The 54,820-nt window shown below is 55.9% G+C and carries 45 protein-coding genes and 1 other annotated feature; of the genes, 24 read left to right on the top strand and 21 right to left on the bottom strand.

Features of this window, described 5'->3' with window-relative positions:
* Positions 1-120 precede the first annotated feature (120 nt).
* The 3 genes from FE784_RS33175 to FE784_RS33165 form a co-directional block, all read right to left on the bottom strand.
* The gene (locus FE784_RS33175) at positions 121-885 is read right to left on the bottom strand and encodes a sugar phosphate isomerase/epimerase family protein (RefSeq protein WP_139606545.1); all 765 of its coding nucleotides are present in this window, start codon (positions 883-885) and stop codon (positions 121-123) included.
* 73 nt (positions 886-958) lie between these two features.
* A complete protein-coding gene (locus tag FE784_RS33170; RefSeq protein ID WP_139606544.1) occupies positions 959-1,807 on the bottom strand; it encodes an AAC(3) family N-acetyltransferase in 849 nt (282 codons plus the stop codon).
* Positions 1,797-2,495, bottom strand: coding sequence for a cyclase family protein (locus tag FE784_RS33165; RefSeq protein ID WP_176706690.1), 699 nt, complete (start codon positions 2,493-2,495; stop codon positions 1,797-1,799). Before FE784_RS33165 ends, FE784_RS33170 begins: the two co-directional genes overlap by 11 nt.
* A gap of 240 nt (positions 2,496-2,735) precedes the next feature.
* Here FE784_RS33165 and FE784_RS33160 point away from each other — a divergent pair, with 240 nt between their 5' ends.
* The 4 genes from FE784_RS33160 (at position 2,736) to FE784_RS33145 (ending at position 10,190) form a co-directional block, all read left to right on the top strand.
* Positions 2,736-5,045 (top strand): helix-turn-helix domain-containing protein, encoded by a 2,310-nt coding sequence (locus FE784_RS33160; RefSeq protein ID WP_139606542.1) that lies wholly within the window; start codon positions 2,736-2,738, stop codon positions 5,043-5,045.
* A 314-nt stretch (positions 5,046-5,359) separates the two neighbouring features.
* Positions 5,360-7,201 carry a DUF7402 domain-containing protein gene (locus FE784_RS33155; protein ID WP_139606541.1) on the top strand — a complete coding sequence of 614 codons (1,842 nt, stop codon included), beginning with the start codon at positions 5,360-5,362 and terminating at the stop codon, positions 7,199-7,201.
* 35 nt (positions 7,202-7,236) lie between these two features.
* Complete coding sequence (locus tag FE784_RS33150; protein ID WP_139606540.1) at positions 7,237-8,550, top strand: ABC transporter substrate-binding protein; 1,314 nt, start codon at positions 7,237-7,239, stop codon at positions 8,548-8,550.
* An 86-nt stretch (positions 8,551-8,636) separates the two neighbouring features.
* Positions 8,637-10,190: an extracellular solute-binding protein gene (locus tag FE784_RS33145; protein ID WP_139606539.1), complete on the top strand. Its 1,554-nt coding sequence runs from the start codon at positions 8,637-8,639 to the stop codon at positions 10,188-10,190.
* Positions 10,191-10,259: 69 nt separating this feature from the next.
* On the opposite strand, the gene FE784_RS33140 is transcribed toward FE784_RS33145, so the two are convergent.
* Positions 10,260-11,309: an MraY family glycosyltransferase gene (locus tag FE784_RS33140; protein WP_139606538.1), complete on the bottom strand. Its 1,050-nt coding sequence runs from the start codon at positions 11,307-11,309 to the stop codon at positions 10,260-10,262.
* 212 nt (positions 11,310-11,521) lie between these two features.
* Between FE784_RS33140 and FE784_RS33135 the strand changes: the two genes are divergently transcribed.
* The gene (locus FE784_RS33135) at positions 11,522-12,352 is read left to right on the top strand and encodes a helix-turn-helix transcriptional regulator (RefSeq protein WP_281287194.1); all 831 of its coding nucleotides are present in this window, start codon (positions 11,522-11,524) and stop codon (positions 12,350-12,352) included.
* A 343-nt stretch (positions 12,353-12,695) separates the two neighbouring features.
* Here FE784_RS33135 and serC read toward each other — a convergent pair whose 3' ends face one another.
* Positions 12,696-13,784, bottom strand: a complete 1,089-nt coding sequence (serC, locus tag FE784_RS33130) for a 3-phosphoserine/phosphohydroxythreonine transaminase (RefSeq protein WP_139606536.1) — start codon at positions 13,782-13,784, stop codon at positions 12,696-12,698.
* A gap of 209 nt (positions 13,785-13,993) precedes the next feature.
* On the opposite strand from serC, the gene thpR reads away from it, so the two are divergent.
* Positions 13,994-14,590 carry an RNA 2',3'-cyclic phosphodiesterase gene (gene thpR / locus FE784_RS33125; RefSeq protein WP_139606535.1) on the top strand — a complete coding sequence of 199 codons (597 nt, stop codon included), beginning with the start codon at positions 13,994-13,996 and terminating at the stop codon, positions 14,588-14,590.
* 17 nt (positions 14,591-14,607) lie between these two features.
* On the opposite strand, the gene trpS is transcribed toward thpR, so the two are convergent.
* On the bottom strand, positions 14,608-15,669 hold the full coding sequence (gene trpS / locus FE784_RS33120; RefSeq protein ID WP_139606534.1) for a tryptophan--tRNA ligase: 1,062 nt from the start codon (positions 15,667-15,669) through the stop codon (positions 14,608-14,610).
* Between the two features lie 217 nt (positions 15,670-15,886).
* Positions 15,887-16,205, bottom strand: a binding site (T-box leader).
* Between the two features lie 228 nt (positions 16,206-16,433).
* On the opposite strand from trpS, the gene FE784_RS33110 reads away from it, so the two are divergent.
* Positions 16,434-17,528 (top strand): SGNH/GDSL hydrolase family protein, encoded by a 1,095-nt coding sequence (locus FE784_RS33110; protein ID WP_139606532.1) that lies wholly within the window; start codon positions 16,434-16,436, stop codon positions 17,526-17,528.
* A 28-nt stretch (positions 17,529-17,556) separates the two neighbouring features.
* Positions 17,557-18,978, top strand: coding sequence for an MBOAT family O-acyltransferase (locus tag FE784_RS33105; RefSeq protein ID WP_139606531.1), 1,422 nt, complete (start codon positions 17,557-17,559; stop codon positions 18,976-18,978).
* A 73-nt stretch (positions 18,979-19,051) separates the two neighbouring features.
* Here FE784_RS33105 and FE784_RS43005 read toward each other — a convergent pair whose 3' ends face one another.
* Complete coding sequence (locus FE784_RS43005; RefSeq protein WP_425465579.1) at positions 19,052-19,156, bottom strand: DUF6183 family protein; 105 nt, start codon at positions 19,154-19,156, stop codon at positions 19,052-19,054.
* Between the two features lie 110 nt (positions 19,157-19,266).
* Between FE784_RS43005 and FE784_RS33100 the strand changes: the two genes are divergently transcribed.
* Complete coding sequence (locus FE784_RS33100; protein ID WP_139606530.1) at positions 19,267-20,190, top strand: hypothetical protein; 924 nt, start codon at positions 19,267-19,269, stop codon at positions 20,188-20,190.
* A 623-nt stretch (positions 20,191-20,813) separates the two neighbouring features.
* Here FE784_RS33100 and FE784_RS33095 read toward each other — a convergent pair.
* On the bottom strand, positions 20,814-21,878 hold the full coding sequence (locus FE784_RS33095; protein ID WP_139606529.1) for a Gfo/Idh/MocA family protein: 1,065 nt from the start codon (positions 21,876-21,878) through the stop codon (positions 20,814-20,816).
* Between the two features lie 335 nt (positions 21,879-22,213).
* On the opposite strand from FE784_RS33095, the gene FE784_RS43000 reads away from it, so the two are divergent.
* Positions 22,214-22,624 (top strand): GNAT family N-acetyltransferase, encoded by a 411-nt coding sequence (locus FE784_RS43000; RefSeq protein WP_176706688.1) that lies wholly within the window; start codon positions 22,214-22,216, stop codon positions 22,622-22,624.
* On the opposite strand, the gene FE784_RS33085 is transcribed toward FE784_RS43000, so the two are convergent.
* Both FE784_RS33085 and FE784_RS33080 read right to left on the bottom strand, forming a co-directional pair.
* The gene (locus FE784_RS33085; protein ID WP_246132299.1) at positions 22,533-23,915 is read right to left on the bottom strand and encodes an LLM class flavin-dependent oxidoreductase; all 1,383 of its coding nucleotides are present in this window, start codon (positions 23,913-23,915) and stop codon (positions 22,533-22,535) included. The genes FE784_RS43000 and FE784_RS33085 overlap by 92 nt on opposite strands.
* Before the next feature lie 263 nt (positions 23,916-24,178).
* Positions 24,179-25,066: a LysR family transcriptional regulator gene (locus tag FE784_RS33080; protein ID WP_139606528.1), complete on the bottom strand. Its 888-nt coding sequence runs from the start codon at positions 25,064-25,066 to the stop codon at positions 24,179-24,181.
* Positions 25,067-25,226: 160 nt separating this feature from the next.
* Here FE784_RS33080 and FE784_RS33075 point away from each other — a divergent pair, with 160 nt between their 5' ends.
* From FE784_RS33075 to FE784_RS33010, 13 genes are all read left to right on the top strand, one after another.
* A complete protein-coding gene (locus tag FE784_RS33075) occupies positions 25,227-25,886 on the top strand; it encodes a carboxymuconolactone decarboxylase family protein (protein ID WP_176706687.1) in 660 nt (219 codons plus the stop codon).
* A gap of 75 nt (positions 25,887-25,961) precedes the next feature.
* Positions 25,962-27,320, top strand: coding sequence for a M20 family metallopeptidase (locus tag FE784_RS33065; protein WP_218103852.1), 1,359 nt, complete (start codon positions 25,962-25,964; stop codon positions 27,318-27,320).
* 317 nt (positions 27,321-27,637) lie between these two features.
* Positions 27,638-29,233 (top strand): ABC transporter substrate-binding protein, encoded by a 1,596-nt coding sequence (locus FE784_RS33060; protein WP_139606525.1) that lies wholly within the window; start codon positions 27,638-27,640, stop codon positions 29,231-29,233.
* A 45-nt stretch (positions 29,234-29,278) separates the two neighbouring features.
* A complete protein-coding gene (locus FE784_RS33055; protein WP_139606524.1) occupies positions 29,279-30,226 on the top strand; it encodes an ABC transporter permease in 948 nt (315 codons plus the stop codon).
* Between the two features lie 22 nt (positions 30,227-30,248).
* Positions 30,249-31,160 (top strand): ABC transporter permease, encoded by a 912-nt coding sequence (locus FE784_RS33050; protein WP_139606523.1) that lies wholly within the window; start codon positions 30,249-30,251, stop codon positions 31,158-31,160.
* 78 nt (positions 31,161-31,238) lie between these two features.
* Positions 31,239-32,237, top strand: a complete 999-nt coding sequence (locus FE784_RS33045; RefSeq protein WP_139606522.1) for an ABC transporter ATP-binding protein — start codon at positions 31,239-31,241, stop codon at positions 32,235-32,237.
* Positions 32,238-32,240: 3 nt separating this feature from the next.
* A complete protein-coding gene (locus FE784_RS33040) occupies positions 32,241-33,230 on the top strand; it encodes an ABC transporter ATP-binding protein (protein ID WP_139606521.1) in 990 nt (329 codons plus the stop codon).
* Between the two features lie 48 nt (positions 33,231-33,278).
* A complete protein-coding gene (locus tag FE784_RS33035) occupies positions 33,279-34,649 on the top strand; it encodes an LLM class flavin-dependent oxidoreductase (RefSeq protein WP_139606520.1) in 1,371 nt (456 codons plus the stop codon).
* 16 nt (positions 34,650-34,665) lie between these two features.
* A complete protein-coding gene (locus tag FE784_RS33030) occupies positions 34,666-35,877 on the top strand; it encodes an acyl-CoA dehydrogenase family protein (RefSeq protein WP_176706685.1) in 1,212 nt (403 codons plus the stop codon).
* Between the two features lie 382 nt (positions 35,878-36,259).
* Complete coding sequence (gene ssuE / locus FE784_RS33025) at positions 36,260-36,805, top strand: NADPH-dependent FMN reductase (protein WP_139606518.1); 546 nt, start codon at positions 36,260-36,262, stop codon at positions 36,803-36,805.
* 115 nt (positions 36,806-36,920) lie between these two features.
* Positions 36,921-37,751 (top strand): hypothetical protein, encoded by an 831-nt coding sequence (locus FE784_RS33020; protein ID WP_139606517.1) that lies wholly within the window; start codon positions 36,921-36,923, stop codon positions 37,749-37,751.
* Between the two features lie 142 nt (positions 37,752-37,893).
* Positions 37,894-38,577, top strand: a complete 684-nt coding sequence (locus FE784_RS33015) for a response regulator transcription factor (protein ID WP_139606516.1) — start codon at positions 37,894-37,896, stop codon at positions 38,575-38,577.
* The gene (locus FE784_RS33010) at positions 38,574-39,941 is read left to right on the top strand and encodes a sensor histidine kinase (RefSeq protein ID WP_139606515.1); all 1,368 of its coding nucleotides are present in this window, start codon (positions 38,574-38,576) and stop codon (positions 39,939-39,941) included. Before FE784_RS33015 ends, FE784_RS33010 begins: the two co-directional genes overlap by 4 nt.
* 479 nt (positions 39,942-40,420) lie before the next feature.
* Here FE784_RS33010 and FE784_RS41255 read toward each other — a convergent pair whose 3' ends face one another.
* The gene (locus FE784_RS41255; RefSeq protein WP_176706684.1) at positions 40,421-40,564 is read right to left on the bottom strand and encodes a hypothetical protein; all 144 of its coding nucleotides are present in this window, start codon (positions 40,562-40,564) and stop codon (positions 40,421-40,423) included.
* A gap of 224 nt (positions 40,565-40,788) precedes the next feature.
* Here FE784_RS41255 and FE784_RS33005 point away from each other — a divergent pair, with 224 nt between their 5' ends.
* On the top strand, positions 40,789-41,082 hold the full coding sequence (locus FE784_RS33005) for a hypothetical protein (protein ID WP_139606514.1): 294 nt from the start codon (positions 40,789-40,791) through the stop codon (positions 41,080-41,082).
* Positions 41,083-41,138: 56 nt separating this feature from the next.
* On the opposite strand, the gene FE784_RS33000 is transcribed toward FE784_RS33005, so the two are convergent.
* From FE784_RS33000 to FE784_RS32955, 10 genes are all read right to left on the bottom strand, one after another.
* Positions 41,139-42,389 carry a DUF1501 domain-containing protein gene (locus FE784_RS33000; protein WP_139606513.1) on the bottom strand — a complete coding sequence of 417 codons (1,251 nt, stop codon included), beginning with the start codon at positions 42,387-42,389 and terminating at the stop codon, positions 41,139-41,141.
* A gap of 56 nt (positions 42,390-42,445) precedes the next feature.
* Entirely contained in the window at positions 42,446-43,762 is a 1,317-nt protein-coding gene (locus FE784_RS32995) for a DUF1800 domain-containing protein (protein ID WP_139606512.1), read from the bottom strand.
* Between the two features lie 113 nt (positions 43,763-43,875).
* A complete protein-coding gene (locus FE784_RS32990) occupies positions 43,876-45,225 on the bottom strand; it encodes a hypothetical protein (RefSeq protein ID WP_139606511.1) in 1,350 nt (449 codons plus the stop codon).
* 237 nt (positions 45,226-45,462) lie between these two features.
* Positions 45,463-46,887, bottom strand: a complete 1,425-nt coding sequence (gene glnA, locus FE784_RS32985) for a type I glutamate--ammonia ligase (RefSeq protein ID WP_139606510.1) — start codon at positions 46,885-46,887, stop codon at positions 45,463-45,465.
* A gap of 337 nt (positions 46,888-47,224) precedes the next feature.
* Positions 47,225-48,268 carry a 3-deoxy-7-phosphoheptulonate synthase gene (aroF, locus tag FE784_RS32980; protein WP_139606509.1) on the bottom strand — a complete coding sequence of 348 codons (1,044 nt, stop codon included), beginning with the start codon at positions 48,266-48,268 and terminating at the stop codon, positions 47,225-47,227.
* A gap of 268 nt (positions 48,269-48,536) precedes the next feature.
* Complete coding sequence (locus FE784_RS32975; RefSeq protein ID WP_139606508.1) at positions 48,537-49,088, bottom strand: DUF2062 domain-containing protein; 552 nt, start codon at positions 49,086-49,088, stop codon at positions 48,537-48,539.
* Between the two features lie 11 nt (positions 49,089-49,099).
* On the bottom strand, positions 49,100-50,050 hold the full coding sequence (locus tag FE784_RS32970; RefSeq protein WP_139606507.1) for a 4-hydroxy-3-methylbut-2-enyl diphosphate reductase: 951 nt from the start codon (positions 50,048-50,050) through the stop codon (positions 49,100-49,102).
* Positions 50,051-50,119: 69 nt separating this feature from the next.
* Positions 50,120-51,583, bottom strand: coding sequence for a sensor histidine kinase (locus FE784_RS32965; RefSeq protein ID WP_139606506.1), 1,464 nt, complete (start codon positions 51,581-51,583; stop codon positions 50,120-50,122).
* A 3-nt stretch (positions 51,584-51,586) separates the two neighbouring features.
* Positions 51,587-52,273 carry a response regulator transcription factor gene (locus FE784_RS32960; RefSeq protein ID WP_139606505.1) on the bottom strand — a complete coding sequence of 229 codons (687 nt, stop codon included), beginning with the start codon at positions 52,271-52,273 and terminating at the stop codon, positions 51,587-51,589.
* A 355-nt stretch (positions 52,274-52,628) separates the two neighbouring features.
* A complete protein-coding gene (locus FE784_RS32955) occupies positions 52,629-54,173 on the bottom strand; it encodes a S1C family serine protease (protein ID WP_139606504.1) in 1,545 nt (514 codons plus the stop codon).
* Positions 54,174-54,820: the final 647 nt, after the last annotated feature.

Here is a 54,820-nt window from a genome sequence, read left to right as displayed (position 1 = left end):
CCCACCTTTTTGTAGTGCAAATCTCTCTTTTTGACTTTTTCTACAACCGGACCTTTTCCATTTCATACGAGCAAGACGTTGCCGCCCGGGGGCAAACTTGATCGAAAACAAGTCGAGACCTCACAGCTCCTTGAGCATTTTCTTGAAGCTGTCCAACATGCTCCGGTAGCCGGCCTCGTCCGTCTTTTCCTCCATGTAAGGGGTGAAAGAAAAGTAGCCTCTATACGAGCGCTTCAGCAAAATCGAAGCCAGCTCCTTCACCTCGGCGTTTCCTTGTCCCGGAAGGACGGGCCTTCCGTCCGCGAACAAGCCGTCGTTTACCCGCAGAAACCGGATATCGCCCTTCAGCTTGCTGCTGTAATAGACGTGGAAAAACGGATGGGCCTTCCTCCTGACGAACTCCAACGGATTGAAGACGATCCCGGTATTCCCGTCCTTCATCCGGCCATAAAATGCCGTCACGCCGCGATCGTCGGACAGGGTCGTACTCGAATCGTTTTCGACGACCAAGCCGATGCCGTAAGCTTTGGCCGCTTGCACGAGCCGGCACAGCGCTTCGGTCTCGACCTCCTCGTCCGCTTCCTGGCCGATTGCCGGTATTTTGATATGCTCCGCTTGAAGCTGCAGCGCTTTCGTCAACAGCTTTTTGTAGTAGTCGTAATCGATTGCCGGCTTGCTGCCGTTCAGCAGCACGATTTTTTTGTGATGCTCGATGAGCAGGCTCCGGTAGCGCTCCAGCTCCGCGCCGGTCAGCTCGACAATCGGCTGTCCGCCCACATCGTCGTCGATTTCCAGATTGGAAATTTGCAGCTCGCTGCAAAGCTCGATTTGTTGCAATAAGCCGGCGGCGGCCCGCCCGTCCACCTTGATGCTGAAATTGAACACTCGAATCGTCCCTCCTTCGCAAGCGGAATACGCGCGCTATCGGACAGGAATTCCGTAAGCGGGCGGTTGACCTTCAATTTTCCACGACGCATATTTCGCATGTCCGATCTGCGCAGCCATTTCCATGGTACATCGAATAATCGATGGCCTCTTCCGCGTACAGAAGCCGGGACCAATGGCAGGAGTTGCAATTCGGATTGGAGCAAATGAAAAACAGCGGATCGTCCCGCAGCAGCTCCAGCCCGATATCGAATACGGCACGGACGTCCATCACGAGAACGGCCGCATTCCCGATTCTCCCTTCGACGAGCGCATCCCTCTCGCGCAGAACGGGCGTCAGCCGCAAAAAATCCCGGTGTCCGGGCGGGAACTTGTTCAAGGTGAACGATTTATGCCCATACCCTGCGATGTAGGTAGGAGCGGGGATCGTAACGGTCCTCAAATACCGGGCGTCGATCGCTTCTTCGAGCGCGTGCATGATCGTATTCCGGTCCATGTCTACGCCGAGCAGCATGACTTTGCCGCCCATGTCCTTGATTTTGAAATACGGGGTTTCCGGGCCGCAGCCGGTATCGCATCGCTCATGGCCAGACGTAATCCATTCCGCGTGCTTGCCGACGGCCGCGACCGAATGAACGGGATGCAAGCTCCGGCGCGCGTCGACTCTTTGCCTGAACGTCTCCGATATTTTGCCGACAGCCGAAGGAGTCAATGCCTCGTCGAAAGGTTCGGACCAGCCGGTCAACGTCGACATCACGATCGTCCCTTCCGGCCCTACGGCTTCCAGCAGCGCGTCCACGACCGCTCCGGCGCCTCCCTCGACATAGCCGATGCTGGTCAGCGAGCTGTGCACGAGCACGATATCGCCTTGACGAATATCCATCAGCTCGAGGCTGGCCAGCATATCCCGCTTATTTGTCATCCTTGTCCGCCTCCTCCATCAATATCGCCCGGCACGGGACCGCACTCGTCCCCGATATGTGCAGCGGCAGCACCGTTAACCGGACGTCCGGCCGGCGAACGGTCTCCAGGTTCACGCACGGAGCCAGCATCAAAATGTCCGCCTCGTAAAACTCCGGGAAAAACCGTTCCGACTTCGTCAAATGGTCCCATCGCGGGAAATCGCTCCCTAACAAAACCGGCCTCTTCTTTATTAACCATTTCATCGCTTCATACGTAAAATACGGCGAAAATTCGAGGTAGCGCTCATCCATCCAATGCTTCCCCCAACCGGTCGCCACCAAGATCGCGTCGTCTTCGGAGATGCGCTCGCCTCCCAGGCAGCTTTCCAGCATCGGGACCGTAATGGGAACTCTCGATTCCGGGCTTTCGAACAAGCTCCCGTCCAGCTTCAGCACGATGCAGCGTCTATCGACCAGCTTGCCGATCGGAATATCGGCGACGTCGTAGCTGGCATCGCTTCCGTAATAATGCGCAGGCGTCTCCAAATACGTTCCCGTTTGCGAATGCATGCCCTCGAACACCTCGGCGTACACATCCGCTTCCACCCACGGGACACGGTCAAGAGGCCTCATCCGGAATTTCGGAAACGGCTCCTCGTAATTCCACATGCCGTTCCGGATGACACCGGTAATATCGATCACGTTCATTCGGCTGCCTCCTGTCGCGTAATGCCCCGGTACACGCCCCCCCATCGGTCGCGGCCGGCTTCCCTTGTCTCCACGCTTTTCTCGTCTAGGATGGCATTAAACCGCCTGACTTGCAATAGCGAAAATCGCCGCTTTATTTGTCGGAAAACGTCGTTTGGCCCGGCTTGCCTGTCCGCTTCAGATCGTTCATAATAGTAGCCATATTCGTCGATCCCCGCCAAGTTCGGAGGAATACAGTCCATGAAGATATTCCGCTGGAGAACGCTGCTCATTACAGGCTCCTACTACAAACGTTTGATCAGCTTCGGATTGTTGACCGTATGCATTCCGATTATGCTGGTCGCCTTTTTCTCCTATACGTTGATATCCGGGCACTTGCAGCGGGAAGTAAACCGGGCGAACCTGGAAATGATCGATCAAATGCAGCAGCGGATCGACGCTTCGCTCCAATGGGTGTCCAAGACGGTCCGGGGGCTCATTCTGGACCCCGCTCTCCAGCAATACATTTACCAGAACGACCGGAGCCGTTACATCGATATGATGCAAATCACGGACAAGTTGAATGCGATATCCCGCTCCATCGAATACGACAATACCGTCAATTTGCTGCTCCACGCAGAGCATATCGTATTATCCACAACCCATGGCTATGAGAAGATCAATGACTTGGCCGGCCGATATCCGTTTCTCAATTCCATCGGCCTGGACTCCAAGCCGAAATGGATCGTGAAACCGAACGAGCGGGCGGTCACTTACGTGCAGCCGCTCCCTTTGTTCACGAACGTCTCGCTCGCCTATTTGACGATCGACATTCAAGAAAACGCTTTACAGTCGATTTTAAGCTCGACGGAGCAGTTGCGGTCGGGACCGGTCTTGCTTCTGGACGAAACGGGCACCCTCGTCTCCGTCTCCGGCCCATCGGCCGGCATCGGACAAGTAGGGGAACGCCTGGACTGGTTCTCGCAAATCGTGGACGTTCCGGGACAGGCAGGTGAACGGACAGGCATTGTTTCGCTCGATCGCCCGTCCGCCCAGATCGTTTACTCCAAATCGCCGTCTACGGGCTGGATTACCGTATTGCTCGTTCCCACATCCGCGATGGACGCTTTGAAGGCGGAGGTGGCGTACAGCACGCTGTTCATTTGCCTTATCGCATTCATCGCCGGAATATTGCTGCTCTATTTCAACTCCCGCAAGCTGTACGCCCCGATTCGCAGTCTGCTCAAGCAGCAGCTCGTTCCGGGCGGGAGCTATCCGCTCGATACCCGCGGCAAAATCGACGAATGGAGCTGGATTCGCCAAGAATGGGGCAGCCTGAAAGATCAACTCGGCCTGTTCTACGAACGATCGAAGCAGGACGAAACCGCTCTTCGGGAATTTTTGTTCCTGCATCTCATATACGGCCATTATGAGAATGAAAGCCACGATCGGGTTGGCGAATTGTGCATGCAGCACGGCTTGAATCCGGATGCCGGATGGGACGTGATGATCGTCGAGGCGGAAAACTACGAGCTGCACGGCCATTTCGGGAAAGAGGACCGCTCACTGATTTTGCTGGCCATCTCCAGCGTCTGCCAGGACGTCCTGAACCAGCATAATGTGGGCTGCCATTTCGTCTACGGCCTCGAGACCGCTCATGTCATGATCGTCATGCACACAGCCGGACTCTCGGCGGACGAGCACGACCGGGCGATGAAGCAGCAAATCGCAGAGACGATTCGGCTTTATGTCGGCACCTATTTGAAGGTACAAGTGTCTGTCGGCATCGGAACCCGCCACGATCATCCGAAGCATATCCGAGCATCGTACCTGGAAGCGCTGGAAGCGCTCAGCCTCCGGATGGTCGCAGGCGGTTGCCGGACGGTTCATTATCGCGATCTGGAGCCGCTGCAGCACGATTTTCGCTATCCGTTCGAGTTGGAGACGGCAATCGTCCAAAGCTTGCAGAAAGGCAGCCGCGAACGCGTACAGCACGATTTCGCGCAATTTACTGCCGCCGTTACGGACCGGCGATACCCTACACCGCACATCGAGCGGGCTTTTCATATGCTGTATATCCGGCTCGTGCAGACCGCGGCCGAGATGACCGGACATGAAGCCAACCCGCTCTCGGAAATGGACGTACTGGAGCGGATGACGGCCGCCCGAACATCGGATGACTTCCGGCATTTGTTCGCGGACGAAGTATTTCCCCGCCTTCTGCCGATCTTCGAAGCGGCGAACGCCGATCGGGGGAAAACGATCGTGGAAGCAGCAGTGCTGTATATGCGGGAGCATGCGTCGCAAGACCACTCCCTGACAACCGTCGCCGATTATGTCGGGGTCAGCCATTCGCACTTCAGTAGGCTGTTCAACAAACATGCCGGTCAGAGCTTCGCCCAATTCGTCGCGGAGCTGAAAATCGAACGCTCGAAGGAACTGCTCGCACATACCGATAAAACCGTCGTCGAAATTGCCGAGGAGATCGGGTATACCGAACGCACGTTCCGCCGCGTGTTCAAGACGCTGACTGGACAAACGCCGGCCCATTACCGGCAGGAGCAAGGATAGCAGATCCCCCAGAAGTACCGCCATAGCCGGCATCCGCCTGCCGCATAGGCGGTCTTTTTTTGTTCCAATCGCCGCATACCGGAGCAAAAAAAGACCTCCGGCCGCCACGGATCAATCAAATCCTTGATACAGCGCGCTTTCTCCACTTCCGCTCCGCCGACCGGCCCGCTCAACTATTCGCCCGTATTCCAGCCGCATCATAACGTCCTATCATGAAATGCGAAGGAGGATATCATCCAGACCGGAACGGCAAACGAACAGTCCGGCATCGTAATAAGTATCAAAATTAAAGGAAAGGCAAGGGGATCACGCATATGCAGGCAATGAATTTCTTCAGCCGGCGATTATCTGTGAAGCTGCTTATTTGCGTCTTGCTGGGATTGTCGATACTGATGGTCGGCGGAACGTCAAGCCGCGTCAACGCCCAAGACGTCAATATCGCTCCGGCGGCCATCCCGACCGCCAGTTCGACCAGCATCTCGGGCGGAGTCACGTATTCGGCGGACAAAGCGGTCGACGGCATCAAAAATTCCAACGACCACCGCTGGGTGTCCAAATGGGACAAAGCGGAGCCGCATTGGTTCCAGCTGGAATGGCGTTCGGACAGAAAAGTCGGCAATGTCAAAGTATGGAGCGGTTCGTCTTCCGGCATCAACTGGCAAATCGCCGCATTCGATGTAGAGTATTGGGACGGCAGCCAGTGGCTGAACGCCGCATCCGTCGCGAACAACGACAAGGACGGATACCTCGGACAGTTTAACGATATCTCCTTCACGCCGGTTACGACGCGCAAGCTGAGATTGAACATCTCCGACTCCAGCACGATCGATACGATCGCGAGATTGCTGGAGATCGAAGTGTACGAAACGGTGCCGTCGCAAATCACGATCGGGGTGAACGCGGCCGTCTACCATCAAGCGATCGACGGCTGGGGAGGCAATATCTATACAAGGCAAATGCGGCGGTTCGCCGACGCCGATCCGAATTATTTGGACAACATGCTGGTCGGGCTGAAGACGACCCATGTGCGAAATGTAAGCTTGTGGCACAAGCTGGAGGAACAGAACGACAACGCCGATCCGGCCGGCTTCGAGTGGAGCCAGTTCGCTGCGGGAGACACCGGCGAATTGCATGAGGAGTTTCTCGGCTTGCAGGAGCTAATGCAGAGAGGCATCAAGCTGCATTTCAGTCCTTGGAGATTCCCGAACTGGATCGCGGGCAAGCCGGCCAATTACGATTGGAACGGCGCACAGATGGAGCTTCCCGCGGGTATGGATGACGAGTATGTGGAAAGCCTTGCCGGATATTTCCTTTACGCGCGCGAGCATTACGGCATCGTCTTCGATTACATCTCGATCGTGAACGAGCCCATGTACGGAGGAGTTTACATTAAGGGCATAACGGCGGAGCGTTACGTCTCCCTTACGCAAAAGCTGAAAACGAAGCTGGAAGCCCACCAATATGACGCCCAATATGTCGGAGGCGAGACGAATAGCGCCACCGTAACTTCTGCGGCATGGACCGATACCGTATTTCAGAACGATACGAACGGCATTCTGGACGTTCTATCCTTTCATTCCTACGATCGCATACTTGAAGGTCTCCGCAGCTACCGCGACACATCCGCCGTCTATCAAGCCAAGCTTGTCGTAGGCGAAGCCGAAGCCCAGACGCACGGGCAGCTGTCGGACAAAAATACGTGGCTGCGGGCGATGCGCAACGCGCTCGCTTATTATGACATTCTCGCCTACAGCAACGCGAATCTGATTTATTACTTCTGCTATTCGGCCACCGATACGGGCGGCCTGACCGCCTACAATCACTGGACGAAAACATGGTATCCGGTATATGACATGCTGAAGCATTACCATAACGGAATTCCGGCCGGATCGGTCCGAATCGGGGCCGATTCCGTAAGCGACGTGCTTACGCTTGCCTTCCGCAAGCCGGACGGCAAGCTGGAACTGATTCTGATCAACACTTCGAACGCAACGAGCCATTCCGTGAAGCTGATGGCTGGCGACGGCACGTTCGACATCCGTACGAGCGACGACAGCTTGCGCTATCAGCAGCTGCCCGCCATCACCAGCACAGCCGCAGGCGGCGCTACCTTAACCTTGACGCCCAACAGTATTACATCGCTTTCTCAACAATAGTCAGAGCACACACACCACTCAGGAGGTTTTCCCATATGTTTGCAGCCAACAACAAAGCAACAAGATTTGCGGTCCCGCTCCTCTGCTTATCCGTGCTCGCCGCATGCGGCGGCCAAGATAAGGCCGGCGGCTCGCCAAACGCCCAAAGCGCCGACAAGCCCGATATCGCCTCCCAGCCGGCCGAGCTTACGATCTATGACAGCTCCGGCAATAAGCTCGATTGGATTATGGACAACTACGGCAACAAGTTGAAAGAGAAATTTCCGAACTACAAAATTACGATTGTCCCGCAGGATAACGCCAAATCGCTGGAAAACTTGATTTCATCCGGCGGCAACGCCGACATCGTAACGAGCGCAACCGGCAGTATCGTATTCGATATGCAGATGCAGAGCGATATCAGCGACCTGATCGCGAAATACAAGTACGATTTGTCCAAGCTCGAACCGACTACGGTGGAAATCCAGAAAAAGCTGGCGAACGGCGGTCTGTATGCGCTGCCGGCCTGGACTACGACCGGAGTGCTGTTCTACAATAAGGATATATTCGACAAGTTCGGGGTGCCTTATCCGAAGGACGGCATGACGTGGGACGACATTTACGAGCTGGCGAAGAAAACGACCCGCATGGACAATAACGTCCAGTACAGAGGGCTGTCGATGGCGTTCGAGCATATTATGATGCTGAATCAGCTCGGAGCCGCGCATATCGATCTGAGCACGAACAAGTCGCTGTTCACGGCGGACAATTTCAAGAAAGCGTTCGAAAATCTGGTCCGCTTTTACCAAATTCCGGGTAACGGAATGCCGGGAAACAAATTTTTCTTCGCCAATGAGCAGGATCCGTTCTACAAAAACAACACGATCGCGATGTTCATGACTTTGCACGGCGGAGGCCGGACGTACAAAGATTCGGTGAATTGGGATACGGTTACATTGCCGATATTGAAAGATAAACCGGAAATCGGCTCGCAGTCGTACCCGAACTTCTTCTTCCTGTCCAAAACGAGCAAAAACCGCGATGCCGCGTTTCAAGTGCTGTCCTACTTAACCTCGAATGAATTTCAGCAGTTCGTCGTCCGCAACGGCTACATCCCGATCTTGAAAGATCAATCGATAGCCCAACAGATCGGCGCCGATATTCCGGAATACAAAGGTAAAAACATTAAAGCCGCCTTGCCGAAAACGTTCGCGCCGCCGACGATCAAGACCAAGTACCAATCCATCGCCAACACCGAGACGAGCGCGGCGCTGAATGCCGTCGTTTCCGGAACGGACGTCAATACGGCGCTCCGCGAAGCAGGCGAACGCGTCGACAAAAAGATCGCGGCCCAGTTGGGCGCGAAATAACCGGAACAGCCGTCAGGAATCCGCCCGTTCACGCAAGGGCGGATTCCCCTTGCACATTCGGTCGAAGGGGAGGACCAATTCCTGCCATGCCAACATTCAAAGTGGTGAAGAAGGTTCCGCTTGTCCTGCTGACGCTCGCCGTGCTCACCGGCTGCATCATGCTCCCCGACGCCCTTGCGCCGGCATCGCCCCAGTCGCCGTCGGGTTCGGACGAGCGGACGGCGACTGGCATCACGACCGTTCTATACGGTGATGCCCCAGACTTTTCCAGCCCGTACTATCGTGATTTACAGCATAGAATGGGCGTCAGCCTGGCAATCCGGGCGGTTCCGTACAACAGCTACCACGACCAGTTCCGTCTGGATGTGACTTCCCAGAAGCTGACCGATATTGTGTTGAATTTGGACCCGTATTCGTCGATCAGCCTCGGCGCAATCCGGCAAGGAGCTTTTCACGACCTTACGCCTTTTCTCGGCGATGCCCGCAAATATCCGAACCTGGCGCGCATTCCGAAGACGGTATGGAACAACACGAAGATCGGAGGCAAGCTGTACGGCATTCCCCGTCCGACGGGGTTGACCGATCTCGCCCTTCACATTCGCAAAGACTGGCTGGACAAGCTGGGCCTCCCCGTCCCGGCCACCTTAGACGAATATACGGCGGCATTGCGGGCATTCGCCCATCTTGATCCGGACGGCAACCGCAAACGCGATACGTACGGATTGGCCGTATACGGACCTACCCTGAACGCGGCGGCCGGCCCGCTCGGCTCCGCTTTCGGCGTCAATACGCCGACGTTCGAAGGAGATCATCTTCTGATCCCGTTCATGACCGCAGGCTACCGCGATATGGTCGCCTGGTTCCGCGGCCTATACGCGGAGGGGGTCATTCCGCCGATGTACATGCTGCAACTGTACGGCCAGGAGAGAGATTTGGCGAAGAACGGCAAAGCCGGCTCGCTCGGCAACCCGTTGAACGGCTTGTGGGAAATCCAGATGACGGCACAGAGCCAAGATCCGCAAGCGGAATGGATCACCTTGCCGCCGCTGCGAGGACCTGGCGGCTACAGCAGCTTCCAGCCTCCGGGTTATATCGGCGTACTGATGATAGCCTCGCACGTTCCGAAGGAAAAAGTGGAACGAATCGTTTCTTTCCTCGACCAAACAGCTACGCAAACGTTCAAAGATTTTGAGCGATACGGGTTGGAGGGCCGGCATCATGTGGCGGACAACGGGACGATTCAAATCCATGAGACGCTCCGGAAGCAAGAAATCGGAGATATTTCGATAGGGGTCGGATATTACGAGCCTCACGCCAAAGCGGTTACGCCGAAAGCCCCGACCGCGTTCAACGAGCGCCAAATCCGCTTGTCGGAGCAGTACGCCGAGCTCGGGGTGCCGACTCCGCTGCAAGGACTCGTGTCCGACACGTATATGAGCCGCTCCGCCGATTTGTTCAAAGACAAAAATATGCTGCTGACGAAAGTAATTACCGGGGAAAGCCCGCTGCAAGAATGGGAAGATTACGTTTCCCGTATGAAGGCGGATCCCGAAGTGCGCAAAATGATGCGCGAATATGCGGAGCAGTTCCGGATGCACCATGCCGAGACGGTGCTTTGGGGCCAAACTTCCTCGCGTTAGTGCGGCAATTGCTCCACTTTCTCAACAAAATCGGGCCTCCCTTATCCGGAAGACCCGATTTTGCTTTTCCTACACGGTCAACAGCAGCAAAATGATCGACATCATGCTGAGGCACACATTGACGAGCCACAGAAAAGCGACGACCTGCTTCGGCTTCATGCCGGTCGACAGCAGCCGATAATGGGCTTGGCTCGCGTCGGCCTGATAGATCGGCTTGCCTTGGCGCAGCCTGCGGAATACGACGAACAGGTTGTCGAAAATCGGGACGCCCAGCGCCAAAATCGGGATGAACAACGACAGCAGCGTCGCCTGCTTGAAAGCCCCGTCAAGCGCGATAACGCCGAGCAGAAAGCCGAAGAACGTCGCTCCGGCGTCGCCCATGAACACTTTGGCGGGCGCTTTGTTGTAGCGCAAATAGGCGAGCGCGCATGCCACGACGATGATCGCCATCATCGCCGGGCTCGACTGCCCTTTGGCCAAGGCGACGATGAACAAAGTTCCCGCGGAAATCGCGGATAAGCCTCCGGCCAGGCCGTCCATCCCGTCGGAGAAATTAATGACGGTCGTGACGCCGAATATCCACGTCACGGTCAGCACGAGCTGCAGCCATTCCGGCAGCAGCACTTCCTGTCCGGTGAACGGATTGGAAAAGCCGTAGAACACGATGCCGGACTTGTACACCAAATAGGCGGCGGCCACCTGTACCAGAAATTTCGGCATGGCGGGAAATTCTTTGCGGTGCGTCTTGTACCAGTCGTCGATCGTGCCGATCGCGAGCACCATGAACGATCCGGCCAAAATGGCGACCGTCCGGCTCGTCTCCTGCTCGACGAACAGCAGGAACGTGCAGACGAATCCGATGAAAATGGCGATTCCTGCGGTCAACGGGATCGGCTCCCGGTGAATTTTGCGTTCGCTGTCTTCGCGGGGCTTGTCCACGAAATCGATGCGGAAAGCAAGCCGGCGCAGCGGCGGTATCAGGAAGTAAACGATTGCAAATGCAACGGCGAAAGCGAAAGTATAGACGATAGGAATCCCTCCGGAGTAGGCTGGATAACAGTTACATACGTTATGACGCCGCAAGGAAGGGAAAGGTTCATTTTCGGCCGAAAAATTCATATCATCTTCGCCCAGTCGGACGGAGTTGTATGGTATAATACAAACAAGTTTAATACAAGTGACGTTTCAGGTCCGACTTTATACCAGTCCCGTCGGATAGCAGTATTCGGTTCTCCCACTCCGCTTTTCGTTACAAGGAGGAATATGTATGGCGGTCTTTCCGCAGTATCAGGACGCCAAACGACCGATTTTTGGTCGGCCAACAAAAAGGCATGCTTCCCTTCTACGTTTCATACAATCAGCCCGGGGCGCACTACCCGATGCACTATCACGACTTCGCCGAGCTTTCCTTCGTCATGGAAGGGACCGGAAGCGAATCGATCAACGGAGTCACTCACGAGCTGCGACGCGGCACGATGTCGCTGCTGCTCCCCCATCACATTCACGAGCTAAGCAGCAGCAGCTCCGATCCGATCAAGCTGTACAGCTGCATGTTCGATATTCATATTTTGTTCGGCAATCCGTACGAGGATTATATGAATCGCTGGATCCATAAAATCGGCTCGGAGCTCCCGTCGTTTCACCATTTCGAGGGCGACCGGTTGAACGCGGTTACAACCTTGATCGGGCAAATCGTCAAGGAGTACAAAGAATCGCATATGGGAAGGGATGCCATCCTGCGCGGCAAGCTGATCGAGGTGGTCACCCTGCTGCTGAGAGCGATGCTTGACGGGACCGAGTCTGCTGCCGTTCAACACAACCATCCGAAAATGCGCGTATGGAACATATTGCGCTACATTCATTTGCACTACAACGAGCCCATTACGCTCAATTCCGTCTCGTCCCATTTCAACCTGCATGCGTCCTATATTAGCCGGATGTTCAAAGAGTATACGGGCAAAACCGTGGGCGACTATATGCACGAATTGCGCATCTCCCGGGCCACGACTTTGCTGACGGCAAGCGAAATGTCCATTTCCGACATTTGTCTCGAGGTCGGCTACGACAACTACCGTACATTCGCCCGCGTATTCCGCGAGCATCACGGCATGTCTCCGTCCGATTATCGGATGTCGCATAACCGGCCGGTCATCTCGCCCTGATGCTCCATTTCACCAAATCGGCTCCCGGCGGCCAATGAAAATCACGGAACCGGCGGCCCCCTCCGGCTTACCTGCAAAAGTGCAGGCAGATTCGGTCCAAGAAGGCCAAATCCGGCTATCTGCCTGCAAAAGTGCAGGTAACTTTCCCAAACTAGCCGTTTTTAGCGAGTTATAGCGCAATCTGCCTGCACATTTGCAGGCAACAGAGCCATTCGGTCGAATTGAAGCCAAACAAGATGCACATTTGCAGGCAGATCCTGGCCGGACCCGCCATACACCTTCCTTATCGTTCGAAAAAAGGACGGGAGTCGCCCGATAAAAGGGATACTCCCGTCCTTTCCTGTTACCCGTTGCGCTGTCTGAAATCGTTCATGAACTCGGCCAATGCCTTGCAGCTCTCGTACGGAACCGCATTGTAGGTCGACGCCCGCATATGGCCGACGTCGCGGTGGCCCTTCAAGCCGACGAAGCCTTGCTGCTCGGATTCTTGAATGAATTTCTTCTCCAGCTCCTCGCTGCCGATCGCGAACGTAATGTTCATGAGCGATCGGCTGTCCGCCTCGACGAGTCCTTGGTAGAAGCCGCCGCTGCCGTCGATGGCGTCGTAGATCAGCTTCGTTTTGTCGCGGTTGATCCGCTCCATCGCTTCGAGCCCGCCGTTGCCCTTGATCCACTTCAGCACGAGATTCATAATATAGACGGAATAGACCGGCGGCGTATTGTACAGCGATTTGCTCTTGGAATGCGTTCCATAACGGAGCATCGTAGGCAGGTGCTTCGCTTCGTTCTGCAGCAGGTCGTCGCGGATGATGGAGACCGTTACGCCCGACGGGCCGAGATTTTTCTGGGCGCCGGCATAGATGAGCGCGAATTTCGATACATCTACAGGACGGCACAAAATATCGCTGGACAAGTCGCCGATCAGCGGAACCGAGCCGGTATCCGGGTAGGCGGCGTATTGGGAGCCCGCTATCGTTTCGTTGGACGTGATATGCACATAAGCCGCGTCCGGGCGCACTTCGATCTCGCCCAAGTCCGGTATGCGGCGGAATCCGCTCGCTTGCCCGCTGGCGGCCACATAAGTTTCCCCGATGCCCTGCGCTTCCTTGATCGCTTTATCGGCCCAGCTTCCGGTGAGCACGTATCCCGCCGCTTGTCCCGGCTTCTGGAAGTTCATCGGAATCATCGCAAACTGCGTGCTGGCTCCGCCCTGAAGAAACAACACCTCGTAGCCGGATTTGATGCCGAGCAGTTCCTTGATCAGCGCCTGCGCTTCGTCGTTCACTTGCTCGTATTGTTTGCTCCGATGGGAAATTTCCATGATCGACATGCCGATTCCTTGAAAATCGACGAACTCCTCCTGCGCCTGCCGGAGTACTTCCAGCGGCAGCGCGGCCGGTCCGGCGTTAAAATTGTATGCCCGTTTCGTCACAAGTTACCACACCTTCTGCTGTTTGTTTAATATCGCTATGATAGCAGTATTCGCCATGGCGTTCAATAAGGTCGGACAATTTGTCCGAAAGATGTCTAAAATTAGATTCCGGATAACGCTTTCCGACACGTTCACGACCGCCCGCCGAAACCGATTTGGAGATTTCCGCCTAAAACGGTAATATAGTGCTCGAAAGGTGATGATGTCTTATGACGCAATCGACGACGTCCGAACAACCGAGGCTTTTCGTCGCCGTGCCGATTCCCTCCGAGCTGAAGACCAAGGCCGGAGAGGCCGTGAACGGACTGAAACGGCAGCTGCCGTTCAAAAAGTGGGTCCACCCCGACGATCTGCACATTACGCTGAAATTTATCGGAGAAGTCGCTCTCGTCTCGCTGCCCGCGATCGAAACGAAGCTGGAGCGCATCGCGGCACGTTGCAACCCTTTTCCGTTGCAGTTGCTGGGCGCGGGCACATTCGGCGCGCCGCAAGCCCCCCGCGTCCTGTGGGCCGGACTCGGCGGCAGCCAGCTCGCGCTCAAGTCGCTTCAAGCCGACGTCGAGCGCGAGCTGGCCGAGCTCGGATACGAGCCCGAGAATCGGCCATACTCTCCTCACGTCACGCTGGCCCGACAGTACTCGGGTACCGAGCCGGCCCGCAAAGACGCGCTGGGCGGCCTATTCCGCCCCGACGGGGATAGCCCGCACGAGTGGACGGCCGACCGCATCGTGCTGTATCGCAGTCATTTCGGACAGACGCCGATGTACGAGCCGATCCGTACGATCGTCTTCCATGCGGGGGGATGAAGCGCCCCCGTCATCCGCTACAGCATTTGCAGCCCCATCGCTTGACGTACCTCGGCAATGACTTGCCGGGCGGAAGCTCTCGCCTTATCCCGCCCGATCCGCAGCAGCTCCAGCGTATCCGCTTCGCTCAGACGCTCGCGCCGCTGCCGGAACGGCTCCACGACGCCGCTCAGACTCCGAGCGAGCTTCCGCTTGCATTCGACGCAGCCGATCCGGGCGCTCAGGCATAAGTCGGCGATTTGCTCCCGCTCCGCTTCACCGGTAAAGAACGTGTGCAGATGGAACACGTTGCAGCCTTCCGCCGTCGGATGTCCCGGCTGTTCGCGATATACACGCGAAGGATCGGACAGCGCCTTCCGCGTCTTTTCCTCCACTGCGAGCTCGTCGTCCTGCAGGCTGATATAAGCGGAGGCTCCGTCCGACTTGCTCATCTTGCCCGCTCCCGACAGCGAGGGAATTCTGGCGGCATTGTCGATCAGCGGCCGAGGCTCGGGAAAAACGTTCCCGTACAGCTGATTGAACCGTCTCGCGATCGTCCGCGCGATTTCCAGATGAACGAGCTGATCGTCCCCGACCATGACCGTCTCCGCCTTGAACAGCAAAATATCGGCCGCCATGAGTACCGGATAGCCGACCAGCCCGTAGTTGACGTTGTCCGGGTGCCGCTTCGCCTTTTCCTTGAACGTCGGCACCCTCATCAGCTCCCCGAGCGGCATGACCATGCTCAAATAGGTGTGCAGCTCGCATATTTCCGCGGCGAGCGAAGACTGTACGTACAGCGTGCACCGCTCGGGGTCGAGCCCTCCGGCCAAATAGTTGCGGGCCGTCCCGACCACATGGCCGCGCAAATCGTCCGGCTTCGGATGAGTCGTGAGCGAATGAATGTCCGCTATGAAGTAGCGTGCGTCGTAACGCTCTTGCAGATCGACGAGCCCTTTCAGCGCGCCGTAATAGTTGCCGACGTGCAGCTCTCCCGTAGGACGAATGCCCGATATTAGGCCGGGACGGCGTCCCGTTCCCCGATATGCTTCCTGGTGATGCCCGGAGCTTGGCCCCGCGATATGGTTCTTACTAGTCATCGAAATCCCTCCATTTGAATATGCCTCTCCTGACGAATCGTGTTTTGCGGATAAATGTTCCGCTTGCGTGGTCTTTCCGGCGTATCGCCGCTATCGTTTGCGTTTGCCACCAACCGTCGCTCATTCGCGACCACGTCCTTTCCCGTTCCTCCGGAGTGATGCTTTCCTTTGGCTTTCTACCGCCAATAAAAACAAAAAAGAGCCTTCCGTCCCTATACAAAAGGACGGAAAGCCCGCGGTGCCACCTTAATTAGTTTGCCCTGCGGCAAACTCGCTTTTGCGGTACGGAGCAACGTCACCCTGCCGCGCCGAAAAAGGCGTGCACGCTAATGCGTTGTCGATACCGTGCCCATGGATATCGGGTAGGTTTCCCGCCGGAGCCTACACGCTCCGCGCGGCTCAAGCTGCCGCAATCGGAACCGTCTCGGTCCGGATGCTCGGAAGTCCATTCGGCATGCCGTCCGCACCGGTTCGCACCCGCCACCGGCTCTCTGACGCTTTCGCACATGCGTACTTCTCTTCTTCATCGCACATTGGATATGAAACAATTGGAAACATTATACCGTACGCCTGCCGCATCCGGCAAGCGCCAATCGGGATCCTCGATCGGGAAACGTGTCGAACCTCGACGCGGCCGTTTCGGGATGCCCTCCTTTTTTGCCAAATTACGCCGTAATTCAAAACTTTTCAACGATAGTTGACGTCTAATCAATGTTCAGACACAATAGTACTATTGAATTTGGAAAAAGGTGAAACCAAACTAGATGAAATCCGTCAAATACGTCCTTGTTCTCTTCATCGCCCTGCAATTTTTGTTTCCTTACGCATTCTCGCTTTCCGACGTATATCGCAATCGTATGGACTACACGCTCATGCTGAACAACAGCAACACGCACGACATCGATGCCGTCCTGCAGCAGTTGAAGCGGGACATCGACAAGCGCGGACGCGACGATTATATCGTCATCCTCGGCGACTCGATCTTGTACGGCAGTCCCGGCAATTCGGACCAGCCGGTCAACGTCTTCCTGCAGCAAAAGCCCGGAGCCCCGGCCGTCTACAATTTGGCTTTTCCGGCGATGCAGCTTGGCGATATGTACACGATGCTGCTGAAGCTGGACAAATTCGGCATTTCCAGCGACAGGCTGCTGTTCAATATTCGTTACGCGTCGTTCATCCCCAGGGAGCCGACCCCGCCCGCCGTATTTTGGCTCGGGAACGAATTGCGCAGGCTGGATCGCGAGGCATACGAGCACGTGCTGCCGCAGCTTGCGAGCGCCGGCTTCGAGACGCCGGACAACCCTTACGAATATTTCACGCGCGCGTTGCACGAAGACTGGCTGCCCCATCTGTCGCTCATTCGCTATAAGGATTACTTCCGCCAGCAAATGCATCGCCTCTGGCTCGTACATATACGCAACCAGCCTGTTCCCGACGATTCGCTGGACGATTCGCGCGCCTGGACGATCAAGAAGGAGTGGCAGGAATCGATCGGGCTGAACTTCTACGATTTGCTGCAGGACCCGCAGCTGATCGCCAGCTTTACGGACAAGCCGTTCGATCTGTCGGAGAACAATTGGGACGTTTACTTCCTGAACAAAATGCTGGCCCATCAACAGGGGAAACGGACATGGGTCGTCTTAAGCGGTACGAACCACGATCTGATGAAGGAATCCGTGGAGCTGTCCGGCTATAAAGCGAATCTGGAGGCAATCGACCGGATGATGGCGGCCAAAGGAGTTGCCTATATCGATCTGGAAGGAGTCATTCCGGGGGATTATTATTCCGACCATACCCACATGACGCCGGAAGGCAACGCCATGCTCGCCGATATTTTGTGGCCGTATTTGCAGAAATAGACACTTCCATCGGATAGGAGAACTTTCGATGCTTTTTCATACACCCGAGTTTATCGCGCTGATGATCGTCTCGCTCGTGTTTTTCTATGCGTTCCCGCGCTGGCGAATCCCGATCTTGACCATAGCGAACATGATCTTCTACGTCGTCGCCGGAGTAGGCAACCTGCTGCTCTTCTTGGCGATGACGGCTTTCACCTATTATTGCTCCAAAGCTTTGAGAGGGCCTTATAGCCGCTTCTTCCTCTGGTTCTCGATCGTGGTCAACGTGGCTAACCTGGTCTTCTTCAAATACACGACGTTTCTGATCCGTTCGGCGGAAAACTGGCTCTCGATCAAGCTGCTGACGGATAACTCGTTTCTGCTCAAAATCGTGCTGCCGATCGGCATCTCGTTCTACACGTTCCAAATGATCGCCTATTTGGTCGACGTGTACAAGAAGCGGTGGGAGCCTGCGCAATCGCTCCTGCGGTTCTGGGTGTTCATTTCCTTTTATGCCCATTTGGTCGCCGGACCGATTATGCGCGGCAAAGAATTTATGCCGCAAATCGACAACCTGCGCAAAATCCGGTTCAGCGCCGCCAATTTCCGGCTGGGAGCATTTTTCCTTACGCTGGGCATTTTCAAAAAGGTCGTGCTGGCGGACTATTTGACGCCCCACGTGGACGAATTTTTTTCGCGCACCGCGACGTTGACCGGCGCCGAAGGCTGGGTCGCCGCCTACATGTTCGCCTTTCAAATCTTTTTCGACTTCTCGGCGTACAGCGAGATGGCGCTCGGGATCGCATACTTTTTCGGCATGGAGCTTGCGGTCAACTTCCGCACGCCTTACTTGAGCCAAAATCCGACCGAATTTTGGCGGCGTTGGCACATTACGCTGTCCAACTGGATCAAGGATTACATCTACATCCCGCTCGGCGGCTCCCGCAACGGCGAAGTCCGCCAATATACGAACCTGTTCATCGCGATGACGATATCCGGCATATGGCACGGCGCCTCCTGGACTTTCGTGGCCTGGGGGATGTTTTACGGCCTGCTCGCGACGATCCATAAACTATATATGATGATCAAGGAAAAGCTCGGCCTCGGCTTCCTGGACAAAAGCTTCATCTACCGGTTCATCGCCATCGTCGTCTTCTTCCATATCACCTGTATCGCCTGGGTGCTGTTCCGGGTCAACGGTCTGCGCGACGCGCTGTCGCTGATCAAGCGGATGCTGCGGCCGGAAGCGTTCCAATTTACCGGCTTGAACGTCTATTTGGGCATCGTCGTGCTGCTGTTCGGACTGCATGTCGTCGAATATTTCCTGCACAAGCACCGCTCCGGCCTGTCGGAATGGTGGCACAAATACTTTCCGGCTCCGGTACGGGCCGTCGTGTATACCGGGATCGCGGCATTGCTCATCCTGTTTTTGCGCGGCGAGCAGAACACGTTCATCTACTTCCAGTTTTGAAAAAAACCGGCCGCAAGGCCGGTCGAAGAGCGGAGAAGCCCATGCGGCTTCTCCGTTTTATTTTTCGGAAAGCTCAATCCGTATCGGTCGCGGCCAAAACGGCGAGCGTCCTTCCGACCGGCCTGAGGGCCGCGATGCCGCAATCCCGGGCGACTTGGCGAAACCAGGGCGTCGGCACCTCGACAACCGCTCCAATCGAGTCAAGGGAAGCCGGATTGCGCGAAACGGAGAGCCATGCTACATTTTAGGTATGAATTGGAAAAATGGTCCGAGGAGGTTTGACCGAAGATGAAGCACTTCACTGCCAAAGCGGCGCATTCCCGCCCTTCCCGCGAGGAAGCGCAAAATAAAGCTATGCATGCATCCTCTCCGAGCGCCCGTCCGGCTTATTTGCCTTCGACAGCCCTGCACGTCCAGCACCTCCAGCGGACGATCGGCAACTATGCCGTCCAACGGATGGTGTCCGCGCAGACCGGCGCATCCGGGCTTATCCAGCGTACCATTCCCGATAGCGTCAAAAAGGACGAAGACGTCTACTACAAGGATGGCATGAAGGAAGCCGAGGGCAGAGCCGTCATCCAGAAAATAACGAAACAGGACAAAGCCGCCTTGGACGGCATGCAGGGCGGCGACGAGATGATGCTCCAGCATTACAAGGAGTCTCCCCATAAAATGTTCGCCCATGAATGGGGGCTGGGCTTGGACCGCGACGATCCCGGCGGCGACACGGTTCTCATTGCCGGGGGCAAAAACGGCGTCATGTGGGGACCTTATTTAAAGCATTTGATCCCGCTCGCCCACGCCCACCCGTTCCGGGAAGACCGCAAAATCGACAAGAATATCGTCTTCTTCGACGAAATCAACGGCGAGAACGACACGCAAAAAGGCTCGCAGCGGCTGCTCATCCTTCCTTCGGCGAGCGACGTCGAATTTAGCGCCTATCAAGGCGTCGCCGACCATACGGTGTACACCCCGTACTCGGTTCTCGATCATAAAACGACCGGCCGGAAGGCGATTGCCAATCCGTCCATTCCGCAATTCGCCGGCGCTCCCCGCCTCAGCTTTCGCATCCTGAATGCGGCTGTAGATAAGGATAATGACAAGCATATTTTCTGCACGTTGGCCGCTATGGAAGGCGACACCGAATTTTGGCGCAAAGACGGCGTTTTGGCCGATATGACGAAAGGAGGACATTCGACACTATTTTTCTAAATCGACAGAGAGGGGGATATAGATGACGCCTGACGGGAACGAGTGGACGCATCTGTAAAAAATCCGGTTGTTGAAAAAAGTCAAAAAGAGAGATTCGCATTGCAAAAAGAGCTGGGGGAAATGTGCGGAAAACGAAGCGATTGACTTTAAAATCGTGTTGTAACCGCAAAAATCTTAAAGCAACACGATTTTACTTAAAGCAACACGATTTTAACGGATGTGGAGCGCATTCCCCCACCTCTTGTCTCCGGCGCTTCCTTTCTTTGCAGACTTTTTAAATAGCCTCAAAACATACAGTTATTTCGGCACTTTTTCGCGGAAATCACAATTTTACTGGAAAACCTACTGTTACTCAGCCCCACTCCCTGCTTGATACCTCATATCGGCGGAATTACATGGAGGTTTTCCAGTTATCGCTTGTTTACCGGTTGTGTTAGCCCAAATAGATGTATGTTTTCCAGTTACATGCACGAGCGCCCCCGTATATACGCAGGAGAGGGCGGATATCCTGATCCGCTTGGCCGGGTATTTGTAACGGGGACGCTCTGCGAAAACGAGCATGAAGAAGAGGCCGGTCGTTTCCGATCCGGCCTTTTTCCTCTGAACTCGTGCGATTACGGAGATCAGGAATTCAACGAAATTTCTTTGCGCGAGTCCGACGAATCGTAGATCGCCTGGATAATTTGCGACGAAACGATGACGGAATCGATATGGGCAGGCGATTTCTCGCCGGTACGGATACAGTTCAGGAAGCCGTCGATTTCGTTTTGGAACATGTTGCCCGCGTTGTACTTCGGCGTCGTTTCCAGCAAGGCGCCGTTTTTCGCGCTGTAGATGACGAACTCTTTGCCATATTGCAGCCGGATGCCGGCTTTGTCGCCGATAAAATCGATAAACGATTCGCTGACGCCGATGTTTTGCGCCCAAGCGCCGTTTACCGTAACGGTCGGACCTTCCGTACGAATCAACGCGGTGACGGAGTCGTCCACATCGTACGTGCCTTCATAGTTAGGGGGTCCTGCCCACATGCTCGTGTATGTATAGTTCGGCATGTCTTTGCCGAGCTTGCTGAACGCCTGTCCGGATACCGTGAGCGGCTTCGGATCGCCCGAGCAGTACATGACGATATCGAGATAATGAACGCCCCAATCGATCAGAGCCCCGCCGCCGGCGATCGCCTTGGTCGTGAAAGCTCCGCCCAACCCCGGGATGGAACGGTGCGAACGGAAGCTGACATATACGTGATACAACTCTCCGAGGTCGCCGTTCTCGATCATTTTCTTAATAATGTTGACGCCCGTATTAAAGCGGTTCACTACGCCGATATTGAGCACCTTGCCGGTTTCTTGCTGAACCTTTTGCATTTCCAGCGCCTCGGCGTACGTTCTGGCGGCCGGTTTTTCGCAGAGCACGTGTTTGCCTGCCCGCAAGCAGTCGATCGTAATCGAAGCGTGCCCGTTATTCGGCGTGCAAATCGATACCGCTTCGACTTCCGGGTCGTCCAGGATGACGCGGTAATCTTCTACCGCTACGCCGCAGCCGTAGTCGTTCACGGCCTTGTCGGCTCTCTCCTTGATAATGTCGCAGAAATATTTGATTTCCGCATCCGGGTTGGCCAAATACGCTTTGATGTGCTGGCCGTTGGCGATCGTACCGCAGCCGATAATGGCCACTTTGATTTTACTCACCGCATATCCCTCCAAATAATTCGTTTTGACAAGTTAATTGTAGCGGGTTGGGTGAAATAAACAACACTTTTTTTAAAATATTTTTCGCAAATTTAGTGCAAATTTCGGAAACGGGTTTCACGAGTCGGGAAATGGGCTTTCCCGAGGCCGCTGGCCGAAGTCGAGCATGGCAAATTGGACAGAGGCGTTCCCGGCCATGAACGGTGGCTCCGGAACCGGATCCGCGCCTTTTACGCGCGAGGAGCTTTGTTCTAAGCTTATCGCGATCGCACGAATGAAGAAGCGTTCGGGATTGTTTCCGTCCTGCACGAAGAGGCCCCGAAGGCATAGGCGCGTTGGGGGCCAGGGCGGAGCTATTGCAAATAGGGGTAAGCCGGGGCTGCAAAAGAAGCGGCAGCGGCACCAAGCTGCTCCGGCACGCCGAAGAGGTCGTCCGAAGCCGCTGGGCCTACTGCTTGTTCATAATGACCTATGCGGAGGATTGCGACGTCATCGCCTTTTACGGCAAAAACGGTTTCGTGCCGGTCGCCACTCTACCCGACGTATACGGTCCCGGCTTGGAGGGGAAATGTGTTTATGCGGAACATTTTGCGGTAGGTCGCGGCAGCACGGCCGGCGTGGCAGCGGCACGCAACGGCACCCGGCAGTCCTCGCTCACTCCCGCTCGTGAGACGGGCGCCTGTAGCCGGAGCCTGGATGGCTGTCGGCGAGCCGCGTCGCCCCTTTGCCGAACAAACGCTCCCTGAGCGTAGACTCTTCGTACTGTTGGCGGAACATCCCCCGCTTCTGCAGCTCGGGCACGACCAGATCGACGAAGTCGAGATGCGTACCGGGAAGCACGTACCGTTCCAGATTAAAGCCGTCCACCCCGGTCTCCTCGACCCAGTACTGCATCCGGTCCGCAATATCTTCGGCCGTTCCGCACAACGTGATGCCCCGGAACTCCTTCTCCGCGAAATTGTCCATGACGTCGCGCGCCGTTTGCGGCTTGGCGCTATGCTTCGTGTACCTTTCCGTGTGCGTCCGCCCCTGCTCCGTATTCATATCGGCAAAAGGAGCGTCCGGGTCCAGCGCGGCCAGATCGATACCGGTGGCATTCTCATAGGTGAGCAGAGCGGCTTCCCGGCTGCTGTGCCGCCTGTAATCGTCCCGCTTGCGCTCCGCTTCCACTCTCGTCCGGCCGACGATGGCCGACAGTCCGGTAAAGATTTTGATCTCGCTCGCTCCTCTCCCGTATGCGGCCGCCCGCCGCCGTATATCCTCCACTTGAGCCTTCAACGACTCGAGCGTAGGCGCTTTGAGGAATACGCCTTCGGCGTGCTTGGCCGCAAAATCGCGGCCCCGGTCGGAGCTTCCCGCCTGGAACAGGACAGGCGTTCGCTGGATCGACGGCTCGCTCGCGTGAGAGGCCGTGACGTTGAAATAGTTGCCCTTGTGCCGGACAATATGCACTTTGCCGGCATCGGCATACAAACGGCTTTCGCGGTCCGCCGAAACCGCATCGTCCTCCCAGCTGCCTTCCAGCAGCTTGTAGCTGACCTCCATGAACTCCTCGGCCTGATCGTACCGCTCGTTATGGGGCAAAACCGCACCGCGCCCGAAGCATTCCGCGCCGCTGACGCCTCCCGTGGCGACTACGTTCCAGCCGATGCGGCCGTTCGTCAGGTGATCGAGGGTGGAGAAACGCCGGGCATTCGCGAACGGCGCCTCGTACGAGGGCGAAGCCGTCGTGACGAATGCGAGATGCTTCGTGGCCGCCGCCAATGCGGAGATCAACAGCATCGGATCGTTCGAAGGCGTATACACCGCTTCGCGGAATGCCAGCTCGCGTTTGTTTTTCGGGTAGCCGTAAGAGTCCGCGAAAAACATGAAGTCGAATTTTCCGCGCTCGAGTATTTGCGCCAGCTCGATCCAGAACGACAGCTCCTTGTAGCGAACCGTCTGATTGTCCGGATGCGTCCACAAGCCCTGCGTCATCTGATTCGGTGTATGGATATCGAATATGCCCAAATGGATTTTTTTCATTGTCGGATTCACGATCCTTCCGTCTACATACTATTATTTACCCATCGGAATAGTAGAGTTAGCCACACAAGAGAGCATAACGGAATGCATCCGTTTTGTACAATTGAAAAAGCTAAAGCAGGCATTCACTATAATAAAAGACCGATGCCGGCTTGGGCGAATGTGCAAAAAAGCTTCCCTCACTCAGCCCCCGCACGGGACGATCGGGAAAGCTTTGGGATTGCGAGCAAGAAGTGCCGTTATTGGCCCGATTAGACCGGATTCAGTTGTCCGTTTCAAGCCCGGACGCGCAGCGTTTGCTTGATTTCATCAAGCAGATACTCGCTGATTTTGCTCCCCGAAGCGTTACGCCGGGTCAGCAGTCCGAGCTCAGGTCCGTCCAACATATCGGCTATCGGCTTCACGACCGTTCCGGGAATCGCCGGCGATATCGCCACGATCGGCGCCAGCGCGATGCCGAGCCTCGCCTGGACGAAATATTTGATCGCCGTAATCCCCGCAACCTCCATCCCGTTATGACGGAGCTTTCCGATGCTTCGCGTAATCATCTCCTCGATCCGGATCCGGAACGGGCACGTGCCGGGCGTAAACAAAAATTTCTCGTCCTTCAAATCCTTCAGCCTGATATCGTCCCTCTCGGCAAGCGGATGGTCGTCCGGCAGCAGCAAGGCGAACTTCTCCCGGATCAGCGGATGGAATTCCAGCTCCAGATGCGGCTCCGGTTGGTTGCACAAGGCAAAATCGATTTGATCCTCGACAAGCATCCGCATCAGTTCCTTCGTCGTGCTGATCGTTACGTGGATCTGCACCTTCGGCTTGCTGCTCTTGAATTCCGCCAGCACCGCGGGAAGTCGGTTGCTCGCCGACGGCTCGGACGCCCCGACCCGGACAACGCCCGCGTCACCCTGAATAAAATCGCTCAAAGCCCCGTTCAACACGTCGTACTCCTTCAGCAGCGAATCCGCCCGTTCGAGCAGCACCCTCCCCGCGCTCGTAAGCGTAATCGTCTTGCCCCGTTCGAACAGCTTCACTCCGAGCTCCTCTTCCAATTTCTTGATCTGGATCGTGATCGTCGGCTGCGAATATTGCAGCGCTTCCGCGGCCCGTTGGAAATTGCCCAGCTTCACGATCGTCTGAAACGTTTTGATCAGTCGTATTTCCATCCGGTTCAACCTCTCTTTCTTTACTATTGCTAAACGACCCCATTACATTTTTCAATTATACTTCCGAAGCTCTTTGCCCTATTATAACAAATATATACCCTACTAAATCAAGCGGATTACCTTGATTTAATAAAACAATCACATGGAGGCTACTATTCTTATGTCCAACGACAGCTTGTACACCCGACACACGCCCAGCTTCTCCGCCAAATTGTTCGGCTACGCTCCCGAAAGCTTCAAAGCGTTCGGCGAATTCAACAAGCAGGCTTTGGCCGAAGGCGTCTTATCGGTGAGAACGAAAGAGCTCATCGCCGTCGCCGTCGCCCAAATTACCGGCTGCCCTTATTGCATCGAAGCCCACGTCGGCAAGGCGAAAGCGGCGAAAGCGTCGTTCGAGGAGCTGTTCGAGGCCGGTGTCGTCGCCGCGGCCGTCAACGCCCACTCCGTCTTTTACAATACGGCCAATACGTGGAAAGCGTTCGGCGAACGCAAGGAAGACGATCTGTTTCCGCGCGGCAATATCGCTCTCGCGGAACAGCTGGAGCAAGTGAACGAGAGCCTGTATACCGCTTTCGCGGAATACCAGTTCAACTCGCTCCAAGCCGGTCTGCTGTCGGAAAAAGAAAAGCTGCTGGTCGCCGTCGGCTCCGCGCTTGTCATCGGCAATCCTTACAGCATCGACATTTTTACCGGGCGCGCCAAGTCGGCGGGCATAAGCCTGGAGGAGCTCGCCGAGACGCTGCTGGTCGCCACGGCGCTCAAAGCCGGTTCGGCGGTAGCGCACCGGGTAAACGCCTTGCAAGCTTACGAGCGGGACTGACGACGATTGCGCTTATAACGATTCGCCGCGTATGTACCGGTCGACCAACTAGAAGCAGAGAGGGGCATTCCCACCATGAGCGATAACGAGCGGAATAAGGGAATCGGATTCGGAACGAATGCGGAGCATGTAAGCGGGTTTGGAGCTGGAACTGGAACTGGAACTGGAACTGGAACTGGAACTGGAACTGGAACTGGAACTGGAACTGGAACTGAATCCGATACCGGCTCCGAGTCCGGGGCTGACCCGCGATCCGAAACCGCGACCAATCCGTTGCCGGATTGGATCAAGGAGCGGGTCGTAGCTTGGAGAAGACATTTGCACCGCCATCCAGAGCTTTCGTTCCAAGAGAGCGAGACGGCCCGGTACGTGGAGAAGACGCTGCACGGCTTCGAAGGGCTGATCGTCAGCCGTCCGACGCCAACAAGCGTCATGGCCCGCTTGATCGGCTCCCGGCCGGGGAAGACGCTGGCGCTGCGGGCGGACATCGACGCATTGCCGATTGCGGAGGAGAACGATTTCGAGTTCGCCTCCGCCAATCCGGGCGTCATGCACGCCTGCGGCCATGACGGTCACACGGCGATGCTGCTCGCCACCGCACGTCTGCTGGCCGAGAGAAAGGAACGGTTGCACGGCGAAATCCGCTTTCTGTTCCAACATGCCGAGGAGCTGCCGCCGGGAGGGGCCAAAGAGCTGGTCGAAGCGGGCGTCATGGACGGAGTCGACTGGGTATTCGGCGAGCATTTGTCCTCGAAGCTGCCAGTCGGTCAAATCGGAGTCGCATACGGCGAAATGGCCGCGTCTCCGGACAATTTTACGATTACCGTGAAAGGCTACGGCGGTCACGCCGGCTTCCCGCATCGGGCCGTCGATCCGATCTCGATCGGCGCGCAAATCGTGAGCAACCTGCAGCATATCGTGTCCCGGAATACGGACCCTTTGGAGCGATTGGTCGTATCCGTCACCCAATTCACGTCCGGCGCTTCGCACAATGTCATTCCCGACAAGGCCGTGCTCAAAGGAACGGTACGCAGCTTCGGCGCAACGGTACGCGAAGAGGTCCCGGCGTTGATGCGCCGCATCGTACAGGGCGTCGCCGTCGCACACGGCGCGGAGTTCGAGCTCGACTACGTGCTCGGCTACCATCCCGTCGTCAATGACGAGGAGGTTACGCGCATCGTGGAGCAAGCGGCCGTCGAGCTGGCCGGCCCGGCGGCAGTCGTCCGCACGCCGCCCGGCATGAGCGGCGAAGATTTTTCCGCGTACCAGCAAAAGTCTCCCGGCACGTTCGTCAATATCGGAGCGGGCAATCCGGACAAAGGCATCGTCTATCCGCATCACCATCCGAGATTTACGTTCGACGAGGACGCCTTGGTAACCGGCGTGCAGCTGTTCGTCAAAGTGGCGGACAAACTGCTCCATTGGGACGAGTAAAAGCTATCGAACGAGACGTTGCGGCCGGATGCTTTTTCCGAATGCTGGCGTGATTCAGCCCCGCATGCAGGATTCCCTACGCCGAGCCGATTCGCTCCGCTGCAGGCAAAACGCGGCGGCGTTTCGCCGAGCGGGTGCGCTCCCCGCAACGCCTCAAGATTTATAAATGTTAAACTCGGTCTTTACAATCATTCAATGTACAAATGCCGAAATTTCTTGTATGATAATCACATTCCATTTTAATTCCGATTAATTCAATTGGATTAGTAAAGATTAACAAACTTTTACATTGCCAATATAAGGGGAGGTTTTTCACCATGAGACGTTATCGCCATCTGCTGCTCGTCGGTTTAGTTGCCGCATTATTCGCCGTATGGGGCTGCTCGGATAAAAGCTCCACCGATGCCGGATCGGGAAACGCTTCCTCCGGGACAGCCGGAGACACGGCAGGACAAGCCGTCGCGACCGATTTGAAGTACCCGCTCAGCCAAACGATCCCGACCTTGGACCCTCATCTATCTCTAGGGGGCAGCAATGCGACGGTCGTGCTGAACGTATTCGAAGGGCTGTTCGCCTTCAACTCCAAATATGAGCCCGTTCCGATGCTGGCCGAATCGTACGAGCTGAGCGCCGACGGCAAAACGTATACGTTCCTGCTGCGCAAAGGCGTCAAATTCCACAACGGCAAAGAAATGAAAGCCGAGGACGTCGCCGCTTCGCTGAACCGGTGGAAGGACAAGGCGGCTAGGGCGAAATCGTCGTTCGGAGACTCCCAGTTCGCCGTCCAAGACGACTACACCGTCGTGCTGAATTTGAAAAATCCGCAAAACGACACGCTCGCCCAGCTGAGCCACGTACTGAATTTCGCCGGCATCATGCCGAAGGAAGTCATCGATTCGGCCGCTCCGGAAGGCGTCAATGCCTATATCGGCACCGGGCCTTTCAAAATCGTCGAATGGAAAAAGGACCAGTACGTGCACGTGACCAAATTCGAACAGTACCAGTCACTTAAGACGGCGGCCGACGGATTTTCCGGCAAAAAGGAAGCGCTCGTGAACAACATTTATTTCACGCTCGCCACGGACAACGCGACCCGGTTCTCTTCGTTCCTGTCGAAGGACTTTCCATACGTCGACGTCAGCCTCGACAATTTGCCGAAGGTGCAAAACCAGCCGGACGTGCAAATTTTAAAAAATTTGACGACCGACTTCAATCTCGTGTTCAACAAAAAGTCGCCGTTGTTCTCCAACGTGAAAAACCGCCAGGCGGTAGCGGCCGTCCTTGACGCCGACCAAATCTTGCTCGGCATTGTCTCGACGCCGGACCTGTATCGTCTGAACCCGAGCTACATGTACAAGGAAAACTCCAAATTTTATAGCGAAGCGGGCAAAGAAAATTACAACCAGAAAAATCCCGACAAGGCAAAGCAGCTCCTGAAGGATGCCGGATACAACGGCCAGGTGGTCACCCTATTGACGACCAAGGATACGGGTAATTTCTACAACGCGACGTTGATGGTCAAGGACCAGCTGGAGAAAATCGGAGTCAAAACGAAAATCGACATTTACGATTACGCGACGATGCTGACCAAGCGGGCGGATCCGAACGTATGGGACATTTACGTCGGGCCGTTTACGATGCCGTCCACGCCTTCGCAGCTGCTGTACCTGAATCCGACCTACGGGTTCGCGGACGATGCCAAGCTCGCGGAGCTGCTCAAAAAGTCGACCTCGGCGATCAAGCCCGAAGAGATCAAAGCGGCGAACGATGCGCTGCAGCAGTACCAATGGGAATATTTGGCCGCTGTCAAAATCGGCGACACATACAGCTACAGCGCGGTCCGCAAAAACTTGACGGGACTTACCCTGTTCAGCGGGTTCCCGAATTTGGCTAATACGAAGCTGTTGAAATAACGCTAACAACGAAAGCGTTCGAGTAGCGGCGAGGAGGAGTCCGTTTTGGGAACTTACATTATGAAACGTCTGCTGGCGTTGCTTCCGGTTATCGTCATCATGTCCGTCGTCGTGTTTCTGATCATTTACTTGATTCCCGGCGATCCCGCCAGGGTCATGCTAGGGGACGGCGCCGACGAGGAGACGATCCGCCAGCTGCGCGGGCAGATGGGACTCGACCTCCCGCTTGTCGAACAATATTTGCGCTGGGTCGGCGGGGCGCTGCGAGGGGATCTCGGCAATTCGTTTTTCTTGAAGCAGCCCGTCTCGGAAGCGATCGCGGAGCACCTCCAGCCTACCGTATCGCTGGCACTGCTGGCCGAGCTCGTGGCGCTCGCCATCGCGGTGCCTTTCGGTATCCGGGCGGCCGTCCGAAGAGGGCAATTCGCCGACAAAGCTCTTACCGCCTACTCGCTGCTCGGCATTACGATTCCCGGCTTTTTGCTCAGCCTGTTTCTCGTCCTGCTGTTCGCGGTTCGTCTGAGGTGGCTTCCCGTCTCCGGATACGCTCCTTTAAGCGACGGGTTGTGGAACTTCCTGCAATATTTAATATTGCCGGCCGTCTCGATCGGCGTCGTCATATCCGCGGTCATCGCGAGAATCGTCCGTTCCTCCGTACTCGAGGTGCTTAACGAGCCCTATGTCCGGACGGCGCGCTCCAAGGGCGTAAGCGAACGGGCTCTCGTATACAAGCATGTGCTGCGCAACGCGCTTATTCCGATCCTTACAGTGGTCGGAGGAACGTTCGGCACGCTTATGGCCGGGGCTGCGGTAGTGGAAACGATTTTCAATATTCCGGGCATCGGGCAAATGCTCGTCCATTCCGTGGAACGGAGAGATTATGCGGTCATTCAAGGGCTCGTGCTGTTCATCGCGTTCGTCTATGTCGCGGTCAACCTGATCGTCGATCTGCTGTATGCCGCCGTCGATCCGAGAATCAGACTGGGCAAGTAACGGAAAGGAGGAGGAAGACGAAATGACGGAAATCGCTTCAGACGCCCGTGTCGCCGAACGTTCGACGCTGGCGGGCAGTCAGCGAAGATTGTTCTATCGCCGGCTGCTGGCGAACAAAGCGGCTATGGCCGGCATCGCGCTAATCGTCCTGCTCGCCGTCGTCAGCCTGTTCGCGCCGTGGATCGCCGCACGCGATCCGCAGGACGTCGATATCGTCAAACGGCTGACCCCGCCAAGCCCGGGTCACTGGTTCGGCACGGACAACTTCGGCAGAGACGTGTTCAGCAGAGTCGTCTACGGGACCAAAATATCGGCCGAGGTAGGCTTTGCGGTCGCCTTGGCCGTATCCGCCTTCGGTCTCGTTATCGGTTTGTATTCCGCCATGTACAAATGGCTCGATCAATTGCTTATGCGCTTTATGGACGGCTTGTACGCTTTTCCTGCCGTGCTGCTCGCGATCGCGATTATGGCCGCGCTCGGTCCGAACGCGGGCAACCTGATCGTCTGCCTCATCGTCGTATTCGTCCCTTCCGTCGCCCGAGTCGTCCGCTCGGCCGCTCTCGTGGCTAGGGAGCAAACGTATATCGAGGCGATGCGGGCGCTCGGCGCCTCCCATACCCGGATCGTCTGGCTGCACATTATGCCGAATACGCTATCCCCGCTTATCGTGCAAGGCTCGTTCGTTTTCGCAGAAGCGATTATCGTGGAGGCGGCCTTGAGCTTCCTCGGTGCCGGCATTCCCGCTCCTACCCCGAGTCTCGGCAATCTGCTGTCGGACGGTAAAATGTTCATCTACAACTCGTGGTGGATGACGCTGTTTCCGGGCTTGGCGCTTATGGTGTCGGTGCTGGCGATGAACTTGTTCGGGGACGGCGTGCGGGATTTGCTCGATCCGCATACGAGGCAAGCGCGGAAGGGCAAATCGCGGCAATGACCTTATCATAGGCGGCGAGAAAGCCGGGCCAATCGAAGTGCGGATAGTGACTTCGGATACGGGAAAGGAGGCGGCGATATGCCGAACGAGCAGATTTTGTTGGACATTCAAGCGCTTAGAACGCGTTTTTACACGGAGGCCGGACCTGTGGCGGCGGTAGACGGCGTGTCGTTTCATGTGAACAAAGGCGAAATATTGGGCGTAGTCGGCGAATCCGGCTGCGGCAAAAGCGTGACCGCCCAATCCGTGCTCCGGCTGTTCGACGAGAGGCGCACCGCTTCCTACGAAGGACGGATTTCGTATGACGGACGCGACCTGCTCGGGCTGAGCGAACGGCAAATGCGGGACATTCGCGGCAATGACATATCGATGATTTTCCAAGATCCGCTCAGTTCTCTCAATCCGGTGTATACGATCGGCGACCAGATCGCCGAGACGATCCGGCTTCATCGCCGGACGGGCAAGAAGGAAGCATACCGGAAGGCGGTCGACCTGCTTCGCCTGACGGGGATCCCCGCTCCCGAACGCCGGGTCGGCGAATACCCTCATCAGCTGTCCGGCGGGATGCGCCAGCGCGTCATGATCGCCATCGCGCTCGCCTGCGAGCCCGGCCTGCTCATTGCCGACGAACCGACAACCGCCCTGGACGTGACGATCCAAGCACAAATTATGGAGCTCATTGTCAGCCTGAACCGCAAGCTCGGCATGAGCGTCATGCTCATCACCCACGATCTCGGCCTCGTGGCCGAAGTATGCGACCGGGTCGTCGTCATGTACTTGGGACAAGTCGTGGAAACGGCCGATGCCCGCACGCTGTTCGCGAAGCCGCGCCATCCGTATACGATCGGCCTGATGCAGGCCATTCCGCGTCTGGACGGCGACCGCTCGAAGCCGTTGAAGGCGGTCGAGGGCAGCGTGCCTTCGCTTCACGACGTGCCCGGCGGCTGCCGGTTTGCACCGAGGTGCGCCTATGCGGACGACAAGTGCCGGAACGATATGCCCGAGCTGACCGGGCTGAAGGACGGTACGGCGGTTCGCTGCTGGCACGCCGATCACATCGACGGAATGGAGGCGTAAACGATGACCGTATCGGGCGAAAGCCGTCCCGTTGCCACCCCGCTGCTGCAGGTGAACGGACTGAAAACCTATTATACGGCCAAACAGCCGAACGGCTTCCGCAAAGCGGTCGTCAAGGCGGTGGACGACGTCTCCTTCCGCATCTACGAGGGGGAAACGTACGGTCTCGTCGGAGAATCCGGCTGCGGCAAAAGCACCTTGGGCAAAACGCTTCTGCGGTTGACGGAGCCGACGGCGGGCGAAGCGGTATACCGGGAACGCGATTTGTTCCGCCTGTCCCGCAGCGAGCTCCGGACGCTGCGCCAGGAGCTGCAAATCGTATTCCAGGATCCGTTCTCCTCGCTCAATCCGCGAAGAACGATAGGCAAAACGTTGGAGGAGCCGCTCGCGATCCACGGGATCGGCACCCCGAAGGAACGGACGGAGCGCGCGTTCGGCATGCTTCGAACCGTCGGACTGCCCGCCGAGCACTATTACAGACTGCCGCACGAGCTGTCCGGGGGCCAAAGACAGAGGATCGGACTCGGCCGGGCATTGATCGTGAACCCGAAAATCGTCATTTGCGACGAGCCCGTATCCGCTCTCGACGTCATTATCCAATCGCAAATGATCAACCTGATGAGGCAGCTTCAAGCAGAGCTGAAGCTGACCTATTTGTTCATCGCCCACGATATCGGCGTGGTGCGACATATTTCCGACCGGATCGGCGTCATGTATTTGGGCAAAATCGTCGAAGAAGCGCCCGTCGACAGCTTGTTCTCGACTCCTCTTCATCCTTACACGAAAGTGCTTTTGTCCGCCGTGCCGAATCCGGACCCGGTCCGCAAGAAGGAGCGGATCATCCTGCAAGGGGAGCCGCCCTCTCCGCTCGATCCGCCCGCCGGCTGCACGTTCCATACCCGTTGCCCATACGCGACCGAGTTATGCCGGAATACGCCGCCTCCCAAGCGGGAGGCGGCGCCCGATCATTTCGTCGCCTGCCATTTGACCTAGAATACGATGGCAACGCTCGACTACTTCACGAAGAAGGGAAGACGCATCATGAAACAGATTCATTTGGGCGTGTTCGAAGTGAACGCCGTCAACCATTTGACGCAGGGCATTTGGGCGCATCCCGAGCAAAACCGGATTCATTACAACAGCATCGACTACTGGACCAATATCGCGCAAATACTCGAGCGCGGCAAATTCGACTTCATGTTTTTCGCCGATACGTACGGCTCGCCCAAGCAGCGGGTCGAGCTCGCGTTCCGGGAGGCGTCCGGTATTCCGGGCAACGATCCGATGCTGCTTATTCCGGCTTTGGCCGCGGCGACGAAGCATTTGGCGTTCACGATGACGACCTCCACGACCTATGAGGCGCCTTACGCCAATGCGCGCCGCTTCTCGACGCTCGACCATATTACGAAAGGCCGCATCGGCTGGAACGTCGTCACGACGAGCAACAAATCGGCCGCCGATTTGTTCGGCAAGGACGAGTTCGTTCCCCACGACGAACGGTACGACATCGCCGACGAATATTTGGATCTGAGCTACAAGCTGTGGGAAGGATGCTGGGAAGACGACGCTCTCCTCATCGACCGGGAAAACAGAGTATTCACCGATCCCGCCAAAGTCCACAAAATTACCCACGAGGGCAAATATTTCCGGCTGACCGGGTACCATGGCTCTTCGCCGTCTCCCCAGCGGACGCCCGTCCTGTTCCAGGCCGGCAGCTCCGAGCGCGGCCGGGCTTTCGCCGCGAGGCATGCCGAGGGCGTCTTCCTCAAGGCGCCTACGGTCGAAGTATTGCGCGATCAGATCGCCGATATACGCAGACGGGCCCGGGAATACGGCAGAGACCCGTCTTTCGTGAAAGTATTTACCGGATTGTCGGTCGTCACGGGACGCACCCGCGAGGAAGCGCAGCGCAAATACGAACAATACTTGAGCTATCAGAGCGCGGAAGCGACGCTGTCGAGCTATGCCGGCGTTACCGGCATCGATCTGACGGCGCTCGATCCGGATTCGGTATTCGAGAACGTCCATACCGAGATGGGCCAAACCCATACCGACCGGTTTACCAAATACAGCAAGACGAAGAAGACGGTGCGCGAAGTGATGGACGATTTCCTGCAGAAAGGATTCCGCGGCTTGACCGTAGTCGGAACGCCCGAGGAGGTCGCGGACAAAATCCAATATTGGGTCGAGGCGACGGACGTGGACGGCTTCAATCTGGAGCCGTACGTGCTGCCGGGCTCCTATCTAGATTTCGTCGATTTGGTCGTGCCAGAGCTGCAAAAGCGCGGCATTCACAAGAAGGATTATGAGGAAGGGACGTTCCGCGAGCGCCTGTTCGGCAAAGGATACGCCCGGCTGCCGGAGCACCATCCGGGAGCCGCTCTCCGGGAAACGGTGCGTAGCTCGTACTAAGAAGGGGACAGCGACTATGTTCAGTCATGAAGATCATGCAAACGCCGTAGAACGGTTGGAATATTCGGAGCGGCAAGTCGACCTGCTTACGCGGATCAGAGAGCTTGGAGACCGGCGCATCGGTCCGGCGGCCAAGCAAACGGATCGGGACGGAGCTTACCCGCAAGCGGGCATCGATGCGCTTCGGGAGGCGGACCTGATCGGGCTGGCCGTTCCCGAGCCGTACGGAGGAAGAGGGGCCGGCTTTCAAGGAGACGTCGTGCTGCTCGTGCTCGCCCTGATGGAGCTGGCCTCCTATTGCTCCTCCACGTCACAGGTGTTCGCGCTGCACAATACGGGCGTTCAGCTCATTCATGCGATGGGCGACGAGAAACAGAAACGGCATTTTTTCGATGACGTGCTACGCGGCAATCTGTTCGCCAGCTTCGGCAGCGAGGCGAACGCGAGCCGCTTCGCTCTCGCAAGCACGCTGCGCAAAACGGATGGCGGCTTCATCCTGAACGGCAAAAAAATATTCGCGACAGGTTCGCCCGGAGCGAAATGGGCATTTTGGCGATCCGTCTCGGACGATGCCCACGGCAATCAGGAGGAGCGGTACATGATGCCTGTCGTCCTGCTGTCGGCACCGGGCGTTGCGGTAGCGGACGACTGGGACGGTATGGGACAGCGCGGTACCGGCAGCGGTACGGTTACGGCCGACAACGTATTCGTCCCCGAGCTCCATATCATGGGAGGACCTGGGGACTACTCGCGGCATGCCCCCTTCTTCGCCTCGCAGTTCCATATCCATTTCGCCGCCCAGTTTGTCGGCATCGCCACGGGCGCTTACCGGGAAGCGCTGCGGTACGTCAAGGAAAAGGCCCGTTCTTGGTCGGATGCCAAGTCGGCGGCCGAAGATCCGGTTACGCAGCTCCGGGTGGGCGATATGGCTGCCAAGCTGGCCGCCGCCCGCCAGCTCGTCCTGCGTGCGGCTCGCCTGCTGCAAGCGTACAACGACCGTCCCGAGCTGCAAGCTGCCGTCCACGTCGCGGCCTCGCACGCCAAAATCGTTGCCACCGAGACGTCGCTCGACATTACGAACTCGGTCTTCCAGGTGATGGGGGCGAGGGCGGCTACCCGCGCATACGGCTTCGATATGTACTACCGAAATGCCCGCACGTTGACGCTGCACGACTCGGTAGACAAGCAGCGGGAGACGGTGGGCAAGTATGAATTGGGCTTGGTCTAAATGATTGCCTGCTTTTCGCCGATATTATGGAGAATAGCACAGGTCCGGACCGGGCGATCAAGCCGAACGATCCTCGACCACGCGTGGCCATGAGCGTTCCGTGTCGCATCCGAGCCGGCGTCTTGTCGGCAACCGCCGTCAAATAGCGCCGTCGTTCCTTGCCGTCGAATCGAAAATTGCTGTCGGTTCGCCTCGCCAACTCGAAAAGCGCCGTCGCTTCCCGCCGTCGTTTCCCGCTGTCGGAGCGGTGTCGGATTACCGTGTTTCGTTTGTCGGAAAACGCCGGGAACGCTGAATTCATTATGGACCGCTGGTTAACCTAGCTTCGTCTGTCTATGCTTTCGCACACTATGTCCCCTGAACCGAGGAGGTACAACAAACAATGGCAATTATCACTATCGTATCCGGGAGCCCTTCCAGAAGCTCTCGGCTGCATGGCTTGACCGGCTATGCGGAAAGCAAATTGCTGCAGGCGGGAAATACGGTCGAAACGATCTATGCGGCCGATCTGCCTGCGGAGGATCTGATCAAGGCGAATTTCGCAAGCACCGCCATCCGGCAAGCGCTTCAAACGATCGAGAAGTCGGACGGGCTGATCGTCGCGAGCCCGGTGTACAAAGCCGCCTATACCGGCGTGCTGAAAACGTTCCTCGACCTGCTGCCGCAAAAAGGACTGCAGGGCAAAGTCGCGCTTCCGCTGTTCATCGGCGGTACGATCGCCCATTTGCTGTCGATCGATTATGCCCTGAAGCCGGTGCTCTCGGCCATGAGCTGCACGAACATTTTGACCGGCGTCTATGCGACCGATCAATGGGTCGCCCGTTCGGAGGACGGATCGTTCGTTCTGACGGAAGAGTTGACCGCACGGTTGGACGACTCGCTCACCCAGCTCCACGACGAGCTGCGGTGGAAGGCGCAGCGGCAATAATAGGCCTCCGTTTCTCACAATTTCCCATAATCTTCTCATGATTCTCCCTCATTTCTCCGTTACAGTAAAGGTGCAGGAACCCGGATGTCCTATTATTGGATCGGAGGACGATTGAATGAAACGACCCCGCTTGAAAAAAACTTTGCTGCCGGCCGCGCTGGCGCTTGCCCTGATCGTTCCGGCCGCCGCTTATGCCGCCGAACAGACGAAGCCGGGTGCGGAAGCCGGCCCCGCTGCGAAACGCGCGATAGAGGCCAAGCACAAACACGAAGCGTTCGCCAAGCGGATCGACGATTTCCGCGATCGCGGTCAAAATCCTTTCAAAGGAAAGCTCAGTCACAAAATGGCCGCGAATCAAGTAAACCAGCACAAATATTTGGAGCTGCTGGCCGAGAAATATTCGCCGGCTACGCTCGCGGATTGGAAAGCGGTCCTGACGGAGCAGCAAAATCTCCGCGAGCAGCTGCAGGCGCTGCTGAAAGACCAGGGAGTCCAGGATGCTCTAAAAGCTCAAAAGAAACAGCTTCAGGAGCAGTGGAAGACGAAGCAGGACGAGCTGAAGCAAAAGGTCGAGAGCGGCGCGATTACGAAGGAGCAAGTGCGCAATCAACTGAAATCGCGCGCCGTTCCTTTCGCCGCCTCGAAGGACGGATTCAAAAACGCGCTTCCAAAAGAAGCCGTTGCCGCCGCCAAGGACGCCATGAAGCATTGGCAAGAATTGACCGAAGCGGTTAAAGCCGACGATGCGGACGCCATCCGCGCGGCATTGGCCCCCATTCTCGAAGACTTGAAAAAAGGCAACGAAAAAACGGCAGCCCAAATCGCCAAGCTGAAGCCGAACGCGAACGGTCAAGCCGTACAGCCGAGGACGCCGAAGCACAAGCAGGACAAAAACCGGACCCCGGCGCAGACGCAGCCTCAAACCGACGCCCGGGCCGGGCAGTAGAGCAGCGCCCGGCTCGCGGCACGGAACCCGATCGGATCACGAACCGGTCGGGTTTTTGCCGCACCCGGAATTCGCCTGCAATGCGGCCGCGCCCGGCATGATATAATGAAGGCATAACTACCCCGCCAGGAGGCTGAGAGCCGTGCCGTTTCGCATTTATATAGCGGAGGATGAAACCAATTTGAATCAGGTGCTGTCCACTTATTTGCACAAGGAAGGCTGGCAAGTGCGCAGCTTCCTGCGGGGCGAAGAGGCGCGCAAGGCGATTCCGGAAAGGCCGCACCTGTGGATTTTGGACATTATGCTTCCCGATGTGGACGGGTTCCAGCTTATACGCGAGATTAAAGCCGACTCCCCGGGTATGCCCGTTATTTTTATTTCGGCCCGGGATGCGGACCTGGACCGGGTGATCGGACTCGAGATGGGCAGCGACGACTACTTGGCGAAGCCGTTTCTTCCCCGGGAGCTCGTAATCCGCAGCCGCAGGCTGCTCGAGCGCATTTACGGCGCACCGCAGATCGAGACGCAGCCGGCTGTGTCGACAATCGTCATTCCCCCGTACCATATCGACGAGACGAGACGCCTCCTGTACCGTCAGGATACGATAATCGAGCTGACGTCGAAGGAATTCGATTTCGTGCTGTTCCTGGCGAAGCACCAAGGAACAGCGTTCGCCCGCGAGCAGCTGCTCAATCATATATGGGGCGAAGATTATTTCGGCACCGATCGCGTCGTCGACGATCTGGTCCGCCGCATTCGCAGGAAGTTGACCGACTTGCGGCTGGAAACGTTGTACGGCTACGGGTACAGGCTGGTGCAATCGTGAAAAACAAGCCTTTGTTCGTGCAAATTTGGCTTGTCATCACGACGATTACGACCGGCATCGCCCTGCTGCTCCTGCTCGCGATTCCGTTGTTTCTCGGCAGTTACTTTACGCGGGAAATATACAGGACGATCGAGGAGGCGCAAAATTCGCTGCTCTCGAATCGTCTGCAGGACCGGATCGCCGACCGGCTTCTGGAAGATCCGGCCGCGATCGAGCGCGATCAGGAGAAGCAAAACATCCGTACGGTCCGGCATTTGTTCATGACTCCGGAAGGCAGACTGCTGCCGAACCCCGCGACGCTCCCGACCGAATTCAAGCAGCTGTTGGCCGCCGAAGCCCGCGAGCAGACGCTGCCGGCCGAGCGGTACGAATATCGGCTGAACGGCGAGAAAATGTATTATGTAATCCGCGCCGAAGCGTTCCGGGGCCGCAAGCTGTACGTGCTGTCCTACATGTGGGACGAGCACCGGAACAAGCTGGTGAAGGAGCTGTCGTTCCGGCTGTCCCTCATTATGGGCCTTATTTTGCTGTTCAGCTGGATTCCGGCGCTCTGGCTGGCCAAATATTTGTCGCGCCCGCTCGTCAAGCTGGAAAACGACGTCAAGCATCTCGCGGACCGCAACCGGACGCAGCCGATCGGACTCGACCGCAAGGACGAGTTCGGCCGGCTTGCCCACTCGATGGAGCAAGCGCGGCAGCAGCTCATCCGGCAGGACGAAACGCAGCAGACCCTGCTCCAGCACATTTCCCACGAGCTGAAAACCCCGGTCATGGTCATTCGCAGCTATGCGCAATCGATACAGGACGGCATCTATCCGAAAGGCAGCCTGCAAACGTCCGTCGAGGTCATCGATCAGGAAGCGGAAAGACTCGGAAATCGGATACGCTCGCTGCTGTATTTGACCAAGCTGGACTATTATGCTACCTACAAGCCGGTAACGAAGGAACCGTTCCGGCTCGACCGTTTGACGGAGCAGGTTGTCGAGCGTCTTCGTTGGCGGCGTCCCGAGCTGACGTGGACGCTTCGGATGGAGCCGCTTGTCCTACAAGGCGACCCGGACCAGTGGACGGTCGCGCTGGAAAATTTGCTGGACAATCAGATCCGTTACGCAAGGTCGCGAATTACGGTTACCAGCCAACCCGGCGGAGCGGACGGCGGCAGGGGAGCGTGGACCGTGTCCAACGACGGCCCGCCGATCGAGCCGGAATTGATGGACGATCTGTTCGGCCATTTCCGCTCCGGAGCGAACGGCGAATTCGGTCTCGGTCTCGCCATTGTCAAACGGATCGCCGAGCTGCACCAAGCGTCCGTTCAGGCGTGCAACGAACCGGACGGCGTGCGCTTTCGGGTCCTTTTCGAGTAAACCCGCTTCCGTATTGAAAATGCGAAAACCGCCGGTATCCGGCGGTTTCATTTGTATAACACGCATCACCACACAACCCGAAGCCTCTGGATGGGGCAGGTGCAACGTGTCGCCGGAAATAAAGGAACTGTATTCCGCTATTGTCCCGAATACCGTCACACACTTGAAGATAGCGGAACACGCTTCCGTTATATCGATCTTTCGAGGCGGGATATGTACGTAAACAGCGGTTTAGCGGAACGGTTTTCCGTTATTTTGCGATCGACAATGGCACTTGGGTCCATAACATACGTCAGTTCCGTTATTTGGTGGATTCGCGGTCCCGCAAGACCCTGCAAGATCCTGCAAAAGCCGCTAGCCTTCAACTATCGTGTATCGTGCGGGGCATGCGCTTCCGTACGCACGAATCATGCTTATGCCGCTGTAGCAAAATACGACAAAAGCCCCAGGCTTATCCCAGGACCTTCGCTTTCATCCGACTAAATTTGATTTTCGATCGTAGCGCAGTATTGCTTGATTTTCGACAATTCGTTGCGGATCGCTTCGTCCGTCTCCATGTTTTGCAGCTTGTTGCAGCTTTCCACGATTTTTTGCGCTTGCTGCTTCACTTGTTGGCTTGCCATCGGTTTCACCTCCTGCCGTTCCACCGGTTAGCATGCACCGCCATAGCCTCCATTATTCGCCAATCCGTCATATTCCATAGTCAAGAAACATATATTTGGTTTCATCATTCCGTCATAAAGTTGTCTCTAATCCGCCATAACACGCAGCCTCCGCCGACGCCTCGCGATGTATAATGAAATCAAGAAGTTCCCTTGAAGGATAACTTGCGCAAGGAGGGATCAAGATGGAAGCATCGATAAACAGTCGCGAAGAAACGACCGCATTCGATCCGTTTTACCTGGAAATCAAGCACGCCGACGATTTGCCGCAATGGTTAAAGCTCCGTCACGACATACGCGCCAAGCTGGATAAGCTGATGGCGAATAAGCACCGTTCGCTTCCGGCCGATTTCGACGCCGGCCTGCGTGCGATCAACGAGCGCATCGCCGCCTATAACAATCATGTCCCTAATGCATATTTACGCAAGCCGTCCCTATCGTCCGATAATTGGTTGGATGAGTACGAGGCTTGGCAATAATAGCGATTACCGAACAAAAGCGCCGATACTTTCATTCGGCGCTTTTTGGACTTGTTTCAAACAAACCCGAGATTCTCGTACGTTTTCGCAAGCGTGCCCTTCGCGTCACCCTGAAGCCAGCGGTCGATTAACGTGTGGTACACCGACCGGAAGTCCACCTCGTATTTCAAATCCCCGTTCCGGTCGACGTTCGTCAAGCTCGGATATACCCCATACAGCCCGCCCTTGACCTTATTGCCCATGACGAACACCGGCGCCGCCGTTCCATGATCCGTTCCGCCGCTTCCATTCTCTTTGACCCTTCGTCCGAACTCGGAAAAAGCGAGCGTAACGACGCGGTCGGCCAAGCCCTGCTCCTCCAAGTCGGCATAGAAGGCCGTTACGGCAACGTCGAGATCCTCCAGCAGCTTGGCGTGCTGCTGCTTCTCCTGGGCATGGTCGTCGAAGCCGCCCAATTGGGCGTAAAATACGCGCGTGCCCGACTGGCCGGTCAAAATTTGCGATACGAGCTGCAAATCTTTGCCGATACCGGTTTTCGGATAAACGACCTTATTGCGGTACGACGATCCGAGCGACTGAATAGCCGCCACGCTTTCGTAGGCTTCCACTCCACGGCGGCACGCTACCTGCAGCTGCACGCCCTGCCGCTTCGGATCGTACATGTCGAGAAAGGCTTGTGCGATCCGATTCTGCTCCACGGAAGGCGTTTTCGGATCGACGAGACGGAACGTGTCCAGCGTTTGGATGACGGGCACGTTGACTTCATCCGAATCGAACGCCTTGTTGGAAATGTTGCCGATCTGAAGCGCCTTCAGCGGATTGTGCACTCCAGACAGCGAGGAGGCGACGTACCGCCCGAGCCAGCCGTCACGCCCCAATTTGTCCGGCTCCGCCGTCTGCCAAATATCCATCGAGCGGAAGTGCGACCGGTCCGGGTTCGGGTAGCCGACGCCCTGCACGATGGCAAGCCGCCCTTGTTCGTACATGCTGTATAACCCTTTCAGACTGGGATGCAGGCCGACCTTCCCGTCGACGTCCAGCACCTCGTGCTCCCGCATCGCCAGCGTCGGCCGAGCGTCAAAGTAGCCGCCCAGCCCGTAAGGAATGAGCGTGTTAATGCCGTCGTTGCCGCCCGTCAACTGGATGACGACCAGCACGGTGGGATCAGCAGGGGCCGCTTCCTGCCCGCCGGCCGATTCCGCATATAGCGGCTGCCCGGATTTCGAGAACAGGAACGGTCCGCCCAGCCCCAATGTCGCGAACAGCGCCGTTCCTTTGACGATAAATTCCCTTCTGCTCATGTTCATGAGACTGTCTCCTCCTTGCGCTTCGCTACTCGCGCGAAGCGTCCCTTCCTCGTCCGTTATTTCATCTGGGCTTCGGGGCTGATCATGAGCAATTGAAGCAATCCCCTCATCCCGTTCACCTTCGCCGCCGCATGGACGAACGTTTCGTCCGCATATTTCGCCAGCACGCTCCGGCTTCGTTCTCCCAGACCCCATACGCCGGCGTTTCTCCGCCACAAATCGACCCAATCCTCTGCGTTGTCTTTGCGTTCCGGCATATAGGCCGCGGATGTGAGCAAATTGGTTTTGACCCGTTTCGACACCGACTCCGCGAACTGGGAGCGCGACAGCAACGAGCTGGCCATCAACCACGCAGCCCCTCCGTCCCAGCCTGCTACGTCCGGAGGCATATACAGCTCCTGCCCCATCCTGCGCATCGAAGACGCAAAGCTTTTGGCCATCGGGATATCGAAAGCGCGGATGATGCCCGCGACATATTCGGCAGGACTTTTAACGACCGTAAGCCGATATTCCGGCCTATAAAATTCGTCGGATTCAAACAATGCGCGAAGCACGTCGCCGACGGTCTCCTTTTCGGCAAAATCGGCGGCCACCGTCGCTACCCATTGCTCGGACGGATTCGGCGTCCCGAAATAAGAGAGCAGATTGCGCGCCATGAACGGGGCGAGAGCCTTTTGCCGAAACAGCACATCCACGACGGACTCCTCGTCGAAATTGCCTGTCTCCCCCAGCACGTTTTTCCAGCCGGCGTCATGCTGCTTGGCATTATAAACGACCTTTGCGTTATTGCGATCGTATCCCCAGCCGGTGAACGCGCGCGCCGCTTCCTTTATGTCCTCCTCGGTATAATTGCCGAGGCCGAGCGTGAACAGCTCCATAATTTCGCGGGCGTAATTTTCGTTCGGCTTGCCTTTTTTGTTGCTGTTCGAATCCAGCCAAATGAGCATAGCCGGATCGCGTCCGACCTCGAGCACGAGCTCGCGGAAGCTGCCGAGCGCCTTCGTCCGGAACAGCTCGTTCTGCTTCCGCATAAGCGCGGCATCATTCACCTTCCGGTACGAGGTTGCGAAATGGTCGTGCCAGTACAGCGTCATTTTTTCCTTAAGCGGCTCGTCGCTTGCAGCCATCCTGTACAGCCAATAGGTTTGCTCGTCGCTGATTTCGTTAGGCTTCAGCTCCTTGCCGTCCGCTTTCGTCTCCTCGATCGGCGGCATCGCCCTGTTGTCTCCGGCCAGCCGAACGCCCTCGATCAGTCTACGCACCGTTTCCTCTTTGCCAAGAGAAAGCGCGGCGCTCAAATCGTTCGACGACACATGAAATGTCGTCCGACTCAGCAAATGCACCGCATCGTCTTCCGTCCATCCGGTTCCCATAACCCATCCTCCCCGCCTCGTAACGAATCCCCGGGCTTCTGGATTAAGGATACGATGAAATTGTTACAAAAGAATGACCCTCCCGTTGTCGGGAGGGTCTTCATCGCGTATCCTTAGTAGCCGCCTGTCGAGATGATCGTCGAAATCTGTTTCGCTGCATCGCTCTTGATCCGGTCGAGTTTTTCGTTCGTAATCGTATTGTCGCTCCGGGCGGCCAGATCGATCGATTGATCGAGCGGAGCTATCAATCGATCCAACAGTTCCGAACCGGTCAAGCCGGATATCTCGGTCAAGCTTTTGCCTTGCTGCAACAATTCCCTCATTTCGCTGTCTCCCCGGTTGGCGATACCTCCGACGTAACCGATTAGACCAGTCATATAACGACTAATGATTGTATCGTAATCGACGTATTCTCGTTTCGTATCGTCATAGCCGCCAGTCGTGATGATCGTCGAAATCTGTTTCGCCGCATCGCTCTTGATCCGGCCGAGCTTTTCGGACGTAATCGTCCTGTCGCTCCGGGCAGCCAGATCGATCGATTGGTCGAGCGGAGCTGTCAATCGATTCAACAGTTCCGAGCCGGTCAAGCCGGACAGCTCCGTCAAGCTTTTGCCTTGCTGCAATAATTCCCTCACATCGCTGTCTCTTCGGTTGGCGATACCTCCGACATAGCCAACAATACCGGACATGTAACGATCGATAATGATTTCGTAATCGACATTCTCCCGCTTCGTATCGTCATAGCCACCGGTCGTGATGATCGTCGAAATCCGTTTCGCCGCATCGCTCTTGATCCGGTCGAGTTTTTCATTCGTAATCGTCTTGTCGCTCCGGGCGGCCAGATCGATCGATTGGTCGAGTGGTGCCGTCAATCGATTCAGCAGTTCCGAGCCGGTCAAGCCGGACAGCTCCGTCAAGCTTTTGCCTTGCTGCAGCAATTCCCTCACATCGCTGTCTCTTCGGTTGGCAATACCTCCGACGTAACCGACTAGACCAGTCATGTAACGATTAATGATGGTATCGTAATCGACATTCTCCCGCTTCGTATCGTCATAGCCGCCGGTCGTGATGATCGTCGATATCCGTTTCGCCGCGTCGCTCTTAATCCGGCCTAACTCTTCCTTCGTAATCGCCTTGTCATTCCGGGCTGCCAGATCGATCGATTGGTCAAGCGAAGCTGTCAATCGATTTAACAGTTCCGAGCCGGTCAAGCCGGATAGTTGCACCAGGTTTTGACCCCGCATCAGTTCTTCTCTAACTTCGCTGTCCTCCCGATTGGCAATAGATCCGACATAACCGACCACACCGGACAAATTGCGCTCGACGATCGCTTTATAATCGATTTGCGTAGTAGCCGCATGCGCCGCCGCTCCCCCGAAGCCGGGTATCGTGCTGCCGAGCAGCAGGGCAGCCGCGACACCGCCGATGACTACGCCTTTTTTGACCATGTTCAAAGTTTTCATGTTTGGTTTCCACCTTATCCGATTTTTTGTTTTTTGTCTTTGTCTCTCTCCATAACCCATTGTAGAGCAATGCAGGAGCGAATAAATCAGACTGTGGATTGTTTTTCCACCCGGTCTTTGGTCCAGTTGCCCGCTGACAAATGTCATATGGTTGTTCATGTTCCGGACACCGGCAGCTCTCCGAAACCGAAAAAAAGCCCCCGGCGTAAAGCCGGAGGCGCGCTACCTGATATCGAATTAGCAATCGAAGTACAAGGAATATTCTTGAGGATGAATGCGGATATTGACGGACTTCGCTTCGCCGCGTTTGAGGTCAATATAGTTGCTGATGAAATCTTTCGTGAATACGCCGCCTTGAGTCAAGAACTCGTTGTCGGCCTCGAGTGCGTCAAGAGCTTCGTCAAGCGTGCCCGGTACGCTGCGGATTTCGTTCTTCTCGGCATCGGACAACTCATAGATGTTCGTGTCGAAAGGACCGTAGCCCAATTTGCGCGGGTCGATTTTGTTCTTGATGCCGTCAAGACCGGCGAGCAGCATGGCTGCGAATGCCAAGTACGGGTTAGCCGTGGAGTCCGGCGTACGGAACTCGATACGGCATCCTTTAGGCGTAACGGCCGCGATCGGAATACGTACCGCTGCGGAACGATTGCCTTTGGAGAACACGAGGTTGACAGGAGCTTCGTAGCCGGGAACGAGACGTTTGAACGAGTTCGTGCTCGGATTCGTGATCGCGATCAAAGCCGGAGCATGGTGCAAAATACCGCCCAAATAGTAAAGCGCTGTTTCACTAAGGTTCGCATAAGCGCCTTTTTCATAGAACAGAGGCGTGTCGCCGTTAAAGATCGATTGGTGAACGTGCATGCCGGATCCGTTGTCCCCGAACAGCGGCTTAGGCATGAAGGTTGCCACTTTGCCGTATTGGCGGGCCGTGTTGTGCACGATATATTTATATTTCAGCAGGTTGTCGGCCGTTTTCGTCAGCGTGTCGAAACGGAAGTTGATTTCGGCTTGACCGGCAGTCGCCACTTCGTGGTGATGACGCTCGATGCGAAGTCCCGCTTCAGCCATCAATCGGCACATTTCGCTGCGGATGTCTTGCTGCGAGTCCATTGGGGCTACTGGTACGTATCCGCCTTTAACCGGCACTTTGAAACCGAGGTTTCCGCCTTCTTCCTTGCGTCCGCTGTTCCATGCCGCTTCTTCGGAATCGACTTCGAAGTACGATCTGTTCATGCCCGTTTCGAAACGAACGTCGTCGAAGATGAAAAACTCGGACTCGGGAGCGAAAAATGCGGCCGTACCAATACCGGCTTGTTGCAAATATTCTTCCGCCTTTTGCGCGATCGAACGCGGGTCGCGCTCGTAGCGTTCGCCGTCCGGCGTGTAGATGTTACACATAATGATTACGGTAGGATGTGCGGTGAAAGGATCCACATAAGCGGTTTCCGTATCCGGCATCATGACCATGTCGGACTCTTCGATCCCGCGGAAGCCAGGGATGGAGGAACCGTCGAACGCCACGCCGTTTACGAACGTATCTTCGTCTACCTCACTGCTTGGCAAGCTGATATGCTGCGCTTTACCCGACAATCCGACAAAACGGAAATCTACCCACTCGATATTTTTTTCCTTGATCAGATTGAGCACATTTTGGACAGACATGATTTCAAATCCTCCCATTTCCGAACATTCTCCGCAATGCTGAAGATCATTGTTCAGGTTTTTTATTGATTATGGAATTAATTATAAGCAAGGTTCAAAACAGCGTCAATACTTATGTAAGGTATTTTTTATTATCATGTCAGCTTTGTTGACATTGAAAGCGTTTCACTTCACAATTTCGACAAAAAAATAGCTTTTGCTTCCGATGAAATTGGAATATTCGATAAAAAAACGCAAAAAGGGCCCCCGTCTATAAGACGGAAGCCTGATGTCAAGAGCTGTTTCAAGCCATTCGTATCCGCTTGTCCCGAATGGACCGTTCGTTTTCGGCAACCTTTTACGAGTGAATCGGTTCTTTCTTCGTCTCGAACGTTTTGCCGCACAGCGGAGCCAATTTCTCGAGATCCTGCAGCAGCTTGGCGAATTGGTCCGGGAACAGCGACTGCACGCCGTCTCCCGTCATCGAATTGTCCGGATCGGTGTGCATCTCGACGATCAAGCCGTCAGCGCCAGCGGCGACCGACGCTTTGCACATCGTCTCGACGAGCTCGCGGCGACCCGTTCCATGGCTCGGATCGGAAATGACCGGAAGATGGCTCAATTGGTGAAGAACCGGAATGGCCGTCAAGTCGAGCGTGTTTCGCGTGTACGTCTCGAATGTTCGGATTCCGCGCTCGCACAGCATGACGTTCGGGTTGCCTCCCGCCAAAATGTATTCGGCCGCATTCAGGAATTCGTCGTAAGTCGAGCTAAAGCCTCGCTTCAGCAATACCGGCGTTTGAATCGTTCCGAGCTTGCGAAGAAGGTCGAAGTTTTGCATATTGCGCGTACCTACCTGCAAAATGTCGGCATGCTCGGCGCAAACATCGACATATTCCGGCGTCATGACTTCGGTGATGGTCAGCAGGCCGTGCTTCTTGCCGGCTTCGGCCATCATCTCCAGCCCTTCCACCCCGACGCCTTGGAAGCTGTAAGGACCGGTTCTCGGCTTAAACGCGCCGCCGCGCAGCACTTGGCCGCCTGCCGCCTTGACGAGCCGGGCGATCTCGTCGATTTGCTCCGGAGACTCGACCGCGCAAGGACCGCCCATAATAACGAGCTCGTTGCCGCCGATCTCTACGCCCTTGATGCTGATGACCGTATTGTCCGGATGGAAATCGCGGCTTGCCAGCTTGTAGGATTTCGATATTTTGATGACGTTCTCGATGCCGGACATTTGGCGAAGCTGTTCGGCCAGCTTCGGATCGGCTTTGCCGATAATGCCGATAACGGTACGGTCCGTACCTTTGGACACGTGGGCTTGTACGCCTTGCTTCTCGATATGGTGGACGATTTCGGCGATGCGCTCGTCGGAAATATGGCTGGACGTTACTGCGATCATAAATAGTCACTCTCCTTGTATGTGTGCGTCCGGCTGGCGGATCGCTTTTCTTTTCTCGCTTAGACGCTTCAACGCGTATACGCTTTTAAGCTTTTATGCTTTTAATCGCTAAAGTAAATATACCCGATATTCCGTCTCCCGTCAATAGGGAAAACATGGCCGGACAGAACGGCTTCTGATCGAAACCTTCCTGTTGCAGTCCTCCGGACATCGACTCAACGACGAAAAAAGGCCGCGGAAACGGAATTCCGGCGACCTTCCAACATGATCAATTGTTCGATTCTTTCAGCACGAGCTGCTCCCGGCGTACCCGGCGCTTCTCGGACCGCTTCGACGTAAACAGCTGAAGCAGCTGCTTGAGCGGGAAATAGAGCAGCAGGGCGATCAGCGTTCCGTCCACGATGCCGCCGACGATCAGCTTCGCATTGACGTAGAGCATTTTCTCGATCCAATACGGCAAAAACGAGATCCACTCGTTAAACCGGTCCGGCACGATCAAGCCGCCAACCTTCGCATTGACGAAAGCGAGCGGAATATAAATGATTTTGCCGAAAACGAAACCGATTAAAGCGCCGGCAAAATTGGCCCGGAATATATAAACAAGCGGAAATATAAGAAAAAAGGCCAGGCCGAACGTCGGCAGAGTGAACATTTCCACGGCAAGACCGATGGAAAAGCCGGCGGCCACTTTCGCGGCTCCGCCTTTCGCCCTCGACAGCAGCAAGTATTTGTACTTAAACCATCGGGCTATTCCTCTGAACGTCCGAGTGAGGCGCGACGGATTAGCGGTTCTGGCTGAACGCTTCACTTGTACCGGCATCGGTCCCCATCCTATTCTTGTGAAAGTGCTTTGACCGGCGGGAGCAGCTTGCTTTTATTGATCGTTCGTTTGATTTCCCACGTCTCGGGCCGTTTGGAATCGAATTGCTCCAAATATCCGATCACTTCTCTCGTGATCGGGGTAGGCGTGGAAGCTCCCGACGTTACTCCTACTTTGGTTATGCCGAGCAGCCATTCGGTTTTGATTTCCGATACGTCGGATATCCGATACGCTCTCGTTCCGGCTATCTCTTCCGATACTTGGGCAAGACGATTCGAATTGTTGCTCCTCGGATCCCCTACGACGATGACGAGATCCGCTTCCTTCGCCTGCTCGGCCACCGCTTCCTGGCGCACCTGAGTGGCCAGACATATTTCGTTATGCACTTCAGCGGAAGGGAATTTGGCGATCAACCGGCCTATAATATGCCGGATATCCCATTGACTCATCGTCGTCTGGTTCGTAATGATGATTTTGTCGGAAGACAGCTGCAGCCGATCGATTTCATCTTCCTTCTCTATAAGGTGAACGTGTTCGGGAGCTATACCGATGGCGCCTTCCGGCTCGGGGTGCCCCTTCTTGCCGATATAAATAATTTCATAGCCTTCTTCCGTCTTCTCCCGGATCAGGACATGCGTCTTGGTCACATCGGGGCATGTCGCATCGACGACCGTCAACCCTTTGTCCCGGGCGCGCTTCCGCACTTCCGGCGAAACGCCGTGAGCGGTGAAGATGACCGTTCCTTTCTCGATCTGGTCCAAAATATCCAGTCGGTTGGCGCCGTCGAGCGTAATGATTCCTTCGTCTTCGAACGCATCCGTTACATGACTATTATGCACGATCATGCCCAAAATATAGATCGGCCGCGGCAAATCGAGGTTGCGGGCCGTTTGACGCGCGAGAACCATTGCATCGACAACGCCGTAGCAATATCCTCTGGGAGATATTTTTAACACTTCCATCGCAATCCGCCTGCTTTCGACACGATTTGACTCGAACTGAGATTTATTTTCAATTTCATTATACCGTATTCAATCTTCAGAAGAAAGGGAAGTCAGGGCGGGCAGCCATACGATGAACGTGGTACCTTCTTCCTTCCGCGTTTTCACCTCGATCGAGCCTCCGTGTTGATCGATGATCCATTTCGCAATGGACAGCCCTAGCCCGGTCCCGGCCTTTTTGCCGCGAGACGGATCCGCCCGGTAAAACCGTTCGAATATATAAGGAATTTCGTCCTTGTCCATCCCGATTCCGGTGTCGCTCACCCGGATGCCGACCTGCCCGTTCGCATACAGCGCATCCAGCTTGACGTGTCCCGCTTCGGTATATTTGAACGCGTTCTCGATGAGTATGAACAGCAGCTGCTGCAAGTAATCTTTATTCCCCTGTACATATACGCCGTCGAGCATTGTCAAATCTCCGGATATCCATTCGGCGCTTCGAGGCAAAAACTGCGCCCGGCGAATCACTTCCTCGATAAGCGGATTCATTTCCACCGGCTCCTTGCTCATCGTAAAGCCCGCATCGGCCCGGGCCAGCGACAGCATATCGTTGACGAGTCTCGACATCCGCTCCGCCTCGGAAGCGATATCATGCATCGCCTCCAGCGACAGCTCGACGTTGCCGTCCTGAATGACCCGAATGCCGGTGTCGATTCCCTTGCCCGATTCGAGGGCGGTCGATTTCCATACTTTCTCCAGCAGGTCCACATTTCCCCTGATCGTAGTCAGCGGAGTGCGCAGCTCGTGGGAAGCGTCCGAGACGAAGCGCCTCTGGGCGCGATAGGCTTCATCCAGCTCCGAATACATGCCTTCTATGCGCGAAAGCATGCCGTTGATCGTGTCGGTAAGACGACCGATTTCGTCCCTGGGTCCGACGTAATCGATCCGCTTGCTCAAGTCCGCGCTTTTCTCCACCGCATTGGCCGCATCGATTACGTTCTCGATCGGCTGGAGCGCTTTGCGCGACAGGAACCAGCCCGCGGAGGCCGCCAGGAATATGGTCAGCAAGCCTATTACGATCAGAATGAGCCTTAAATTGTACAGAAAATGCTCGACGTCGTCGATCGGGGTCGCAACCTGCAGCACACCGACGAGAGAGCCTTCGAGCACGAGCGGGCTGTAATACATGATCATGTATTCCTGATTGACGCTGATCGTTTCGAAGACGACCTTGCCTTCCAATACCCGGTTGATCGATTCCTCCGAATAAGGCAGGTTGATTTTCAGGTTGCTGGAGCGCTTGATTTGCCCCTGAATCGAGATGCTTTGCAAAAAAATGCCTGCCGACTTGAATTCCCGCAAATCCGGCAGCGTGTAAAAAACGCCGTAGCCGCGTATTCCCTTGTTGACCTCCTGCGCCTGCATGATCAGCTCGTTGCGCAGATCGTTGTTCAATTTGTAATTGAAAAACGTATACAGTCCTACTCCGAATACAAGCAGCGTTACGGCCAATATACCCGAATACCAGAGCGTGAGACGCAGACGTATCGACATCCGTCATTCCCCTCTCAGTACGTAGCCCGCTCCCCGAACCGTTTGAATGATCCGCTTGCCGCCGTACTCCTCAAGCTTTTGCCGCAGCAGTGCGATGTATACTTCGAGCACGTTCGATTCGCCGCTGTAGTCGTACCCCCATATTTTCTCCATAATAATATCCCGCGACAGCACCCGCTTCGGATTTTGCAGAAACAAATGGAGCAAATCGAATTCTTTGGTCGTGAGCTCGATCGTCTTTCCGGAGCGGATCACTTCGCGAGTGTCCAAATCGAGCGTAATATCGTCGTATTGGGTGCGGTTCGTTTTCTGCTCGGCGGCATCGCCGCGACGACGCATCAGCGATCGGATTCTCGCCAGCAGCTCCTCCAGCGCGAACGGCTTCACCAAATAATCGTCGGCACCGAGATCCAGTCCTCTTACGCGATCGGCTACTTCATCCTTCGCCGTCAGCATTAGAATCGGCACCGTACTGCCGCCTTCCCGTATGCGCCGGCATACTTCCCAGCCGTCCATGTGCGGCATCATGACGTCCAATATAAGCAGGCTCGGTTCCATCGCCAGCATCTGCTTCAGCCCTTCGGCGCCGTTATTCGCGGTCGTGACCGAATACCCTTCGAACGCGAGCGAACGCCGCAGCATGGACGTTATTTTCTCATCGTCGTCTATAACCAGAATGTGCTCTCTCAATCGGCACCCCTCCATTCTCCCCAAAAAGTGACGTAAACCTTCGCAGTCGATTCCGGGTACTTTTCGGGGACCCCAGATTCCATTCCCCAAAAAGTGACGTAAACCTTCGCAGTCGATTCCGGGTACTTTTCGGGGACCCCCAGATTCCATTCCCCAAAAAGTGACGTAACCCTTTGCAGTCGATTCCGGGTACTTTTCGGGGACCCCAGATTCCATTCCCCAAAAAGTGACGTAAACCTTCGTGACAGTTCTATCGTATTATACCCCCGGCCGCGAATCAAATGGACAACGAAAAAGGAAAGCAGGAGGAGCGTTCCGGCGTCCTCTGCTTTCCTCTTCCCGTCGCGGCGGTTGCTTATTTATTCATGTCTCCGATAATGACCGCCGTCGTCAGCGTGCTGCCGTTGCGGCGGACGTTGAGCGTCGCTTTGTCGCCTACCTTCAAGCTTTTGATCGTATTGCGGAACTCCTCCGTATTATTCACCTTCGTCCCGTTCACCTCGGTAATGACGTCATACGGTTGCAGATCAGCTTTGGAAGCCGGGCTTCCTTGGATGACGGAGGCGACGATCGTCCCCTCTGTATTATCCAGCTTCAGCTCCTTCACCCATTCCTCCGGCACGTCTTGAATGTTGACGCCGATGTAAGGGATCGGGATTTTCACGTTGTTTTTGAGGTTCTCCAGCACCGAGGTGACCGTGCTTGTCGGAATCGCGAAGCCGATACCCTGCGCTTGCGAGCTGACTGCTGTATTAATGCCGATGACTTGGCCTTGCAGGTTCAGGAGCGGACCGCCGGAGTTGCCCGGGTTAATCGAGGCGTCCGTTTGCAGCAAATGCTTGTATTCCCGCGTGCCCTGCGTATCCGGAATATCTATCGGACGTTCCTTCGCGCTGAGCACCCCTACCGTTACCGTATGGTCGAAGCCGTATGGGTTGCCGATCGCGACCACCCAGTCGCCGACGCTGATGTCGTCGGAGCTGCCGAGCTGGAGCGCGGTGAATTCTTTGCCGCTTTGCTTCTCGATTTTGAGCACGGCCAAATCCAGACTGTATTCCGAGCCGAGCAGCTTCGCTTTGAGCGGCTCGGTGAAGCCTTGCACTTCAACCTCGATCTCGTCGGCTCCGTTGACGACATGCTCGTTCGTCAAAATATAGCCTTCCTTGTCGAAGATGAAGCCCGAGCCCATGCCCAGCGTTTGACGCTGATTCGTGCCGCCGCTATTCGGTTGCTGCTGGCGCTGCCCGTTGCCGAAGAAGTAGTCGAATATATCGTTGCTGGTCCCACTTCTGGAACGCGTGTTCGATTTGGCGTACGTATTGATTTTGACGACGGCCGGGCTTGCGTTGTTGACGATCTGCGAAATGTTGTCCGGTCTGACGACCGACTCCAGCGCCGCCGTCGTCGCTCCTCCATTGCCGCCGTTGCCGTTGGCCTTTGTCACGGAACTGGCCGTCGCGCTGTTGCTCGTCGACAGCACGCCCGCGTCGCTGAACAAATTCCATTTGTCCGAGGCGAACATCAAGCTGCCGACAACGATCGCACCAGCCAAAAAAGTGGCGAAATACGATTTCAACGAGCCCGATTTTTTCTTGCCTCCGTTAAATTCCCACGGATTCTGGGGGGCTTGCGGCGCCTGCATCTGGCCGCCTCTGTCGGAATATCCGAAGTAGGGCCGTACCGGACGGGGCGCGGTAATTTCGACTTGGGACGTTCCGTCGTCGGACGAAGCCGTCGTCGTATCCCCCGATTCGCTGCCGGCCGACGATTTGAACGGGCCGTACGAATAGTAGTAGGATGGCTTTTCGGTTTTGTCCTGCTGCTCGTTATGGTTTTCGCGGTTCGACTCCTCGTCGTTCGACTTGAAAAAGTCGCTGTAATCGCGTTTGTTATTGTCCATTGCAAGATCCTCCTCCGTTTTCTTTCTCCCTGTTGCCGAAGCAACGCTTTGTGTTGTTCTTCTTGTCTATATATTGCACCCGCAACCTTAAACAAACATTAAAACAAACTAAAATGAAGGTAAAAAAGCCCCAAAAAGTGACGCGATTTTTTGCCGGGCTTGTCGCGGGAAACGCGGCCCAATCGGGCGATCGAGCAAATAAGGTTCAAACCGGTTACTACTTAGGTACCTATATAGAACAATTTGAGTAAAGTTGGCGTCCGAGCTACTATATATTGATATCTATCCTGCAACGCAGCCCAATAATGACGTGAAATTCACAAGTTTATGAAGTCCAAAACATAACATATAGTGTTCAGGACCCGCGATAAAACAAAGTGTTGTACCTGAGTAGTAACTCAAACCGACTCTATTCCGTTAATATTGCTCGACCAGGATCGAGATAGTGCTGTTTTCAACGTTACTGACCCGTTAATCCCTGCGAAATGCGGCCGAATCCAGCCATTCGACGGAAATAGTGTTCTGGAAATAGTGTTCAAACCGACCCTATCCGTTAATATTGCTCGACCTTGGTCGAAATAGTGCTGTTTTCAACGTTACTGACCTGTTAATCCCTGGGAAATGCGGCCGAATCCAGCCATTCGACG

The sequence above is a fragment of the Paenibacillus hemerocallicola genome (assembly GCF_006265175.1).
GTDB classification, from domain to species: Bacteria; Bacillota; Bacilli; order Paenibacillales; family NBRC-103111; genus Paenibacillus_AB; species Paenibacillus_AB hemerocallicola.
Note: the sequence above shows the minus strand (reverse complement) of the source record. Positions and strands in the feature narration are given on the sequence as shown.

Excerpts from the sequence above, each read along its gene's own strand:
- FE784_RS33170 (WP_139606544.1), bottom strand. The coding sequence starts at position 1,807 with ATGACAAATAAGCGGGATATGCTGGCCAGCCTCGAGCTGATGGATATT.
- FE784_RS33165 (WP_176706690.1), bottom strand. The coding sequence starts at position 2,495 with ATGAACGTGATCGATATTACCGGTGTCATCCGGAACGGCATGTGGAAT.
- FE784_RS33160 (WP_139606542.1), top strand. The coding sequence starts at position 2,736 with ATGAAGATATTCCGCTGGAGAACGCTGCTCATTACAGGCTCCTACTAC.
- FE784_RS33155 (WP_139606541.1), top strand. The coding sequence starts at position 5,360 with ATGCAGGCAATGAATTTCTTCAGCCGGCGATTATCTGTGAAGCTGCTT.
- FE784_RS33150 (WP_139606540.1), top strand. The coding sequence starts at position 7,237 with ATGTTTGCAGCCAACAACAAAGCAACAAGATTTGCGGTCCCGCTCCTC.
- FE784_RS33145 (WP_139606539.1), top strand. The coding sequence starts at position 8,637 with ATGCCAACATTCAAAGTGGTGAAGAAGGTTCCGCTTGTCCTGCTGACG.
- FE784_RS33140 (WP_139606538.1), bottom strand. The coding sequence starts at position 11,309 with ATGAATTTTTCGGCCGAAAATGAACCTTTCCCTTCCTTGCGGCGTCAT.
- FE784_RS33135 (WP_281287194.1), top strand. The coding sequence starts at position 11,522 with ATGCTTCCCTTCTACGTTTCATACAATCAGCCCGGGGCGCACTACCCG.
- thpR (WP_139606535.1), top strand. The coding sequence starts at position 13,994 with ATGACGCAATCGACGACGTCCGAACAACCGAGGCTTTTCGTCGCCGTG.
- trpS (WP_139606534.1), bottom strand. The coding sequence starts at position 15,669 with ATGACTAGTAAGAACCATATCGCGGGGCCAAGCTCCGGGCATCACCAG.
- FE784_RS33110 (WP_139606532.1), top strand. The coding sequence starts at position 16,434 with ATGAAATCCGTCAAATACGTCCTTGTTCTCTTCATCGCCCTGCAATTT.
- FE784_RS33105 (WP_139606531.1), top strand. The coding sequence starts at position 17,557 with ATGCTTTTTCATACACCCGAGTTTATCGCGCTGATGATCGTCTCGCTC.
- FE784_RS33100 (WP_139606530.1), top strand. The coding sequence starts at position 19,267 with ATGAAGCACTTCACTGCCAAAGCGGCGCATTCCCGCCCTTCCCGCGAG.
- FE784_RS33080 (WP_139606528.1), bottom strand. The coding sequence starts at position 25,066 with ATGGAAATACGACTGATCAAAACGTTTCAGACGATCGTGAAGCTGGGC.
- FE784_RS33075 (WP_176706687.1), top strand. The coding sequence starts at position 25,227 with ATGTCCAACGACAGCTTGTACACCCGACACACGCCCAGCTTCTCCGCC.
- FE784_RS33065 (WP_218103852.1), top strand. The coding sequence starts at position 25,962 with ATGAGCGATAACGAGCGGAATAAGGGAATCGGATTCGGAACGAATGCG.
- FE784_RS33060 (WP_139606525.1), top strand. The coding sequence starts at position 27,638 with ATGAGACGTTATCGCCATCTGCTGCTCGTCGGTTTAGTTGCCGCATTA.
- FE784_RS33050 (WP_139606523.1), top strand. The coding sequence starts at position 30,249 with ATGACGGAAATCGCTTCAGACGCCCGTGTCGCCGAACGTTCGACGCTG.
- FE784_RS33045 (WP_139606522.1), top strand. The coding sequence starts at position 31,239 with ATGCCGAACGAGCAGATTTTGTTGGACATTCAAGCGCTTAGAACGCGT.
- FE784_RS33040 (WP_139606521.1), top strand. The coding sequence starts at position 32,241 with ATGACCGTATCGGGCGAAAGCCGTCCCGTTGCCACCCCGCTGCTGCAG.
- FE784_RS33035 (WP_139606520.1), top strand. The coding sequence starts at position 33,279 with ATGAAACAGATTCATTTGGGCGTGTTCGAAGTGAACGCCGTCAACCAT.
- FE784_RS33030 (WP_176706685.1), top strand. The coding sequence starts at position 34,666 with ATGTTCAGTCATGAAGATCATGCAAACGCCGTAGAACGGTTGGAATAT.
- ssuE (WP_139606518.1), top strand. The coding sequence starts at position 36,260 with ATGGCAATTATCACTATCGTATCCGGGAGCCCTTCCAGAAGCTCTCGG.
- FE784_RS33020 (WP_139606517.1), top strand. The coding sequence starts at position 36,921 with ATGAAACGACCCCGCTTGAAAAAAACTTTGCTGCCGGCCGCGCTGGCG.
- FE784_RS41255 (WP_176706684.1), bottom strand. The coding sequence starts at position 40,564 with ATGGCAAGCCAACAAGTGAAGCAGCAAGCGCAAAAAATCGTGGAAAGC.
- FE784_RS33005 (WP_139606514.1), top strand. The coding sequence starts at position 40,789 with ATGGAAGCATCGATAAACAGTCGCGAAGAAACGACCGCATTCGATCCG.
- FE784_RS33000 (WP_139606513.1), bottom strand. The coding sequence starts at position 42,389 with ATGAACATGAGCAGAAGGGAATTTATCGTCAAAGGAACGGCGCTGTTC.
- FE784_RS32995 (WP_139606512.1), bottom strand. The coding sequence starts at position 43,762 with ATGGGAACCGGATGGACGGAAGACGATGCGGTGCATTTGCTGAGTCGG.
- FE784_RS32990 (WP_139606511.1), bottom strand. The coding sequence starts at position 45,225 with ATGAAAACTTTGAACATGGTCAAAAAAGGCGTAGTCATCGGCGGTGTC.
- glnA (WP_139606510.1), bottom strand. The coding sequence starts at position 46,887 with ATGTCTGTCCAAAATGTGCTCAATCTGATCAAGGAAAAAAATATCGAG.
- aroF (WP_139606509.1), bottom strand. The coding sequence starts at position 48,268 with ATGATCGCAGTAACGTCCAGCCATATTTCCGACGAGCGCATCGCCGAA.
- FE784_RS32975 (WP_139606508.1), bottom strand. The coding sequence starts at position 49,088 with ATGCCGGTACAAGTGAAGCGTTCAGCCAGAACCGCTAATCCGTCGCGC.
- FE784_RS32970 (WP_139606507.1), bottom strand. The coding sequence starts at position 50,050 with ATGGAAGTGTTAAAAATATCTCCCAGAGGATATTGCTACGGCGTTGTC.
- FE784_RS32965 (WP_139606506.1), bottom strand. The coding sequence starts at position 51,583 with ATGTCGATACGTCTGCGTCTCACGCTCTGGTATTCGGGTATATTGGCC.
- FE784_RS32955 (WP_139606504.1), bottom strand. The coding sequence starts at position 54,173 with ATGGACAATAACAAACGCGATTACAGCGACTTTTTCAAGTCGAACGAC.